A 48,076-nucleotide genomic window follows, 5' to 3' on the forward strand; every position below is an offset into this window, starting at 1 on the left:
GACGAAGCCGGAACAATCCACGCCACCGCGGCTTAATCCGCCATAGCGATACGGCGTTCCCCGCCAGCGGCTCAGCTGATCGTTGAGTTGGGCAATCACGGTGATAGAGTCAGACAAACGGCCATTCGGCGGCGGTGCATGATGGCTACAGCCCGCCAGCAACAGTGCCAAAATCAAAATTGTCAGCCGCATCCGCCTTTCCCTCTCTCCCTTGTCCGGCAGACACTGTAGCGGCAAAGCGCCACGGCACGCAATCCTCTGTCAGGGAATAAACAGCAGCGGGCCTTGTGCGGTATCAATTTGTTCAAACGGGGTTTGGTAAAGCGGCGCTAAATGCGCAGCGGTCAGCACCTCGCTGGCCCTGCCCTGACGGACAACCGCGCCTTGATGCATTAACCACACGCGATCGGCATGGCGCAGGCTGTGGTTGAGGTCGTGCCCGCTGGCAACAATCGCCAGACCGCTGTAACACAGTTCGGCCAGCAGCTTATCGACCGCACGTTGCTGCGCCACGTCGAGTGCACTCATCGGCTCATCCAGTAGCAGCAGTTTGCCGCGTGGATTGATCGCCGGATGAACCTGCAACACCACGGCAGCCAACCGCACGCGTTGCCATTCGCCACCAGAAAGCTGCGTAAGACTGCGCGTCAGTTTGTCCTGCAGCGCTAACTGCGCGAGCACCTCTTGTAAGACGCAGTCTGTTTCCGCCGTTTGTGTGGTGACATGCATGCGTAAGTAATGCCACACCGGCATTTGTCCCGGCGCCATCTGCTGTTGCGGCAGCCAGCCGCGCAGCGGGGCCAATGCCGCACCGTTTAACGTGGACAGCGGCGCGCCATCCAGCAGAATGCTGCCCTGACTCGGCAACAAACCGGACAGCGCGTTGAGCAAGGTACTTTTGCCAGCGCCGTTCGGCCCCACCAGATGCACTAACTCACCGGCGTTAACGCTAAGTTCAACGGGAGCCAGCCGCCCTGTGACGCTGACTCCCTGACACTGCAATAGCATTTATTCGGCCAGCGCCTGCTCTACACTTTTCAGGATGATGGGATCGTCTGGCGTCATATCCGGTGAGAAGCGCGCAATGACTTTGCCCTGCTTATTAATTAGGAATTTTTCGAAGTTCCACAGGATATCGCCTGGCGCTTTCGGCGCGCGCCCTTTGCTCTCCATGCGTTCGAGAAAACCGCTGCCTTCCGGGCGTTGCGCCACCGGCTGCGCCGCCGTCAGCTGCGCATAGAGAGGGTGACGATGCTCGCCGTTGACATCGGTTTTATCGAACATCGGGAAAGTGACGCCGTAAGTGGTGCTGCAAAAGGTTTTGATCTCTTCGTTACTGCCCGGCTCTTGCTCGAGGAACTGATTGCATGGGAAGCCAAGCACGCTGAACGGCTTATCCTGCCAGGCTTTCTGCAGCGATTCTAACTGCTCATACTGCGCCGTCAGGCCACATTTGGATGCCACATTGACTACCAGTAGCACCTTGCCCTCATAGGCCGCCAGCGTGGTTTTTTCACCGTCCAGCGTAACCAGTTCTGTCTGATAAATGCTCATCGTCGATTCCTGTTGTTGATAACACGTTGCCAGCCAAAGCTAGCGCGAAGACTTCACTAATAGCATGATAAACAGCGGCGCGCCGAGCGTGGCCGTTACCACGCCAATCGGCAGTTCGGCGGAGGTTAGCACCAGCCGCGCAATAATATCCGCGCCAAGCAGCACTGCGGCACCGGCTAACGCCGCCGCAGGCAACAAATAACGATGATCGCTAAAACCGCTGAGACGCAATAGATGCGGGATAACCAGACCAATAAAACCGATCGCACCCGCCATCGCTACGCTCACGCCCACCAGCCAGCCCATCGCCAGCACCAGCAGGTTGCGCCACAGCAGCAGCGGTAATCCGAGCTGACGTGCCGAGGTTTCGCCCAGCGCCAGCAAATTCAACGTGCGTGCGGTGGCGATCAGCAGCAGCGTTACCGGCAGCAGCGCCAACATCATCCAGCCATAGCGCCAGTCGATGCCGCTAAAGCCGCCCATCATCCAGTACATCAGCTGACGCAGATCGAGGCTGGTGCTAAAGTACACTGCCCACGTCATGATGGCGCTACAGATAATGCCAAGCGCTACGCCGGTCAGCAGTAAGCGGCTCACTGAGAGTTGTTTGTGAGCGAAGTGCAGCAGCATCAGCGTGATCAGCAGCGCACCGGCCATGGCCGCCAGCGCTAAGCTCCATAGCGAACCGTTACCGAGCATCACGCCTAATACCAGACCAATCCCCGCCCCATTAGACACGCCAAGTAAGCCGGGTTCCGCCAGCGGATTGTTGAACAGCGCCTGCATTACCACGCCGCACACCGCCAGCGCCGCACCCACCAGCAGCACCGCCAGCGTGCGCGGCATGCGCAGCTGCCAGACGAACAGATCGCCTTCCGCCGAAAACCAATGTGTGGGGGAGATCCAGCTGTCGCCGGCACACAGGCTAAGCCCGATGAGCAGTAATAGCAGCGCAATGAGTGCGATGAGCCAGCGCTGGCTGCGGCGATTTGCCTGGGAAGCAAGCTGATCCAGCAGAGTCATAGATAAGATTGGCTGAGAAAACAGAGATTTGATTGTAGTGGGATTACAGCAAAAAGAAAGCGGCGCTGTGGAGGCGCCGCTGGAGAAGCCTTACTGATGCGGAGGGAGCGGCTGACCGTGATTATCACGCTTCTGCTGATTGTCACGCTGGTCGTGATGCTGCGGTTGCGGCTGACGTTTGTCGTCGCGGTGCGGTCCATTACCCGGATGCTGCGCCTGCCAGCCGTTACCGTTCCAATAACCGTGCGGACCTTTGGTGCCAATGCGCTGGTTGTGGTGCTGTTTCCACCACGTTGGCGCGCGCCAGTCGTAGCCATCCCAATAGTAGCCACGTTTATCCTGATCGCCGATATGCACCGAAACGCCCGGCGTGTTGATGCTGACGGAAACATTGGCGCTAGCCAGCAGCGGCATGCCTAACAAGACACTTAATAAAATTGCTGTCTTTTTCATTATTCGAACCTTTTGCTCTGTGATGGCGCTTTTATAACAAAAGTGTTGATGCCGTCACTATCGGTGAGGGCCGATTTTCGCCCTATTTTCCGGATACTTACTAAATCCTTACATCGTGAATAAATCGTGAGGAGCGGCCAGATTTAAGACAAAAAAAAGGCCGCTAAGCGGCCTTTTTGTCGTACTGAAATTAGTCAGCATCCTTGGGTGTCGCGTTCTCGACGCGACTTTTCAACTTCTGTCCCGGACGGAATGTCACCACTCGGCGCGCGGTGATAGGAATATCTTCCCCCGTCTTCGGGTTACGGCCCGGACGCTGGTTTTTGTCACGCAGATCAAAATTACCAAATCCGGACAGTTTTACCTGTTCTCCGTTTTCCAACGCGCGGCGAACCTCTTCAAAAAAAAGTTCTACCAACTCTTTGGCATCGCGTTTGCTCAACCCGAGTTTTTCAAACAGGTACTCTGACATTTCAGCTTTTGTAAGCGCCATAGGTTCAATCCCTCAAGGTTGCCTGGAATCGCTCTTTTAATGCCGCAACGCATTTGGCAACGGTCGCGGCAATCTCCTCTTCTTCGAGTGTCCGGCTGGTATCCTGCAAAATCAGGCTAATCGCTAGGCTCTTTTCACCTTCGTTTACGCCCTTACCACGGTACACGTCAAACAAGTTTACGCCAACTACCTGATTTACGCCAACTTTCTTACACTCCGCAATGATATCTGCTGCAGGCACATTTTCAGCCACCACAACGGCGATATCACGACGGTTTGCCGGGAAGCGAGAAATCTCGCGCGCATCAGGCAGGACGCGGTCTGCGACCTTATTCCAAAGCAGTTCAAACACTAAGGTGCGACCATTCAGATCCAGCTTACGTTCCAGCTCTGGATGAACCACCCCGATAAATCCGATTCGTTCGCCGCGTAAATAAATTGCGGCGCTTTGTCCTGGATGCAGCGCCGGATTGGCTTCCGCACGGAAGGAAATCTCATCAAGTTTACCGGTCAAATCCAGCAGCGATTCTAAATCGCCTTTCAAATCATAGAAGTCAACCGTCTGACGCGCCAGATCCCAATGCTCTTCATAGCGATTGCCGCTTAAAACGCCGGCCAGCATAAGATCCTGGCGGATACCCAGATCGGCCTGTGTATCAGGAACAAAGCGTAAACCGCTTTCAAACAGGCGTACGCGGCCCTGCTGACGGTTTTGGTTATACACCACCGCGCCCAGCAAACCGGTCCACAGCGACAGGCGCATTGCCGACATATCGCTGGAGATTGGGCTGGGCAGGATCAGCGCCTCTTCGCCCGGATGCAGCAACTGCTGCAGTTTGGGATCAACGAAGCTGTAGGTAATCGCTTCCTGATAACCTTTATCTACCAACAGATTTTTCGCACGCTTCAGCGACAGGTCGGCTTCACGATGCTGCGTCATGATCAGGCTGGCTTTCACCGGCACATCAGGGATGTTGTTGTAGCCGTAAACGCGCGCCACTTCTTCGACCAGATCTTCTTCGATAGCCATATCGAAACGCCAGCTTGGCGCAACGGCTTGCCACTCACCTGCACTCACTTTCACTTCGCAACCCAAACGCGTCAGGATGTCAGTAACCTGTTCGTCAGCAATCACATGGCCAATCAGGCGATCGAGCTTTTCACGGCGCAGCGTGATGGTGGCGCGTGGCGGCAGCGCGCTCGCGTCAGTTTGGTCGATGACCGGGCCCGCTTCGCCGCCACAGATGTCGAGCAACAGTTGCGTCGCGCGTTCAATCGCTTTGTGCTGCAACGCTGGATCGACGCCACGCTCGTAACGATGTGACGCGTCGGTATGCAGGCCCTGACGGCGAGCGCGGCCGGTGATCGCCAGCGGATCAAAGTAGGCGCATTCGAACAGCACATTTTGCGTCTCTTCATTGACACCGGAATGCTCGCCACCAAAGATGCCGCCCATCGCCAGCGCTTTGTGGTGATCGGTAATCACCAGCGTGTCGCTGCTGAGTTTAGCTTCGGTACCATCCAGCAGCGTCAGCACTTCGCCCTCTTCTGCCATACGCACCACGATGCCGCCGTCGATGCGGTCGAGATCGAAGGCATGCATCGGCTGACCAAGCTCCAGCAGTACAAAGTTGGTGATATCGACCACCGGATCGATTGAGCGAATACCGCAACGACGCAGCTTCTCACGCATCCACAATGGCGTATCGGCTTTGACGTTGACACCTTTCACCACGCGGCCAAGGTAGCGCGGGCAAGCGGCGGTGGCATCAACGCGAATCGGGAAGGTATCGTTGATGGTGGCTTTTACCGGCTCAATTGCGGGAGCCGTCAGCGGCAAACCGTTCAAAACTGCTACATCACGCGCAATCCCGATGATGCCCAGGCAATCGGCGCGGTTTGGCGTGACGCTGATTTCAATGGTGTTGTCATCCAGCTGCAGATAGCTGCGGATGTCGGTGCCAATTGGCGCATCGGCTGGCAGCTCAATGATGCCATTGTGATCGTCGGAAATACCCAGCTCAGAGAAGGAGCACAGCATGCCTTCAGACGGCTCGCCACGCAGTTTTGCTGCTTTGATTTTGAAATCGCCCGGCAGCACAGCGCCAACGGTCGCCACCGCCACTTTCAGGCCCTGACGGCAGTTTGGCGCGCCGCAGACGATATCCAACAGGCGATCGCCACCGACGTTGATTTTGGTGACGCGCAGTTTGTCGGCGTTCGGATGCTGGCCGCACTCAACCACTTCACCCACCACGACACCGTGGAACGCACCGGCAACCGGATCCACGCCGTCCACTTCAAGGCCGGCCATGGTGATTTGCTCAGACAGCGCAGCGCTGTCCAGGGCTGGATTTACCCATTCGCGTAACCAGAGTTCACTGAATTTCATTGGATAACCTGCCCTTATTTAAATTGTTTGAGGAAACGTAAATCATTTTCGAAGAAGGCGCGCAGATCGGTCACACCGTAGCGCAGCATGGTGAGACGCTCCATGCCCATGCCAAACGCAAAACCCGAATAAATTTCCGGATCGATGCCAACATTGCGCAATACGTTCGGGTGCACCATGCCGCAACCCAGCACTTCCAACCACTTGCCGTTTTTACCCATCACGTCCACTTCTGCGGACGGTTCGGTGAACGGGAAGTAAGAAGGACGGAAGCGAATTTGCAGATTCTCTTCGAAGAAGTTGTTGAGGAAATCGTGCAGTGTGCCTTTCAGGTTGGTAAAGCTGATGTCTTTATCGACAATCAAACCTTCCATCTGGTGGAACATTGGCGTGTGCGTCTGATCGTAATCGTTACGATAAACACGGCCTGGCGCGATGATGCGGATTGGCGGCTGCTGGTTTTTCATGGTACGGATCTGCACGCCTGAAGTTTGGGTGCGCAGCAGACGCGTGGCATCAAACCAGAAAGTGTCGTGATCGGCACGCGCCGGGTGATGGCCGGGAATGTTGAGCGCATCAAAATTGTGGTAGTCGTCTTCGATTTCCGGACCTGTTACCACCGCGAAACCCAGTTCGCCGAAGAAGGTTTCGATACGATCGATAGTGCGGGTCACCGGATGCAAGCCGCCATTCTCAACGCGGCGGCCAGGCAGCGACACGTCGATGGTTTCCGCAGCCAGACGCGCATTCAGCTCCGCACTTTCCAGCGTCTCTTTGCGCGCGGTAAGGCGGTCCTGCACTTGCTGTTTGGCCTCGTTGATGACCGCACCCGCAGCCGGGCGCTCTTCTGCCGGCAGTTCACGCAGGGTGGTCATTTGCAGCGTCAGATGCCCTTTCTTACCCAGAAATTCGACGCGCACGGCGTCCAGAGCAGCGATATCCGCCGCCTCGTCGATGGCGGCCGTGGCACGAGCCACCAGGTCTGCGAGTTGGGACATGATTTCCTCTTCTTCCAGCCGGGCTGGTCAGTTCTCATTGGGATCAGATGATCCGATTAAGTGTCGCCAGAAACAAAAAAGCCTCCACGAGGGAGGCTTTCAGCGCGATTTTTCGTTTCTTTTCTTATGCGCAAAAGCCCCTGATGTTCAGGCGCTAAAGTAAAAAAAGAAACGGAAAATAGCAGCATTCATGCTTGCGTTACCTTGTCATATTTAGAAACCGCACTATTGAAATGCGCAGCGGCCAAAATGTCAATCTTTTGCGTGAGTTGCGGGTAATAAAAAAGGGAGCAAGCTCCCTTTTTCAACTGACTTACGCCAGAGCTGATTTTGCTTTTTCAACAAGTGCAGTAAATGTCACTTTGTCGAATACAGCGATGTCAGCCAGAATCTTACGGTCGATTTCAATAGAGGCTTTTTTCAGGCCATTGATGAAACGGCTGTAAGAGATACCGTTCTGACGAGCCGCAGCGTTGATACGCGCGATCCACAGTTGACGGAACTGACGCTTACGTTGACGACGGTCACGGTAAGCATACTGACCAGCTTTGATAACAGCCTGGAAGGCAACGCGGTATACACGTGAACGTGCACCATAGTAGCCTTTAGCTTGTTTTAAGATTTTCTTGTGACGTGCGCGAGCAATTACACCACGTTTAACGCGAGCCATGTGAGCTCTCCTATATCATATTCTGTGATTTCCCTTCATCTTTCGTGCCGCAGCGGCGTTGGCTGTCTTCATTCATCCCAGTCACTTACTGATGTAAGTTAAGGGATTCATTCAGTTGCCGCCTTGCTGCAACCCGAAATCTTTCGGGGAATTAAACTAAAAAAAATTTACTTATGCGTACGGCAGGCAGGCAATAACCAGACCCAGATCGCCTTTAGACACCATGCCTTTCGGACGCAGGTGACGTTTACGCTTAGTAGACTTTTTAGTCAGAATATGACGCAGGTTCGCGTGCTTACGCTTGAAGCCGCCAGAAGCGGTCTTCTTGAAGCGCTTAGCGGCGCCACGTACAGTTTTAATCTTTGGCATTTTTACAAATATCCACTTCGCATTGTTAATAAAATGAATCAGACAGGCGAATAAAAATCCGCACAACGCAAGCGCTGCGCGGCATTATTACTTGAAGGCCTACTGTTTCTTCTTAGGAGCGAGCACCATGATCATCTGACGACCTTCGATCTTCGAAGGGAAGGATTCGACAATCGCCAGATCCATGTCTTCACACAGATCTTTACGGACGCGGTTAAGCACTTCCATACCGATCTGCTGGTGCGCCATCTCACGACCGCGGAAACGCAGCGTGATTTTGGCTTTATCACCCTCTTCCAGAAAGCGAATCAGGTTGCGTAGTTTGACCTGATAGTCGCCATCATCGGTACCAGGACGGAATTTGATTTCCTTAACCTGGATAACTTTCTGCTTCTTCTTCTGTTCCTTAGAAGACTTGCTTTTTTCATAAAGGAACTTGCCGTAATCCATGATACGGCAAACCGGCGGTTCGGCGTTCGGGCTGATTTCAACTAAATCTACGCCGGCTTCTTCAGCTTTCTCAATGGCTTCACGCAGGGTGACAATGCCAAGTTGCTCGCCGTCTACGCCAGTTAAGCGCACTTCGGTGGCACGGATTTCGCCGTTGATACGGTTCGGACGTGTTGGTTGTACTCGTTTTCCGCCTTTAATAACCTGTTTCCTCTAATTGGTGAAGATGTCGGCTGCGAATCTCTTGTTGCAGCTTCTCAACAAACACATCTACGTCCATGCTCCCAAGGTCTTTACCACGGCGGGTGCGCACGGCAACTTTGCCTGCTTCCACCTCTTTGTCACCGCAAACCAGCATATAAGGGACGCGACGTAATGTGTGCTCGCGGATTTTAAAGCCTATCTTCTCGTTTCTCAAGTCTGCTTTGACACGAATGCCAGCATTCTGCAATTTCTTCGTCAATTCACTGACGTATTCTGACTGACTGTCGGTGATATTCATCACCACAGCCTGCACCGGCGCCAGCCAACTCGGGAAGAATCCAGCGAATTCTTCGGTCAGGATGCCGATAAAGCGCTCCATTGAACCGAGAATTGCGCGATGGATCATTACCGGTGTCTGACGGTCGTTGTTTTCGCCGACAAAAGTCGCGTCCAGACGCTTCGGCAGGGAGAAGTCTAGCTGAACGGTACCACACTGCCAGGCGCGGTCGAGACAATCGTACAGGGTAAACTCAATTTTAGGGCCGTAGAAGGCACCTTCTCCCGGCTGATATTCGAATGGAATATCATTCTCTTTCAGCGCTTCTGCCAAATCCACTTCCGCACGATCCCACATTTCGTCGGTACCGATACGTTTTTCCGGACGGGTCGACAGCTTCACCACGATTTTTTCAAAACCGAAGGTGCTGTACATGTCGTATACCATGCGGATACAGCTGTTCACCTCATCACGTACCTGATCTTCGGTACAGAAGACGTGAGCATCATCCTGGGTAAAGCCGCGCACGCGCATCAGACCATGCAAGGCACCTGATGGCTCGTTACGATGGCAGCTACCAAACTCCGCCATACGCAGCGGCAGGTCGCGGTAGGATTTCAGACCCTGATTAAAGATCTGAACGTGGCCTGGGCAGTTCATCGGCTTGATGCAATATTCACGGTTCTCTGAAGAGGTGGTGAACATGGCTTCTTTATAGTTCTCCCAGTGCCCGGTTTTCTCCCACAGCACGCGGTCCATCATGAACGGACCTTTCACTTCCTGATAGTCGTACTCTTTCAGCTTGGTACGCACAAACACTTCCAGCTCGCGGAAGATGGTCCAGCCGTCATTGTGCCAGAACACCATGCCCGGTGCTTCTTCCTGCATGTGGTAGAGATCGAGCTGCTTACCGATTTTACGGTGATCGCGCTTCGCCGCTTCTTCCAGACGCTGCAGATAGGCAGCCAACTGCTTTTTATCCGCCCAGGCCGTACCGTAAATACGCTGCAGCATTTTGTTGTCGCTGTTGCCGCGCCAGTAAGCCCCGGAGATTTTCTGCAGTTTGAAGTGATGGCAGAAACGCATATTCGGCACGTGCGGACCGCGGCACATGTCGATGTATTCTTCATGTTGATACAGGCCAGGACGATCGTCGTGGCTGATGTTCTCGTCAAGAATGGTGGTTTTGTAGCTTTCGCCACGCTCAGCAAACACGTCACGTGCTTCCTGCCAGCTCACCTTTTTCTTCACCACATCGTAGTTGGTTTCAGCCAGCTGGTGCATACGCTTTTCCAGCAGCTCAAGATCTTCCTGGGTTAAGGTATGTTCCAGGTCAACGTCATAATAGAAACCGTTATCAATCACCGGGCCGATCGCCATTTTGGTGTTTGGCCACAGCTGCTTAATCGCATGCCCTAACAGGTGCGCGCAAGAGTGACGAATGATTTCTAAACCGGCGTCGTCTTTAGCGGTAATAATCGCGACCTGAGCGTCCTCGGTGATCGGATCAACCGCATCAACCAATTCGCCATTCACGCGACCCGCGATGCAGGCTTTCGCCAAACCCGGTCCAATATCCAACGCAATATCCATCACGCTGACCGGACGGTCAAAGCTGCGCTGGCTGCCATCAGGAAGAGTAATTACTGGCATTTCATATCCTTAATTGCAGTGGTAAGCCACACGAAAGCCTACATGCAAAAATGAGTTTCATAGTGTGTAACCCGGCGTGATGTCAGACCCACGTTGTCGGAATGACGCCAGGAATGTAAAGCGGCGATGATAATAGCAGCTTTCGCCGCCGATCAAAACCCGTGCAGAGATTCGCTAAGCTAAAGAGAAATAAAAAAAACCGCTGCGAGGCACAGGCCTGGCAGCGGTGATTCACATCCGTCTCGCTTACATTGAGTATGAGAGCTGGATCGTGGTTTTGGTATCGGTACGATCCGGCGCAGATTCTGGCGGATTATTGTTCCAGGTCACGTTGTAGCCCAGCTTCAGCGCGAAATGGGCATTGATGGCCACCTGCAGCGCGGTTTCTGAGTTCAGCGTGGTGTCTTCACCGAAGCTGCTCAGCACAGAAACACCCTGGATAAATTTGGTGGTATCAGTCAGCTGCCATTGATAGCTCACTGCACCATAACCCAATGCTTTGGTTTCATGGCCGCCATCATGGAAATCGTCGTAACGCACACCCGGACCGAATTCAGCACGCAGTGAGTGAACCGGGCCGCTGAGGATCTGACGACCGTAACCGGCGGTCAGCACATCGCGTGAGTCATAACCGTTGAAACGGTCGCTTAGCCAGCTTGCCTGGCCAAACAGGTAATCAGCGCTATTGAGGTTATAGCGGCTACGGCCACCGATATTGTAAGTCTCAGATGAACGCTCATCGTTTGAGGAGTTGTTTGCGGCGTTGCCCCATAGACTCAATGCGGTATTGGTTTGATACCACGTCATATTGGTAGACGCACTCAGCGAAGAACTGGTGGTGTTTCCAGTTTGAGCCAGGTAACCCGCTGACGCGCTGCCTTCAAACGGCTTTTTCGCCGTTGCAGGGTCATCCATGGAGGTGAAAACGGCGTTATCTGCAAAGGCCTGGTGACAAAATGCTCCAGCAGAGAGCAATAAAACAGCGGACAGCTTGTTAAAGGCTTTCATTAAAAGTAATCCGTACGACAGTTTAAAAAACGAAGAGTCTGAAGCGTTTCTCCGGCCAATCAATGCAATTTACCGTAAGTTTTGTAAAAAAGTATGTATCCGCATAAAAAACCAGGAAAGCCGCTGGACCGCTCTTTTAATGGGACTTTTCCCATTTTCGCTGCGCATTATAGGGGGCAAATACTCAAATAGCAGCCTGAAGGCCACAAGATTTTTCTGAACTCTTTTGACAAAGCTTTACCTGCTATTTTCACTAATGAATTGGCTAAAATTCGCTCTATACAGCGCGCTGGTCTACGCTGAAATCTGTTCGATAACAATGAGGTGAATAATGAGTGACCATGATGTCAAACGTTACATTGTCACGTTGAAATATCAGGAAAGTGGACTCAGCGACGTGCAGTCAGTGAACAGCGCCATGATCAATGGCGGATACAGCACCACCTTAAGCGATGATGAAGGTCATCCACATGAGTTGGGCACCAATAGCTTCGGCATTGTCAGCGCGTTAGAGGAGCATGAAATAGCAGAGCAAGCCGCGGGATATGCCCAAATCGCGCTCGATCATAAACCTGAAGTCACCGTCATCACGTTAGAGGCGTTTCTGAAACAACAATCCTGACGCAGTGCAAAAAACGGCATCGACGCCAGGTTTGCTCAGGTTTTGCGCGTTACAATCGAACTCACGCAGCGAACAAAGAGGATTACCCGATGTGGTCAGCCATTAGTCGTCTGTTAAGCGAGTACGCCGGTGATGCCGAAATCACCGACCGTCAGGAACTTCCCGGTGGCGATGTCCATCCCGCCTGGCGCATCCGCTATGGCGAGTTGGATGTGTTCGTCAAATGTAACACCCGCGATATGCTCACCTTGTTCAGTTGGGAAGCCGATCAACTCGACCTGCTGGCGCGCACGCAAACCGTTCGCGTCCCGAAAGTTTATGGCGTTGGCAATGATCGTGATACCAGCTTCCTGCTGCTGGAATATATTCCGCCTCATCCCTTTACCGCACAGAGCGCTTTCCAGCTCGGCCAGCAGTTGGCGCATCTACACCAATGGAGCGAGCAACCGCAATTTGGTCTCGATTTCGACAACAACATCACCACCTCACCTCAGCCGAATAGCTGGTTACGCCGCTGGTCAGTGTTCTTCGCTGAGCAGCGCATCGGCTGGCAGCTGCAACTGGCCGCGGAAAAAGGCGTGCACTATGGCGATACCGAACTGATTGTTGATTGTGTGCAGCGCACGTTAGCCAACCACCATCCGCAACCTTCTTTATTACACGGCGATTTGTGGCCCGCCAACTGCGCCGGCAGCGCAGAGGGTCCGTGGTTGTTTGATCCCGCCTGCTATTGGGGTGATCGCGAATGCGATTTAGCGATGCTGAGTTACTACGCCGATTTGCCGCGCCAGATCTATGATGGCTACCAGGCGATTTGGCCACTGGAAGACGGATTCTCGCAGCGTCAGCCGGTGTATCAGCTCTATTACCTGCTGAATCGCGCCAATGTTTTCGGCGGCAACTGGACGGGCGAAGCGCAGTTCGCCATCGGCCAGTTGTTAGATGAAGATGTGTTGGGCGGACGTCAGGCCAGACCGGCCTGACGTGTTACAGCATGCCGAGCAGTTTCAGCACAAAGTAGCCCGCGATAGCGATAATGATCGGCAGGATATAGAGCGGGAAAATCTGCAAGAAAATGGTGTGACGCGGGATGTGGATTTTCTCTTCCAGCTGCGCTCGCGTGCGCCCTTCACTGCCTTTGGCCTGTTCCATGATCAGCTGATCTTCAATTCCCTCTTTAATATGGCGCGACTGACGCCACATGCGCGCACCTGAAGCCTGCAGCGCAATGCCGATAAAGATCAGGATGTAGATCAGCCAAAACCCGATATTCGCGCCACCGTTAAATTCCGGCACCGGAGAGTTCTGCCAAAACACATTGAGAAACGGCGTATTGAACTTCACCATGTCGACCATGACATGCACAAAATCGAGCATCACGGCATCGATGCCCGGCTGCTTTTCACTGTGCTTAAACATAAAGCCCAGCAGCGAAATAATCGTGGATAACAATGCGGGTATAAAAATCACCCAGCCAGCCACTCGCTTAAGGATGGCGATGCGGCCAGCCTGTTGGTAAGTCATGGTGTCTCCCTGAACCAAAAATAGTTTTGCCTAAGTCTACCTGCACTACTGCAATTTTTCCTGAAAAATGCGTGGCCTGCCGCAAGTCGGCTTTATCCGGCTCTCGTGCTATGGTAAGCCAAATTTCTAAGGGAGCAGTTATATGTCATATCGTCGTCCTGTATTGGCCGCCATCTTTGATATGGATGGATTGTTGATCGACTCAGAACCGCTGTGGGATCGCGCGGAACTGGATATTTTCGCCAGCCTTGGCGTGGATATCACCCGCCGCCACGAGTTGCCCGATACACTGGGTCTGCGCATCGATCAAACCGTGCGCATGTGGTTTGAAGCGCTGCCGTGGAGCGGTCCGGATCAACAGGAAGTGACGCAACGCATCATCGCCCGCGCGCTGGCGCTGGTGGAAGAGACGCGTCCGCTGCTGCCTGGCGTGGAGCAGGCGCTGCAACTGTGCCAGCAGCAAGGTTTGAAAATCGGCCTCGCCTCCGCCTCGCCGCTGCACATGCTGGAGCGAGTGCTGGAGATGTTTGACCTGCGCAAATACTTTGATGTGCTGGCGTCCGCGGAAGCGCTGCCGTACAGCAAGCCGCATCCGCAGGTCTATCTCGACGCCGCAGCCAAACTGGGTATCGATCCGCTTAACTGCGTCACGCTGGAAGATTCTTTCAACGGCATGATCGCTACCAAAGCCGCACGCATGCGTTCAATTGTGGTGCCGGCGGCCGAGCATCGTGAAGATGCGCGTTGGGCGCTGGCCAATGTGATTCTTGATGATTTAACCCAGCTCAAACCCGAACATCTGCACGGTTAATCGCAGCCCGCTTAACGCGGGCTTTTTTATGCAACTTGATCGCGCACGCAAATAAATAAAACATCGTTTCATTTTTATTGAATTCACATCTCATCCTGCCTAAGATGCCCAAAGACCCGCATCGGGACCACTTCCTTTGACTCTTGAGAGGCCTGAGATGGACATTCGTCAAAGCATTCATAGCGAGCATGCCAAAACCCTGGACACGGACGGCTTACGCCGTGAGTTTCTGATCGACAAGATTTTCGACGCCGACAATTACACCCTCACTTACAGCCATATCGATCGCATCATTATCGGCGGTGTGATGCCGGTGCAGAAACCGGTGACTATCGGCCATGAAGTAGGTAAGCAGCTGGGCGTAAGTTACTTTCTCGAACGCCGCGAACTCGGCGTAATCAACATCGGCGGACCCGGGGTGATTGAAGTGGATGGCAAAACCTGGGAGATTGGTCAGCAGGAAGCGTTGTATGTCGGACAAGGCGCGCAGAGCGTGGTTTTCCGCAGCAGCGATGCCAGCCGCCCGGCGAAGTTTTACTACAATAGCGCGCCGGCACACACCCATTATCCAGACAAAAAAATCACCCTCGACGAGGCAGTGAAAGCCACGCTCGGCGACGCGGCCACCTCGAACCGCCGCACCATTAACAAATTCATCGTGCCCGACGTGTTGCCAACCTGCCAGTTAACCATGGGATTAACCCGCCTTGATGACGGCAACTTGTGGAACACCATGCCGTGTCACACCCACGAACGTCGCATGGAAGTCTATTTCTATTTCGATATGGCCGACGACAGCGCCGTGTTCCACATGATGGGCCAGCCGCAGGAGACGCGTCATCTATTGGTCCATAACGAGCAAGCGGTGATTTCACCGAGCTGGTCGATTCATGCGGGCGTGGGAACGCAGCGCTATACCTTTATCTGGGGCATGGTGGGCGAAAACCAGGTATTTGATGACATGGACCACGTCAACATCAGCGCACTGCGCTAACAAGGAGCGAATCATGATACTCAACGCATTTAATCTTGCAGGCAAAATCGCGCTGGTCACCGGCTGCAATACCGGTTTAGGACAAGGTATGGCGCTGGGTCTGGCGCAGGCGGGATGTGACATTATTGGCGTTAACCGCGCCGGACCGGATGATACGCAGGCCAAAGTTGAGGCGTTAGGCCGCCGTTTTTGGTCAATTCAGGCCGATCTGACCAAGCCATCCATCGTGCCGCAAATTGTTGAACAGGCGGTGGCGCTTGCCGGTCGCATTGATATCCTGGTGAATAACGCCGGCATCATTCGTCGCGAAGATGCACTCAACTTCAGCGAGCAGGATTGGGATGATGTGATGAACATCAACAGCAAAAGTCTGTTCTTCCTGTCACAGCAGGTCGCCCGGCAGTTTATCGCGCAAGGTAATGGCGGCAAGATCATCAATATCGCCTCGATGCTGTCGTTCCAGGGCGGCATTCGCGTGCCTTCTTATACCGCATCAAAAAGCGCAGTGATGGGGTTAACCCGTTTGATGGCCAACGAATGGGCGAAGCACGGCATCAATGTTAACGCCATTGCACCGGGCTACATGGCCACCAATAACACGGAACAGCTGCGCAGCGATGAGTCACGCAACGAGGAGATTTTAGGCCGCATTCCATCAGGTCGCTGGGGCATCCCGGACGACATGATGGGCCCGATTGTGTTCCTCGCCTCCGGCGCCTCCGACTATGTGCAAGGTTATACGTTGGCCGTCGACGGCGGATGGTTAGCGCGCTAGGCTAACCCGTTCTTTTCCCGCGTCATTGTGACGCGGGAAAGTGAAAAATATTAACGCTTCGTTACAGCGTCACCATTCTCATTCACTGGATAAATCCCTATACTGGATGCATCGACAGTTTTATGCAGCCAGGTTTCATCATGACGGCCGAAGGCCATATCATTTTTGCCATTGCCAGCGCCATTTTTGCCAAGCGCGCGGAGCTGACGCCAGTATTGGCCAGCGCCGACTGGTGGCATTTAGTGCCTGCTGCGCTGTTAACCTGCCTGCTGCCCGATATCGATCACCCTAAATCCGTGCTTGGCCAGCGCTTAAGGTGGCTATCGCATCCCATCGCCCGCATCTTTGGTCATCGCGGTTTTACCCACAGTTTGCTGGCGGTGGCGGTGAGTTTGTGGCTATTCCAGATCAATGTGCCCGCCGACTGGTTTCTTCCCGCCGACGTGCTGCAAGGCATGACGCTCGGCTATCTCAGCCATATTGTCGCCGATATGCTCACGCCCGCCGGCGTGCCGCTGCTGTGGCCCTGCCGCTGGCGCTTCCGTTTGCCCATCCTGAATAGTCAAAAAGGTAACCAGCTGGAGCGCGCACTTTGTCTGGCGCTGGTCGGTTATGCGTTGTGGTTCCCGCCCGGCATGCCCTCTTTTGGTGCCAACGGCTGGCCGGAGCAACTGTTCAATACGCTACAAAATGGCGTCGGTCGGTTGGTTAATGGTCAAAACGGTCAATAAGAAGTCGAATCAAGCGTTAAAGTTATAAAGCATTCTTTTTGGGTATAAGCCCGCCCCACGCTGAACTGATAACATTCCAAATATTCCCTAACGGGGACTTACTGTTTTTCGTGCCATCCCAGGATGGCGTGTCACACTCTGGAGTTGAGCATGGATTTTCCCCTCATTATTAATATCGTGGCGTTTATCGCACTCCTGATTCTGCTGAATCGGATTGGCAACCAAAGCTGGAGCCTGTCCAAACGCGTGCTGACCGGTTTGGTTTTCGGTGTGGCCTTTGGTCTGGCGCTGCAAACCATCTATGGCGAAAACAGCCCAACCGTGAAAGCGTCGATTGGCTGGTTCAATATCGTCGGTAACGGCTACGTGCAATTGTTGCAGATGATCGTGATGCCGCTGGTGTTCGCCTCGATCCTGAGCGCGGTCGCACGTCTGCACAATGCCTCATCGCTGGGTAAAATCAGCGTGCTGACCATTGGCGTACTGCTGTTTACCACCGCGATTTCCGCGCTGGTCGGCGTGCTGGTGACCGGCCTGTTTGGCCTGAGCGCTGAAGGTCTGGTGCAAGGTGCGCAGGAAACCGCGCGTCTGAGCGCGATTCAGAGCAACTACGTGGGCAAAGTGGCTGATCTCAGCACGCCACAGCTGCTGCTCTCCTTCATTCCGAAAAACCCGTTTGCCGATCTGGCGGGCGCCAATCCCACCTCGATCATCAGCGTAGTGATTTTCGCCGCCTTCCTCGGTGTGGCGGCGCTGCAACTGCTGAAAGATGACAAGGTAAAAGGCGAGCGCGTGCTGGTAGCGATCGATACCCTGCAATCCTGGGTCATGAAGCTGGTGCGTTTGATCATGAAGCTGACGCCGTACGGTGTGCTGGCGCTGATGACCAAAGTAGTAGCCGGTTCCAACCTGCAGGACATCATCAAGCTGGGTGGCTTTGTGGTGGCCTCTTATCTCGGTCTGGCGATCATGTTTGCCGTACACGCGCTGCTGCTGTCGGTTAACGGCATCAATCCAATGCGCTTCTTCCGTAAAGTATGGCCGGTGATCACCTTCGCCTTCACCAGCCGTTCCAGCGCCGCCAGTATTCCACTGAATGTGGAGACTCAAACGCGTCGCCTGGGCGTGCCAGAATCGATCGCCAGCTTCTCGGCGTCATTTGGTGCCACCATCGGCCAGAACGGCTGTGCCGGTCTCTATCCCACCATGCTGGCGGTGATGGTTGCGCCAACCGTGGGCATCAACCCGTTTGATCCAATGTGGATTGCAACGCTGGTAGGTATCGTGACGCTGAGTTCTGCCGGTGTGGCTGGCGTCGGCGGCGGTGCCACCTTCGCCGCGCTGATCGTGCTGCCGGCAATGGGCCTGCCGGTCACGCTGGTCGCGCTGCTGATCTCCATCGAACCGCTGATCGATATGGGGCGTACCGCGCTCAACGTTAATGGTTCAATGACCGCTGGTTCACTCACCAGCCGCTGGCTCGGATTGACCGACAAGAAAGTGCTGGAGAGCGACGAGCACGCCGAACTGGCACACCGCTAAATTGATGAGTTGCAACAACGGCAGATCGCAAGGTCTGCCGTTTTTTTATGCCTGCGCGATATGCTCCATAAGGTCGCCGTTTATGACGGCCTTCCCCGCTTTCCTCCCCAATTCAACCCAATCATGGCGCTAGCGTCAGGAAAGCGTTAAGCATGGTAAACAGAGGAAAAATCAGCCGCTTTTCGCTTGAGTTTTCGCTTAGTAAAGCCAATTCTGCTGTTAATCACAGCAGGAGAATCACCGATGAAAACAGTTATCGCCTCGGTGCTGGCGTTAACCTTATTAACACCAGCCATCAGTTTTGCCCATCCCGGCGGTTGGGGCCCCGGCCCAGGCCCGCATTGGGGTGGAGGTCCACGTTGGGGCGGTCCCGGCCCGCTGCGTTTCCTACCCGAAGCAGCAACCGCCGTTTTGCTGGGCGGTCTGACCTATTACATGCTGAACGGTAACTACTATCAGCGTCAGGGCGACACCTATGTGGTGGTGCAGCCGCCTGAAGCCCCGCCGGGCGGCGGTATGCGCGTGCTGGATTTCAACGGCAAGCGTTATTACGTGCAGGAAGGTCATTACTACCAGCGCGAGATCGGCGGCGAGTATATCGAAGTGCCGCGTCCTTACGGTTTATAAGCGCCACAACGAAAAACGGCCCGTCAATGACGGGCCGTTTCTTATTCTGCTGCGATTACTGAGCCGCTTGCGGATCGGTATCGTAGTCTTTACAGCTCTGGAAACCGTAGTTCATGACGCGACCGGTATCGTTATAGCTCACGAAGTAGGTCTGCGGTTTGCCGTCGCGCTCGCCAATCACGTAAGTCTGGCAAGTGCCGCGGGCGTGAACCATGGTAATTTCAGTAGACGCTGGGCCGGCAATCTGACGAACCTGATCGCGCGTCATGCCTTTCTTAACATCCTTCACTACCGGCTTGGTTACGTAGCTTTCGGCTTTGTCATAAGTCGTACAACCAGACAGGGCTGCCAGCGTCATAGCGGCAGCGATACATCCCATCACTTTATTCATGTTGTTGTTCCTCGTTTTTTTGTCCGTGTGAAATTAGCCTGGAACATAAATCCAGATTTATCAACTTTATGGGATAAATTTAGCTAAATTCCGAAGCGTTAGGATTTGGTAAAAATGCTGTGTTGATGCGCTACGGTTCGTATAATCACCCGCGAAAAAATACCTATAGCAATGAATAAAGACAGAGGATTAATGACACCTGCACCTTCTCATCGGCTGGTTTATGCCATCACGCTGGGCCTGCTCGCTGCGCTCGGGCCACTTTGTATCGACCTTTACCTGCCGGCGCTGCCGGAGCTGGCGCGCGATCTGCACACCGAAACCGCCACGGCGCAGCTGAGCCTCACCGCTGGCTTGCTGGGTTTGGGTGCGGGTCAATTGCTGTTTGGGCCAATGAGCGACAAGTTTGGTCGCCTCCGTCCGCTGCTGTTATCGCTGGTGCTGCTGTTTATTGCCTCGATTGGCTGTGCGCTGGCAAAAGACATCCACTCGCTGCTGGTGGCGCGTCTGTTTGAAGGTTTGGCAGGCGCCGGCGGCGCGGTGCTGTCGCGTGCCATTGCCCGAGATATGTACAGCGGCCATGAGCTGACGCGTTTCTTTGCACTGCTGATGCTGGTCAACGGTTTAGCGCCGATTGGTGCGCCGGTGCTGGGCGGCGCGTTGATGACGGTGCTTAACTGGCGCGGCATTTTCGTGGTGCTCGGCTGCATTGCCGTCCTGCTGATCTTCCTTGCCCGCTGGAAATTGCACGAAACTTTACCACCAGCGCGCCGCAGTCAGGGCTCGATTTTTTCCGCCTGGGCGGCGCTCGGCCAGGTCGTCACACATCGGCAGTTTATGGGCTTCTGCCTGACGCAAGGTTTTATGATGTCCGGCATGTTTGCCTATATCGGCGCCTCACCGTTTGTATTGCAACAGCTGTACGGCCTGACGCCGCAAGCCTTTAGCTTCTGCTTCGCTGCCAACGGCTTCGGCCTGATTATTGCATCACAAACCAGTGCACGCCTCTGTCCGCTGTGGGGAGAATATCGCGTACTGAAAGGTGGCCTGACGCTGGCGTTTGTTGCGTCGAGCTGCTTGCTGCTGGCGGGACTTACCGGCGCAGCGCTGCCAGTTCTGCTGGTCGCGCTGTTCTTCACCATCGCCAGTAATGGCGTGATCGCCACCACCGCTTCTTCGCTGGCGATGCAGAGCCAGGGCCAGCGCGCGGGCAGCGCCTCGGCGGTGATTGGCGTCGGCATGTTCACCTTTGGTGCCATCAGCGTACCCATTACCGGCCTGGGCGGCACCTCGGTCGCGAGCATGACCGGCACCATCTTTGGCTGCTTTATGCTGGCGATTGTGTCGTTCAATCTGCTGGTGCAGAAGGCAAAAAACGTCTGATTTGCCAGCAAATAATCTGAACAACCAGCCGTGCGGCTTGTTGTTTGTGGGGAGAGGCGTTAGCTTTAGCAGATGATTCGCATTGTGCCGTCAGGCTACTGACTTGAGGAGAGGTTCATGTCACTGCAACAGGAAATCATTGAAGCCCTTGGTGTAAAACCGGTTATCGACCCGCAGCAGGAGATCCGCGTCAGCGTTGATTTTCTGAAGTCTTACCTGAAAGCCCATCCCTTTTTGAAAACGCTGGTACTCGGCATCAGCGGCGGCCAGGATTCGACACTGACCGGCATTTTGTCGCAAACCGCGATTCGCGAACTGCGTGAAGAGAGCGGCGATAACGATTACACCTTTATTGCCGTGCGTTTGCCGTATGGCGTGCAGGCCGATGAGCAGGATTGTCAGGATGCGCTGGCATTTATCCAACCCGATCGCACGCTGGTGGTAAACATCAAAGAAGCGATCCTGGCCAGCGAACGTGCGTTGAAAGATGCGGGTATTACGGTGTCGGATTTCGTGCGCGGCAATGAAAAAGCGCGTGAGCGCATGAAAGCGCAGTACAGCATCGCCGGCATGACCAAAGGCGTGGTGGTCGGTACTGACCATGCGGCAGAGGCAATCACTGGATTCTTCACCAAGTACGGTGACGGCGGCAGCGACATCAACCCGATCTTCCGCCTGCATAAAGGCCAGGGCAAACAGCTGCTGAAAACGCTGGGCTGCCCGGAACACCTCTATCTCAAGCATCCCACCGCCGATTTGGAAGATGATCGTCCTGGCTTGCAGGATGAAGTGGCGCTCGGCGTGACTTATCAGCAAATCGATGCCTATCTGGAAGGCAAGACCATCGATGCCGCCGCAGCAAAAACCATCGAAGGCTGGTATCTGAAAACTGAGCACAAACGTCGTCCACCGATCACCGTGTTCGACGACTTCTGGAAGAAGTAAGTGCATGGCGTTTCCCGCCGTCCGGGCGGGAAACTTTCTCATCGCCGCTGACTGGCGAGAAAAAGCACAGTTTGATACACTGGATGGACAACCAGTAATTGGAGTGTGCTTTGGTCAGACGTGCAGCCAGCCACCGCCTCGATTTCGATGCGGCAGCCATCTATCAATATCCCGAACATCTACGTCAGTGGCTGGAAGGTTTACCCAACCAGCCGGGCGTCTATACCTTTCACGGTGAAAGCGAAAATCTGCCGCTGTATATCGGCAAAAGCGTCAACCTGCGCAGTCGGGTGATGGCGCATTTCCGGGCGCCGGATGAAGCCAAAATGCTGCGTCAGGCGCGGCGCGTCACCTGGATCCCGACCGCTGGCGATGTCGGCGCTCAGCTGCTGGAAGCGCAGATGATCAAAACGCAACAGCCGCTGTTTAATAAGCGCCTGCGTAAGAACCGCCAGCTCTGTTCGCTGCAGCTGGGCGACGGTGCGCCGCAGGTGGTGTATGCAAAGGATCTCGACTTCTCCCGCTCGCCCAATCTTTATGGCCTGTTTCGCAGTCGCTTTGCCGCGCTGGAGAAGCTAAAAGCCATCGCCGATGAGCAGCGCTTGTGCCACGGCTTGCTTGGGCTGGAGTCGTTGCGTCCGGGACGCGGCTGTTTTCGCGCTGCACTAAAACGCTGCGCCGGTGCCTGCTGTGGTAACGAGTCGGTTGCTGAGCATCAGCAGCGCCTGCATGCGGCATTAGAGCAGATGCGCATTCAATGCTGGCCGTGGCAAGGCCCGGTTGGCATGGTGGAAACGGGGACAAAGATTACGCAAATCCATGTGATCGATCACTGGTTCTGGCTGGGATCGGTCAGCAGCGAGGCCGAAGCGCGCCAGCTGCAGCGCGCCTCGCACGGCTTCGATCATGACGGCTATAAAATTCTCTGCCGCCCGCTGCTTTCTGGCGTGTTCCCGCTGATCGAGCTGTAAAAACAAAACCGCCGAGGTTGCCCAAAGCATCAGATGCGATGGACAACCCCGGCGGTCTCTATTCCGTTAGTGAAGGAACTTATTCAGCATCAGCCGGCGGTGGTGGCGTTTTGCCATCGTGCGGGCCTTTCTCAGTTAAGCGCTTCTCAAAGTTCGCGTTGTACTGTTTTTTCTGCTCTGGTGTCAGCACGTTGTAGATCTTGTTCTGAGTTTCCATCATCTGCAGCGCACGATCTTTGGCATTCGCCGTCATCTTCTCAGCCTGCGCTTCGGCTTTCGCACGGTCAAAGGTATCGGAAGCGATGATGGCATGGTCAGCACGACGCTCTTCCAGCGACGGGCGTTTCATCTCTTTATGTCCATCACGCAGAATCGTTTTGATCTGCGCTTTCTGCGCATCGGTCAGGTTCAGACCTTTAAACATCATCTCCATACCGTGATGGCGCATCGGCGGCTTGTGCATCGGTTTTTCGCTGCCTGCTGGCGGCGGAGTCAGGTTGTCTGCCGCTGCATGGACGATATTTGCAGCACCAAAAGCCATTGCGGTAGCCAGGAACACAGAAGTTAATTTACGCATAATATTGTCCTTACTTATCAGTTTAATGACGACAGCCTGTGTCGCGTCTTCGGAAACAAGCATACGACGCTGAACGTCAACTACTCAGAGGCTGAGTAAAGCCCTGAAAGCATAAAAGACAGAGATCAGGCAATCATGGAGAGAAAGAGAAGAAATGCGTGAGGAATTGAAAAAGTTTATGACAATCAAGGGAAAAACGCAGGAATTAAGGAGGAGTGTAACGGTATTGTCGGTTTTCAGGAAGGGAAATGTCGGCGCGTTGATGCCCTCACCCTGGCCCTCTCCCACCGGAAGATGGAAACGCTGCCACATGTCACTCAATCCAAATATTCGCTCGTTCGGCTCCCTCTCCCACCTGCGGGAGAGGGTTAGGGTGAGGGAAAATCACAACGCCAGCGCCTGCGTCTGTTCATTCTCCTCCACCAGCATCAGCCCCGCGCGCAATCCTGGCGCGACATTCGGATTGGGAAACAGCACATACTCGCGCGCCTGCTGCACGTAGTAACGCCGGTCACCCTCCTCCGCCAGCAGCGTGCCCTGCGGGAAAGCGGTGAAGTTCAGCGTCTCCGGCCCCATGTGCAACACAAACTTATCGCCGTGCCGGGTCAGCTGTTGCGCCACGCGATAATGGCGAGGCTGCTCACGCACCTCCGGCAAGGCATCGCCATACAGCAACGCCGCCAGTGCCCGCTGTACGCCAGCAAACTGGCTTAAATCGTTCTCACCAAACGGCAAAGCCTTGCCCAGCTCCAGCGTGCAGCTCGCCGCATTATGGTGCTCGCAGCTGTAATGGGTGAAGGTGCCGCCCGGTGAACGATGGAACACCAGCGCCTCCATTTCTGCCGCGGCCAGCCAGTGCATAAACGCCTCGGGCCACGGATTGGGATTCAGCGGCATTACGCCAAAACGCGCATGATACGAGCCGCGAATCGCGGTATGCAGATCGAGGTGCCAGCGCACTTCATGATCGAGACAGGCGCGCCAGAAACTCTCCAGCTCCTGCTCCAGCTGCAGCACGCGCTGCGCTTCGGGTACATCGGCCACCTGCTGCCAGCGTCCACCAAACAGGCGGTTGATATCATGTTGCTGGTAGCGCTTGCCGCTGCGCAACGCGGCGGGATTACCCAAAATCACCAGTAAGCGCACTGCCAGCGGCTTCTCGCCTTTTAACAGTGGCGTCAGCAACAGATTGAGAATCTCAACCGGCGCGGTTTCATTGCCGTGAATGCCCGCAGAGAGCACCAGCGCCTGCTGTGTGGGCGTATGCGGCGTGAGGGACATCAGTCCCTCGTTATGCCATTGCCAACTGAGATGATCGTTGCTGCCCTCTCTTTGCTGTGGCGGCTCACCAGACAAGGTCTGCTGTAAAAAATCCTGCATGTTCACTCCTTTTTAACGACGTGGGGCGAACCTCTCACCCCGGCGTTAACGCTGAAACGCGTAGACACTGCCTAAGTCTAGCAGCTTCGTCAGCTCATCCAGCGCGGTGCGCCCTTCACGCAGCAGTTGCGGGTCGGCTAAATCGGCCTGAGTTAAGCGATCGCGGTAGTGGCGATCCACCCAATCGTTGAGCGTGGCAAACAGGCGATCGTTCATCAATACCGCCGGATTCAGCGCCTGACGCTCGGTTTCGGTTAACACCACGCGCAGACGCAAACAGGCCGGACCGCCACCGTTAAACATGCTTTCACGCAGATCGAAAACTTTCAGTTCACGGATTGGCCCGCCGCTCTCCACCAGCTCAGTGAGATAACGCCACACGCCCGCATGCTGGCGTGACTCTTCTGGCAGCACCAGTAGCATACCGCCGTCGGCGCGCTGCAACAGCTGGCTGTTAAACAGATAGGTATTGACCGCATCGGTTACCGATACTTTATCGCGCGGCACTTCAATCGGCTGGAAACCGCTAACGCGGGAGGCGATGTCACTCAACAACTGCGGCTGGTTCACAAAGGCATCCTGATGGCAGAACAGCACCTGCTGATTGCTCACCGCAATCACATCGTTATGAAACACGCCCTGATCAATCACCGCTGGATTTTGCTGGGCAAACAGCGTGCGTTGCGCATCGAGCTGATGCAACCGCGCCACCGCTTCGCTGGCTTCCCGCGTTTGACGCGCCGGATAACGTGCTGGCGTTGCGCCCTGCTGCTGACCATCACGGCCATAAATAAACAGCTGCACGCCCGCATCACCGTAATCACTGCCGAAACGATTGTGATTGGCCGCGCCCTCATCACCGAACTGCGCCACCTGCGGCAGCGCATCGTGCACGCAGAAGTGCTGCGGATGACGGAAAATCGCGCGCAGCAGATCGGCAGTTTCCGGCGCCTCAATGGCGCGATGGAATTTGTTATTCAGATTGGCGACGGTGAAATGCACGCGACCATCGGCGCTATCCGCCGACGGCGACACCGTGGCGGCATTCGCCACCCACATCGCCGAGGCTGAGCTGGCCGCAGACAGCAGCTGTGGCGCGTGCTTCGCCGCCTGCGCCAGCACCTGCTCATCGCTGCCGCCAAAGCCGAGCTGGCGCAGCAGCGGCAGATTAGGACGTTCGTGCGGCGGGATCACGCCTTGCACGTAGCCCATATCCGCCAGCGCTTTCATCTTCAGCAAACCCTGCTTTGCCGCCAGACGCGGGTTTGAGGGCTGCAGCTGATTGCGCGTCGAGGCTTCGTTACCAAACGACAATCCCGCGTAATGATGTGTCAGGCCGACCAGCCCATCAAAGTTCGCTTCAAATGCTTGCATTATTTCGCCCCCTGCGCGGAGAAATCGAGGCCCGGCGCTAAGCTGCCCGGCAGCGCCAGGCTTGGGCTCTCCAGCGACGCCATTGGCCATGCACAGTAATCGGCGGCGTACCACGCGCTGGCACGATGATTCCCGGATGCGCCAATGCCACCAAAGGGGGCGGTGCTGGCCGCGCCGGTCAGCGGTTTGTTCCAGTTAACGATACCGGCGCGCGCCTCCAGCAATAGCTGATCAAACTGCGCGCGCTGCGGCGAAATCAGACCGCACGACAAGCCATAGCGGGTATTATTGGCGATAGCAATCGCCTGCTCGAAGCTGTCGTAACGAATCACCTGCAGCAACGGACCAAAGACTTCTTCATCCGCTAAATCTTTCACTTCGGTCACATCAATGATGCCCGGCGTGATGATGGCGCTGTCGCGGTCCGGCCAGTGCATGCCGAGCATCACTTTCCCGCCCTTTTCCACCTGCTGTTGCCAGGCGGCAAAAATATGTCCGGCGGCGGTGGGTGAAATCACGCTGCCCATAAATGGCTGCGGCTCGGCATTCCACGCGCCAGGCTGCAAGCGCGCACTGACCTCAACCAAACGCTGCAGGAAGGCATCGCCCGCCGCGCCGCGCTTCACCAGCAGACGACGCGCGCAGGTGCAGCGCTGTCCGGCGGTAATAAAGGCCGACTGAATGGCGATGTGTACCGCACCATCAAGATCAGAAGGATCTTCAACAATCAACGCATTGTTGCCGCCCATCTCCAGCGCCAGCATTTTTTCTGGCTGCCCGGCAAACTGACGATGCAGGTGATAGCCGGTGGCGGCGCTGCCGGTAAACAGCAGGCCATCAATTTGTGCCGCATTGGCCAGCGCCTGGCCGGTTTCACGACCGCCCTGCAGCAGCGCCATTACGCCCGCCGGTAAACCGGCTTGCTGCCACAGCTGCACGGTTTTCTCCGCCGTCAGCGGCGTCAGCTCGCTCGGCTTAAACACTACGCAGTTACCCGCCAGCAAAGCTGGCACAATATGGCCGTTCGGCAGATGGCCAGGAAAATTATACGGACCAAACACCGCCAGCACGCCGTGCGGACGATGGCGTAGCGAGCTCTCGCCATCGGCCTGTTCGCCGGTGCGGCTGTGATAGGCCTTAATCGAGATGGCGATTTTGTTGATCATCGCCTGCACTTCGGTCAGCGTTTCCCAGCGCGGCTTGCCCGTTTCCTGGGCGATGGTTTCCGCCAGCGCGTTTTTGTGGCTTTCAAGCAAACGGGCAAACCCTTCCACCAGCGCTTGACGCTCCGCAAACGGTTTTCTCGCCCACTGCGGGAACGCCGCGCGCGCCGCTTCGCAGGCCGCAGCCACTTGCGCTGCCGATGCCGCTTTGCCCTGCCACAGCGTTTCGCCGGTTACCGGATTGTGTTTGCTCAGGGCGTCAGCGCCGCCGGTCACCCATTGACCTTGAATAAAATGCGTCATGCTTTTTTCTCCTCGCGACACAGCGTGACCACACGCAGTTGATCGCCAATGTTGCAATGCAGCGCCGCGCGCTGGCTTTCAGTCAGTTTTACCGTGCCGGATGCCATATCCACCGGCAGCAGCGCCACGCGGAAATGCTGAAAATCCGCGTTGGCCACCAGACACAGCGGCCAGCTTTCATCGGCTGCACCGCTCTCAGCGGTTAACTGGCGACTCTTGCGAATGGCACGAATGCGATCGATTTCGCACTCCAGCGTCGGGCCGCCGTCGAAGATGTCGACATAGTTGAGATAGCGGAAACCTTCCGCCTCCAGCACCGCACGCGCGGGCGCGGTTTTCGGATGGACTTCGCCAATCACTTTTTGCGCCGCTTCAGACAGGTAATGAATGTAGAGCGGATGTTTGGGCATCAGCTCGGCGATAAAGGCTTTTTGCCCGGTGCCGCTCAGAAAGTCGGCTTTGCTGAACTCCATCGAGAAGAAGCGGCTGCCGACGCTGTCCCAGAATGGCGAGTGGCCATTGTCATCACTGACGCCACGCATCTCCGCCACCACATGTTGCATAAAGCGGTCGCGGAAGTTGGCCATAAACAGAAAGCGCGATTTCGACAGCAGATGGCCATTTTTGCCATCGCGGTAATCGGGATCGAGGAACAGCGTGCAGAGTTCGCTGCTGCCGGTGTGATCGTTGCTCAGCGACAGCGTCGGCAAACTGGCGTAAACGTTCAGCTCTTTCGAGGCGTGCACCTGTGTGCCAACGCGGAAGTTGTACCAGGGATCCTGCAAACCTACCGCCGCTTCGATGGCGCAAATGCCGACGGCGCGATTATCCTCGCTGTCGGCCAGCACAAACACATAGCCTTGTTCGGCAGGCGGCAACGCGCCTTGCCAGGTGAGCAGCGAACGCTCAATACGGGCTTTGAGCGTTTCGCTATCCGCGGGCAGCGAAGTCAAGCCGCCCCCGGTTTTGCCCGCCAGCGACAACAACTGCGAGAGATCGTCACGTTCGACGGGGCGAATCACCATCATGATGTGGCTCCTTTGAGCACGCGTTCACAGGCACGTTCGAAGCGCGCCAAACCTTCTTTTACTTCGCGCTCGCTGATGTTCAACGCTGGCGCGAAACGTACCACGTTGGCGCCCGCAATCAACACCATCACGCCCTCTTCGGCCGCCGTGAGATTGAACTGTTTAGCTTTACCGGCGAAATCATCGTTAAGCACAGCGCCAATCAGCAGACCCAACCCGCGCACTTCTTTAAATACCGGCAGACGCTTGTTCAGTTCCTGCAACGCCGTAACAAACCATTGATGACGCTCAGCCACGCCGGCCATAAATTCCGGCTGATTAATCAGTTCCATCACTTTTCCCGCGACTGCGCCCGCCAGCGGGTTGCCGCCGTAGGTGGTTCCATGCGTGCCCACGCCCATCACCTGCGCCAGATCTTCACGCGTCAGCATTGCGCCAATCGGGAAGCCGCCACCCAGCGCTTTGGCGGTGGTTAATACATCCGGGGTCACGCCGTAATGCATATAGGCATACAGCGAACCGGTGCGACCCACGCCGCTCTGCACTTCATCAAAAATCAGCAGCGCATGATGTTTGTCGCAGAGTTCACGCAGTCCGCGCAGGAAAGCGGGATCGGCTGGCAGGACGCCGCCTTCACCCTGAATCGGCTCGACGATCACCGCGCAGGTTTGGTCATTGATCAGCGCGGCCGCCGAGGCCAGATCGTTGAAATTAGCGTGTTCGACCGCCGGTGGCAGCGGCGCAAAATCCCGGGAATAGGCAGGTTGTCCGCCTGCTGTCACGGTAAACAGCGTGCGACCGTGGAAAGCATTATTAAAAGCAACGATGCCATTTTTCTCAGCACCTAAACGGTCGTGTGCGGTTTTACGTGCCAGTTTCAGCGCCGCTTCATTCGCTTCAGCGCCGGAGTTACAGAAGAACACGCGATCGGCAAAAGTGGCATCAATCAACTGTTTGGCGAGACGCAGGATCGGTTCATTGGTATAGCCATTTCCGGTATGCCACAGTTTGCCGGCCTGTTCGATCAGCGCCTGCTGCAACGCCGGATGCGCATGACCCAATGCGTTAACCGCGATGCCACCAGCAAAATCGATATACTCTTTGCCTTGCTGATCCCACAGCGTTGAACCTTCCGCGCGGACCGGAACAAAAGCCGCGGGTGCATAAACTGGCATCATCCATTGATCAAAATTCTGACGTGAAACCTGCAGTGACATAGCCCTTTCTCCTGCTCCACACCCGGTGAAGCTTTTTGTTTTGAAATTGTTAAAAATGTTAAGTGGCAGCTCTACTGTATATTGCAGATAGCGTGCCAGCCAGCCGCAAAAATGCATAACCGTCTTACCACTACGGAATATCAATAACTTAACAGGTACTGATATTCACTTTAATTGCATAAAAAGTGAATATCAGTCTGATGCAGGCTGAATAGCAGTAATTTATTTAGCGGATTTATGCATCGGCAAAATGAAATATTGCTTTTGTGATCGGGCAGGAAATATTTCGCCAAATTAATGCGATAAACGCACTTTTTTGGGGCGCAATGTGCCTGATTGGTGCAGGAAAGTGATAGCGCGGTGCAAATTTAGCATGGCGCGAATTAATCGGGTTTTAACATTTCCCTCACTGAATTGAATATTATTTCGCCAGTTCATTGTTAAGCGAAAAGCTAAATAACATTTTGTGACCAGGGTTATTATCAGAACAGAAATAAAAGGACACAAAGCCATGAAGCCGATAATTACCCTGCTAATGATTAGCTGGATTCAGATATTTGCTATTGAACAATAATGCATAGGCTTGTGCTATTTCACGAACAAGCTACTGATTTTATTTACGCATCTTTAAATTTAAGGTTATTCAATAAAATCATACAGATAAATATTAAAATCATCATTACACATGTTGTCTTATGGATAAGTTTAACCAATACAAAATTCCACATAATGGAATTTAAGATTAAAAATCACACAAAAAGTTAACTAGAAATATTTAGTTACATATATTGCACTGTCGATCTTGAACCTTTTGTGTCATTTTCTTTTCACCCCGCAGATGGGGACAAAATTAAAAAATATCACAGGGTAAAAATTAAATGATGAAGCGCTCCTTACTGGCAGCAGTGATGCCTTTACTGCTGGGACTTTCTTCGGCTCAGGCCGCCGAAATCTATAACAAAGATGGCAACAAGCTGGACCTGACTGGCAAAATTAACGTCTCGCATCTGTTCTCCGATAACGAAGGGTCAAATGGTGATACCTCGTCTTATACCCGTATTGGTTTTAAAGGCGAAACCAAGATCAACGATCAACTGACCGGCTACGGTCAATGGCAGTACCAGTACAGCCTGAGCAACTCTGAAGGCAGCGATGCCAACAGCGGTAACAGAACCCGCCTGGGCTTTGCTGGCTTGAAGTTTGGTCAGTTCGGCTCGATCGATTACGGTCGTAACTACGGTTTGATTTATGACGTGCTGGGTTACACCGATATGCTGCCCTTCTTTGGTGGCGATCAAGGTTACTCTGATGGGTTCCTGTCTAGCCGCTCAGGTGGCGTGTTGACCTGGCGCAACAAAGATTTCTTCGGTCTGGTGAAAGGCTGGAACGTTGCTGCACAGTACGAAGGTAAAAACGATCGTAACGATGCAAACGTTGCCGTACGCCGTTCGAATGGTGATGGCTTCGCGCTCTCCACTTCTTATGATTTCGATTTCGGTCTGAGCCTGGTTGGCGCTTACGCGAGCCTGGATCGTACCAATACGCAGAACCAGGCCTTACGTGGCGAAGGCGAGAAAGCACAGCACTGGACTGCGGGCCTGAAATACGATGCTAACCAGATTTACCTGGCAACCATGTACGGCGAAACGCTCAACGCAACCCCAATCACTGGTGGCTTCGCTAACAAAGCCGTTAACTTTGAAGCCGTTGCGCAGTATCAGTTCATTAACGGACTGCGTCCTTCAATCGGCTATGTTTCATCGAAAGGCAAAGAGATTGAAAATATTGGTGATGTCGATCTCACCAAATACGTCGCTGTAGGTGGAACCTACTACTTCAACAAAAACATGTCTGTGTATGCTGAATACAAGATCAACCTGTTGAAAGATGATAATGCGTTGGGCATCGCTTCTGATGATGTCACCGCTGTGGGTCTGATTTACCAGTTCTAAGTGGCAATACCCTCATGGCTGTTCGGCTAGTGTCGGCTGAATATGCGCAAAGGGCAGCGAAAGCTGCCCTTTTTTATTGGTGCGAGGCGATTACGGCGCCATCAAATCAAAGCGATCATCATCGCCCTGATCCAGTGAGAACGGCGGTTGCAATTGCAGGACGATTTCGTTCGAAGTGACGCGATTCTGTTTGCTGTCTTCTAACACCACCGACAAGCGATAACTGTTATGCGCACCCGGCGAGCTATCCCACGCGGGCAGGATCACGCTCCAACCCTGCGGATCGTTGGGATTGGCTCCCGGCGTCAGGCTCAGCGCCTGGGTATCGCCCTGCCACATCACTTTAGCGATCGGATTGGTGCTGCGGATTTGCAGTTTCAGCGGCAAACTTTCTCCGCCATTCAGCTGCCACGGCGGCGTAGCGAGAAACACCGACAGCGTTTTACGCTGGCGATATTCCAGCACCGGCGTATAGCTGCGCGTCACGTTATCGTAGCGACTGCCGCGCAGTGAGTGCGCCGCCGCTACGTTATCCGGACTCAGCTGCTGGCTGAGCGCCACGCCAAAGCGATAGTTGAGACGCAAGCCGAGCTGATCCTGGCTCTCACCGCTGTCGCTGGTTTTATGGCTGGCGGATAAGGTCACCAGCGGCACCGGCGTGTAGGTGACGCCAAAGGTCAACGCCGATGGGTTATGGTAGCGGTTGCCGGAGCTAAACAAATCGACGTTATCGCCCAGATATTGCTGCCAGCTTACTGACGCACCGAGTTGGCGATAGTGCGGCAAATAGCCTTGGGTGGTGAAATCATAGCCGCGCGCCATGCGCTGCTGCTGGAAGGGATTGCGATCCTGCCAGCCCGACAGCGGCGTATAGTAGTTGGCGGAGAAGCGCAGATAATCGCCCCATGCTTCGGTCCCCAGCGAAGCGCGCTGTAGGCCACTGCTGAACATGCGATCGACGAAACCGTTATAGCCCAGCAGCCATTTTCCTGCCACCCAACGTTGCCCGAGGCCAGCATTGCCGACCAGCCCATCATCAGTTTGATGAAAGCCGACCTGACTGAAGGTCAGATAGCGATAGTTATCCGCCCAGGGTGTCAGCAGCGACGCACCGCTGCCGGCAAAATTGCCCTCCATATCCACATTGAAATCGATTTGAGCATTGCCATACGGTGACAACAGCGACTGGCCTTCATCAACCAGTCGATTGCCCACTTCATCGCGGAAATGGTTAAAGGCCCACAGCCCAGCCTGCTGGCCAAGGGCATTGTCGTCCGTACTGTTCTGGCTGGCTTCACCAATGCTTTTGGCAATGGTCGCCAGTTTTTTGTTGAACGCTTCCGTTTCATCCTGGTAACCCAATGCAGGCAACTGATCGGCCATTTTCTGGAAACGTGTGGGATCGCTAAACGGCGCATCGGCGAGTTTTGTGTCAGAGATCAACGCCAGCGCAGGCGCGGATGCGGCAAGTAGTGAAAAACCAGAGAGATAACGCACGCTTTTGGGTGATAACAAAGTAAATAACATAGCTAAAAATAGGGTTCGACCCGGTTCAGAATTAGAGGTGGCTCACAAAACTGCATAAGTCTACCCTAGCATATTCTGATGCAAGTGCCGGACATGTCTGGTTTCGATTAAGGAAGAAAACGAAAAAATCAGAATGTAGGTAAGCAGGCGACGCAATATGTTGTGCCCTGCTTGCCCATCAAGAGATGGCCTCTCAAATCATTGAGCGCGCACATTGTAGCGGCGCAATTCATTGCGCGATAAATCGCGCCGCTACGGAAGGTGCGGAGATTTGATACAGCGCTTTAGTGATCGGCATTACGCAATGCATTGCGCGATAAATCACGCCGCTACGGAAGGTGCGGAGATTTGATACAGCGCTTTAGTGATCGGCATTACGCAATGCATTGCGCGATAAATCACGCCGCTACGGAAGGTGCGGTCATGAGGCTTAGTGTTTAGCATTACGCCATCAATGGCGACCCAACAGCGAACTATCAGGAAAAGATTAAACCGCCATCCACATTGATGGTCTGCCCGGTGATATAGCGCGCATCGTCAGAGGCGAGGAAAGCCACTAAGCCAGCGACATCTTCCGGCTGCCCTGCGCGTTTAAGCGGGATGTTTTCCACCCATTCGGCCATCAGTTCGCCTTTGCCATACTGCTTTTTATCGCTGCTGAGGATCTCGCCCCACACGCGATCATTGTAGTCCCACATTTCACTCTCGATGATGCCCGGACAGAAAGCATTCACCGTGATATGCCACGGCGCCAGCTCCAGCGCCAGGCTCTGGGTAATACCGATCACGCCCATCTTGCTGGCGGCATAGTGCGGCGTATAAATGAAACCCTGCCGTCCCTGACCGGACGAGGTGTTGATCAGGCTGCCGCTGCCCTGCTTCACCATATATTTCGCCGCTTCCCGGCAGCACAGCCACACGCCCGTGGTGTTCACCGCGAGGATCTTCTCGAAGTCACTTTTGGGCATCGCATCGAAACGATCGATGGTGATCACCCCCGCATTCTGAATCGACACATCAATGCTGCCAAAGCGCTCAGCCGCCTGCTGATAAAGCTGCTGCACCTCCGTTTCATCGGTAACATCGACCTGCAGCGCCAGAACCTCACTGCCAAACTGCTGTTCGATGGCCTGCGCGGTACTGAAAACGCGTTCCGAATTCGACACCATCACCAAACGCGCCCCGTCGCGGGCAAAGCGCGCTGCAATGCCCGCGCCAATGCCGCGGCAGGCGCCGGTAATCACCACCGTCTTTCCACTAAAATCGCGTGTCATATTGCCTCCTGTTATCCATGTGTCGCTTCAGGCAGGGCGGCCGATTGCTGCTTTTTTTCATGTCTGCGCAGCAGCACCACCTTACTTTGTAATTTTTGCTGGAACTGGTCGATCACCACCGCAGTGACAATCACTAAGCCTTTAATCACCATTTGCCAGAAATCGCTGACGCCCATCATCACCATGCCATCGGCGAGAAACACGATGACAAAAGCACCGATAATCGAGCCTGATACGCGACCGCGTCCGCCCGCCAGCGCCGTGCCGCCCAGCACCGTGGCACCGATGGCGTCCATCTCGAACATGTTGCCGGTCATCGGGTGCGCGGTTTGCAACTGCGACGCCACAATCAAACCGACCAGCGCGGCACACAAGCCGGAAAAGGCGTAGACAAACACTTTGACCTTGATGATCGGCACACCTGCCAGGCGCGCCGCCGATTCGTTGCCACCGGTGGCATAGATGTAACGACCCAGCGGTGTTTTACGCGTCAGATACAACCCCAGCAGCAGGAAGCCGAGCATCATCCATATCGGGATATACACGCCCAATATCGAACCCGAACCGAGCAAGGCGAAGCCGGTATTACCCAGCGCTGGCGTGCCGACAAGGTTGGCGTAGGTGCTGCCATCGTTGAACAGCAGCGCGGCGCCGCGTGCCACGTACATCATGCCGAGCGTACAGATAAACGGCGCTACGCCGAGTCGCGTCACCACCGCGCCATTAATCAATCCCAGCGCCACGCCGAACAGCGCCACCACCAGAATCACCTCGGGCACGTTGAAGAACAGCACGTTGCCGCCCCACAGCGTTACGCCGTTGGTGAGCAGCGCACCCGCCACCATGCCGCATATGCCCGCCACCGCCCCCACCGAAAGATCGATGCCGCCAGTCAAAATCACCAGCGTCATGCCAATCGCCAGCAAGCCGGTAATTGCCACATGCTGCGTCATGATCAGCAGGTTGGAGGTGGTGAGAAAGTTAGGCACCATAAAGCTGAAGAAACTCACCACGATCAGCAAGGCAATAAAGGTACGCGCCTTAAGCAGATACATGTAGATCAGGTATTTTTGATTCATCGTTTTACTCTCCAGCGGGCTCAATCGTGTGGCGTTGAGGCGCTAATCAGGGCTTCGCGCGTGGCCGCCGCGCGCGGTAAATCGGCGGTGATGCGACCATCCGCCATCACCAGAATGCGGTCAGCCAGCGCCATCACTTCATCCAGTTCGGAGGAGGAGAACATCACCGCCAATCCCTGCTGCGCCAGGTTGCCAATCAGGTGATAAACATCGGTTTTTGCCCCCACATCAATGCCGCGCGTGGGCTCATCCAGCAGCACCACCTGCGGCCCGGTCATCAGGGCTTTGCCCAGCACCACTTTTTGCTGATTGCCGCCGCTTAAGGAGGTGATCGGCAGCTCGGGATCGCTGACCTTGATGGCGAGATGGCCAATCATTTCATCCACGCGCCGCTGCTCGTTGTGCGGATTGAGCTTGCGCCAGCAACGGCGGAAACCCCGCAGGCTGAGATCGCTGAGCGTCATGTTGGCGGTGATAGACATCAGCTGTACCACGCCTTCGGTTTGACGATCTTCCGGCACCAGCGCGATACCTTTTTTCAGTCGCTGCTGGAAACTGCGCTTCTCCAGCGCTTCGCCGTTCAGACTGACGCTGCCCGACTGACAGTGCATCATGCCAATCAACCCTTTGAACAACTCGGTGCGCCCGGCGCCCAGCAAACCGTAGATGCCAATCACTTCACCTTTTCGCAGCGAGAAAGAGACATCATTGAGCTTGTAACCGCCGTTTTGATGCAGCGCGGTCAGCCCGTTGACGGTGAGTACCGTTTCACCCTGCGTCGCCGGTTGATAATCGAAGTGTTTCTTCTTGTCGCCCACCATCTGCTCGATGATCCACGGAATCGAGGCGTCGCGGACTTCGCGTTCGCTGATGAAGCGTCCGTCGCGGAAGATGGTGATGTGATCGCCAATCTCCATCAGCTCTTCCAGCCGATGTGAGATATAGATAATGGTGACGCCGCGCCGTTTAAGCTGGTCGATGACGTTGAACAGCACTTTCACTTCTGACTGGCTGAGTGCGCTGGTCGGTTCATCCATGATCAATACACGCGTGTCCTTGGACAGCGCGCGGGCGATCTCCACCAGCTGCTGATGGCCGATACCGAGTTCAGCCAGCGGCGCGTAGGGATCGACATCCAGTTCCAGCCGTTCCAGCAGCGCTTTGGCGAGCGAATATTGATACTTCTCGTTGATCACGCCGCGCTGGAAAAACTCATTGGCCATGAAGATGTTGTCCATCACGTTCATGTTGGGAAACAGGTTCAGCTCCTGAAAAATAATGCTGATGCCCTGTTTTTCCGCCTGATGCGTGGAACTCAGCGACACCGCTGCGCCGTCCAGCAGAATCTCGCCGGATGACGGGATCTCCACGCCCGCCAGCATTTTCATCATGGTGGATTTGCCCGCGCCGTTTTCGCCAATCAGCACGTTAACTTTGTTGCGATAAACGCGATAATTGACCTGATCCAGCGCGGTGACGCCGGGATAGATGCGCGACACGTTGCGGGTTTCAATAATCACGTCATGTTGAGGCTGTTGCATATCCGCTCCTTACTGACGTGTAATCGCCGCTGGTGTCACATTCGGCACCTGCTCCGGCGTATCAAAGCTGCTAAACACGCCAGCCAACTGCACCTTGTCACCCACTTTGGGCTTGAAAGCACTCATCATGTTCGCCGCTTGCTGATTGATCGCGCGACTGTAATCGCCGAACAGCACCTGATCGTTAAAGTCCTGATAGCTGGCACCTTTGTAGGCATCGCGCAACACCGTGCCGGGAAAAATCGGGCCAACCTGCACCGTGACAGTGTCACCGGACACATCTTTCACTGTCATCCGACCGTTACGCGACGTGGTGTTAACCGCCGTGATTTCACCGCTCACGTTGACACTGAACACGCACGGGTTCTCATCCTGACTGCGATAGCCGTATGTTTTACAAGCGCTATCAAAATCTTTGGCGGATTTCAGCGCATTCAATAACTCGGCCACCGGCTTCGCATCATGTTGAACTTGCGGTACCAGCTTCTGTTGCCACGTTTGGGCAATATTGCCCATTTTGGGATTGGGAGGATTTTTCAGGTCGGCCAGCTCCTGCTGCGACACAATGCGGCAACCGCTAAGGATCACGACAGGAAGCAGTAACCAGAGTCGTCTGTGCATCACATTCTCCTGGGCGCCCGATCTACGGGCGCACCGCATTGATTACGACTTGAAGTTAAAGTCCTGCACGCCTTTGGCGTTGTCTGGCGTAATGAGAATGCCGCGGAACATCACGCGCTGCTTCTCAGGCTTGGTGCCTTTCTGAATAAAGTTGTCGAGGTCGGTCACGCCCTGTGCGGCGATGGCTTGTGCCTGCAGCATCACCGTGGCTTTCAGATCCCCTTTTTCCACCGCGTCACGTTCATCATTGCTGCCGTCAATGCCGACCACGATGACGTCGTTACGGCCTGCCGCTTTCAGAGCTGCAATCGCGCCCAGCGCCACGGGACCGTTACCGCAGATCACGCCTTTCACATCCGGATGCGCCTGCAGAATGCTGTCCATGATGCGTTTGCCGTCAATCAGCGTGCCTTTGGCATCCTGACGCGCCACGCTTTTCATATCGGAATATTGGTCGAGCACCTGATGGAAGGATTTGGAGCGTGTGACGCAGTTGTTGTCAGCAAGGTTACAGGTGAGTTCCGCGTAGCTGCCCTTTTCCCCCATCTTCTCCACAAACACGTTTGCCACGTCGGAGCCGGCCTGGAAGTTGTTGTGGGTGATCTGCGCCAGCGCCACGTCATCCACCGGGATTTCGCGGTTGATCAGCACCACCGGAATGCCGGCATCTTTGGCTTTTTTAATCGCGGCGACGCTGGCGGTGGAGTCGGCGTTATCCAGCACGATGCCCTGCACCTTTTTGCCGATGGCGGCATCAATCAGTTCACTTTGCTTTTTCACATCTTCGCCATGCGACAGCACGCTGGTTTTATAGCCCAGCTCCTGCGCTTTGAGGTTGGCACCTTTGGCTTCGGAGGCGTAATACGGGTTATCCAGCGAGTTCACCAGAATCATGATGGTGCCTTTATCGGCAGCGAAACTGGCTTGGGAGATCAGGCAACTGGCAATAGCAGTTAACAGCAGGGTACGTTTTTTCATGGTGAGGTTCTCTCATTGTTATAGTGGGTCACGCAGGGTCAGCCGTTCTGGTGTTGGCGCGGCTTACCAGATGGTAAAGCCACCGTCGATCATCAAATCTGCGCCGGTGATCATGTCGCTGCCGTTGCTGGCGAAGAACAGCACCGCGGCGGCGATTTCGTCGGTATAGGCAAAGCGTCCCAGCGGGATCAGCTTTTTCATCTGCTCGCCCTTCTCACCGCGCCAGGCTTTTTCACCCATCGGCGTCAGCACCACGGTGGGCGATAAGGTATTGACGTTAATGCGATAGGGAGCGAACTCTTTGGCCATCACTTTGGTCATGCCGAGCAGACCGGCTTTGGCGGAGGTGTAAGCAACGTGGTTGTCGATAGCGATGGAGGCGGCCTGCGACGCAATGTTGATGATTTTTCCACCGTTACCGGCGCGCACCATGCGTTTACCGGCCGCCTGCGAGCAGAGGAAAGGACCGGTGAGATTGACGTCGATCTGCTTCTGCCACTCGGCAAAATCGGTTTCTAACACCGGTTGCAACATCACGTAGCCCGCGCAGTTCACCAGGATATCAATCTGACCGTAATGCTGTTCGACGCGATCAAATGCCGCTTCAACTGAGGCCGGATCGGTCACGTCGCAGCACACCAGCAGCACGCGATCACCAGCAAATTGATCCTGCACGCCAGCCACTTTGTCACTTTCGAATGGCGGATAGAGCAGCGCCAGCCGTGCGCCCTTCTCCAGCAGCATGGCGTTACTGGCCATCGCAATCCCGCCCAGCCCGCCGGTGACTACCGCCACTTTGCCGGTTAAATCCTGCTCAATGTTCACGCCGTAGCGCAGGTTAACATCATATTCCCCACTCATCGTCTCTCTCCATAATGGTGTACGGCGGCGCTGGTTATTGCTGGCCGGGTTATCGTTTTTACAAATATCATTTTCGAACAAAAATATAAGCTATCGATTAATAATGGTTTGTGGAGAAGATCAAATTTCATACAAATTGCAGCAATAAAAATTATCTTGATGATTTTGTTGAATTTGCACAATTCAACGCCTTCAGGACATGGAGCGAGCTGCTGACGGCTTTCTGCGAAATCAATCGCATAGCAAATGATGATTTTCATTCGAAAATGAATGTTTCTGGAAGCTACCTCGCAAATGGCCAAATCGCAGAGTAAAATCAGCTCGGGTTTCCTTATTGGCGAAACCCGACCGTGATTGGAAAGAGGGAGCATTTCGATTGAAAAGCAAAACTGAGCAGCTGGCAGATATGCAGCAGCGCCGTGAGAAGATTCTGGAGATGATCCGCGAAGACGGTACCGTCACGGTTAAAGCGCTAACCGATACCTTCGGCCTGACCGAAGCCACCATTCGCACCGACTTGCGCATGTTGCAGCAAGAGGGGCACGTACAGCGTTATCACGGCGGCGCCACGCTGATGACCGGCAAGCAGAATACCGGCGCGATGTTGCTGGAGCGTCAAACACATCTGGAAGAAAAACAGGCGATTGGTCGCCTTGCCGCGCAGCATGTGGAAAATGGCGACACGGTGATTTTCGATTCCGGTACCACCACCACGGCCATTGCCGAGGCGATCAGCCATATTCGTCGTTTATCGGTGATCACCACGGCGGTGAATATCGCGCTGAAGCTGGGTGGCGAGCCGGGTATCAATATTTTGCTGACCGGTGGCACTTTTAAGTTCCCGACGCTTTCGACTTCAGGTGAGAAAGCTGCCTCGTTTTTCGAAAACGTGCTGGCGGAGAAGCTGTTTCTTGCCACAGCCTGTATCTCACCGCGTCTCGGTTTGAGCTTTCCCAGCGAGACCGATATCAAGGTGAAAATGGCGATGATCAATTCAGCCAACAGCGTGTATGTGGTGGCGGATTCCAGCAAGATCGATAAGGTGTCGATGTTCGCGCTGCCGTGCGACTGGAGCCATATTCACTATCTGATTACCGATAGCGGCATTTCGCCGGCGCAAGTCGCGGCATTTGAGGCGTTAGGCGTGCAGGTACTGGTGGCGCAGTCGGCGTTGACGCAGAAGCGCGCGGTGTAAGGTGCGGTACGCGCTGTCCCTCACCCCGGCCCTCTCCCGCAAGCGGGCGAGGGAGACGCTGCCATATGCAGGCCCGAACGGTTCCCTCTCCCACCTGTGGGAGAGGGTTAGGGTGAGGGCAAACGTGTTTAAAACCCTAAGCTATCCAGCAGGTCATCAACCTGATCCTGGTTCGCCACCACGCCGGGTGCATTGGCGTGGATCTGCGGACCGTTCAGCAGGCTGTTGCCCTCTTTACGCGCCGCGGCGTTGGCTTCTGGCATATTCTCCAGCAGCACCATCAATAGCTGACGCTCGATCTCCTGGATCACATCCATCATGCGCTTGATCACCTGACCGGTCAGGTCCTGGAAATCCTGCGCCATCATGATTTCGAGCAACTGCTTATTGGTGTACGACGTGTGTCCCGGAACGTCAGTCAGGAACTGGCGCGTATCCGAAACCAACTCGCGCGCATCTGTCAGTTCAATCGGATTTTCAAACCACGCATCCCAACGGCCTTTCAGCTGGTTGGCGCCGGCTTCCATTTGGTCCTGGTGTGGCTGCGCTGCTTCAACGCAGTTCAACGCACGTTCTGCCGCTTGCGCCGTCATTTGCACAACATAATCCAGACGATCGCGCGCATCAGGAATCGCTTCCGCCGCTTCAGCAATTGCCTGGTCTAACCCCAGCTCACGCAAACTGTCACGCAACATGCGCGTCAGTGAGCCGATACGGGTAATAATGTCGTGTGCCGAGGCTTCTTCGGTTGATTTCGGAAGGTCGCTCATCACATCTCCTTACATACCCAGTTTTTCGAATATTTTGCCTAACTTCTCTTCCAGCGTGGCCGCCGTGAACGGCTTCACCACGTAGCCGCTGGCGCCCGCCTGCGCGGCCGCGATGATATTCTCTTTCTTCGCTTCCGCGGTCACCATCAGCACCGGCAGTTTGTTCAGCGTGGCGTCAGCACGGATGGTTTGCAGCAGCTCCAGACCGTCCATGTTCGGCATGTTCCAGTCGGAAACCACGAAATCAAAGCCACCGGCACGCAGTTTGGTCAGCGCATCGACGCCATCTTCTGCTTCTTCAACGTTATTGAATCCAAGCTCTTTCAGCAGGTTACGGACAATACGACGCATCGTATTGAAGTCATCCACCACCAAAAAGCGCATATTTTTATCAGCCATATCTACTCCCGTGTTGTCTCGTCCAGCAGGACGGGCTCGTTAAATTCGCAATGCCTGTCCGGCGCTAATTTTCGCCAGCATGTGCTGACTGATGTGGCCTAAATCGACCACTTCACTGGTGCCGCCCATCGCAATCGCTTCGCGCGGCATACCAAATACCACGCAGCTGGCTTCATCCTGCGCGATGGTCCAGGCGCCCGCGCGATGCATTTCCAGCATCCCGGCCGCGCCGTCGTTACCCATCCCGGTCAGAATCACACCCACCGCATTTCGTCCTGCGTGCACCGCCACCGAACGGAACAGCACATCCACCGATGGCTTGTGTCGGTTCACTGGCGGACCGTCATTCAGTTTCACCACATAGTTGGCCCCGCTTCGGCCCAGCTCCATGTGCATGGCGCCCGGCGCGATATAGGCGTGGCCGGGCAGAATACGCTCGCCGTCTTCCGCTTCTTTCACGGTGATTTGGCACAATTTATTCAGACGCTCGGCAAACGAGCGCGTAAAGCCTGGCGGCATATGCTGGGTAATCAGCAGCGCCGGGCTGGTCGCCGGCAGCGGCTGCAGCACATGGCGAATCGCCTCGGTGCCGCCGGTGGAAGAGCCAATGGCGATCAGCTTTTCACTGCTCAGCAACGGGCCCGCTTTCAACGTGACCGGCATCGGCGTGGAGGCACGCACATGCAGCTTGGCGCGCGCGGCGGCGCGGATCTTGTCAGCAATCATCTGGCTATACGCCAGCATGCCTTCGCGGATGCCGAGCTGTGGCTTGGTGACAAAATCCACCGCACCCAACTCCAGCGCGCGCAGCGTCACTTCTGAACCTTTACCGGTCAGCGAGGAGACCATCACCACCGGCATCGGACGCAGGCGCATCAGCTTCTCGAGGAAATCGAGGCCATCCATGCGCGGCATCTCCACATCCAGCGTCAATACCTGCGGGTTGTACTGTTTGATTAAATCCCGCGCCACCAGCGGATCGGGCGCACTCGCGACCATCTCCATATCGGGATGGCTGTTGATGATTTCTGTCATCAACTGTCGCATCAGCGCAGAGTCATCCACGCACATCACGGTGATTTTGCTCATCGTCTTTCCTTGCTCAGTCCATAGACTGTCTGTCCACGCAGCCAGAACTCTTTGCTGATCTGACTAAAGTTCTCTGAATGCCCGGCAAACAGCAGACCGCCGGGTTTCAGCAGAGGCACGAAACGGCGCAGAATCTGTTCCTGCGTCTCTTTATCGAAATAAATCATCACGTTGCGACAGAAAATTGCGTCGAACGGACCCGGCAACGCCCAGTCGTGTGCCAGTAAATTCAGTTGCGTATAGTTCACCATGTTGGCGAGGTCGGAACGCACGCGCACCATGCCTTCATGCGGACCGGTGCCGCGCAGGAAAAAGCGCTGCAGCTGCGACTGCGATAGCGTGCGTAGCTCTTCCTGGCGATACACGCCGGCCACGGCTTTCTCGAGCACCTGGGTATCGATATCGCTGGCGTGGACCTGGAATTTACCCGGGCCGGTGCCCAGCGTTTCCGCCAGCGTCATGGCGATGGAATACGGCTCTTCGCCGGTTGAGGCGGCGGTGCTCCACACGCTGTAGTTACCCGTGCGCTTACGCGCATGATCCGCGAGGATCGGGAAGTGATGCGCCTCGCGGAAGAAAGAGGTCAGATTGGTGGTCAGCGCGTTAATAAACGCCTGCCACTCCGCACTGTTTTGGTCTTGCTCCAGCAGCGCCAGATAGCGGCCAAAGTCATCAATATTCAGCATGCGCAGACGACGCACTAAACGGTTGTAAACCATCTCGCGTTTGTGATCGGCCAGCACAATGCCCGCGCGTTGATAGATCAGCTGGCTAATGCGACGAAAATGCGTATCTGAGAGCGGTAACCGCTGCACCATTTGCGAGAGCAGCGTGGTCGCTTCACTTTGATCCAATAACGTCGATTTCTTCATTTCAGGTCACCCGGCAACAAACTGTTTAAATTGTGATACTGCGGTTGCTACTGTGCTGCCAGTCGCGCCATTCTCATGGGCCGCCTTGCGGCGGCCACAAGGATTAAAAGGTTTCCCAGTTATCGTCAGTGCTACGTGCGCCTGCCGGTGCCAGTGCTTTTGGCGTGCCGGAACGCAAATTTTTTGCCGCTGTAGATACGTTAACGGCCTGAACGACAAATTCTTTACCGATATTGAACACCGCAACCGACTGTTTCAGTCGGCTGGCCTGATCTTCCAGCGCGGCCGCCGCCGTTGCCGACTCTTCGACCAGCGCGGCGTTCTGCTGCGTCACGCGATCCATCTCGTTCACCGCCAGACCGACCTGATCGATACCACGGCTCTGCTCGTCCGACGCCGAGGCGATTTCGCCCATGATGTCGGTGACGCGCGTGACCGCATTCACGATGTTGGTCATGGTTTCCCCGGCGCTCTCCACCAGCACGGAACCGGTGTTGACACGGCTGACCGAATCCTCGATCAATCCTTTAATCTCTTTCGCCGCCTGCGCGCTGCGCTGTGCCAGACTGCGCACCTCGCCCGCTACCACGGCAAATCCACGTCCCTGCTCACCGGCGCGTGCCGCTTCTACCGCAGCGTTCAGTGCGAGGATATTGGTCTGGAAGGCAATGCCGTCGATCACGCTGATGATGTCAGCGATTTTCTTCGAGCTGCCGGTGATCTCTTTCATGGTAGTCACCACGCCATCCACCACTTTGCCGCCCTGCTGCGCGGTCTCCGAGGCGGTGAGCGCCAGCTGTGACGCCTGACGGGCATTTTCGGCGTTCTGCTTCACCGTGGCGGTTAACTGCTCCATGCTGGCAGCGGTCTCTTCCAGCGAAGCCGCTTGCTGCTCGGTACGCGAGGAGAGATCGTTGTTGCCCATGGCGATTTCACTCGCACCGGTGTAGATCGCATCGGAACCGTCACGCACGGTACGCACCGTCCGCGCCAGCTCTTGCTGCATCTCTTGCACCGAGGTGAGCAGCTCGCCCATCTCGTTGCGCACCGTGATCTCCACCTGCTGCGTCAAATCGCCACGCGCGATGTGACGAATGTGCTCGATGCTGTGCTTTAGCGGACGGATCAGCACCGTACGCATGCCGCTCCACACCAGCGCAATCACCAGCAAGGTCACCAGCAGCGTGCCGACCACCAGCATGATGGATTGGTTGTACGCCGCCTCATTGGCTGCAATGCCCTGATTTGCGAGCACAATGTTGTAGCTCAACCATTCGTTGTAATCCTTAGCAAACTTGTCCTGGAATCCCTGCGTCGGCTGATCGACAAATCCTTTGAAATTTCCACTACTGAGGAAATCGATCAACTCACCCAATGCTCCGCGATAGGCGTTGTAGTTGGCCTGTAGCGTCAGCACGTTCTCGGCCTTTTTGCCCTTTTCAGACAGGTTGGCGTTAAATTCGGCAAAACCCTCATCAGCGTGCTTCAACTCCTCACTCGCCAGCGCCACCAGATCTTTCACGGTTGCGCCTGAGCCAGCCTGCTGACTGTCCAGCAGGTAACGGATCCCCGCACGGTTCAGCGTGTTACGCGCCTGAACCAGCGATACCCATGAGGTGCCCATTGCCCGCTGCAGCGTGCTAAGACGCTGGTTATAGGCAAAATTTTCTTTATCGGCTTTGACCGTGGAGTAGAACACTCCACCGGAGAACAGCTGCAGTAAGGCAAACAGCGCCAGCACGCACAGCAGGCCGGATACAACACGAATACGACTAAACATAAACACCTCATTGGTTGGCGGATCGCCTCTGTTATCGGCTTTTCTGAGGGGATCTTTATGTGTGTTCGCAGGGGTTGGACCAGCGGGGGGTTGATGGGTGCTCGCTGTCCCTCACCCTAACCCTCTCCCGCAGGCGGGAGAGGGAATTGATCGAGCTAACATATGGCGGCGTCTCCCTCTCCCGTTTACGGGAGAGGGCCGGGGTGAGGGACAAACGACTCAAAACTTAAAACGTCTCCCAGTTACCCTCACTCACCGGCGCGGCAGCCGCTTTGCGCGGTGCGCTGGCGATCTGGCGCACCGTGCTCGCCTTCGGTTGCGCCTGTGCGGCGCGCGGAATGCGGAACACCGATACCGACTGGCTCAGGCGGCTCGCCTGCTCTTCCAGTGATGCGGCGGCGGCGGCGGACTCTTCCACCAGCGAGGCGTTCTGCTGGGTGACGCGGTCCATCTCGGTCACCGCTTGTCCCACCTGATCGATACCACGGCTCTGCTCATCCGATGCCGAGGCGATTTCGCCCATAATATCGGTGACGCGCGTAACGGCGCCCACGATATCATTCATGGTTTCTCCGGCGGTGCCGACCAGTTGCGAGCCGTTGTTGACGCGGTTCACCGAGTCTTCGATCAAGCCTTTGATCTCTTTCGCCGCCTGCGCACTGCGCTGCGCCAGGTTACGCACTTCACCGGCCACTACAGCAAAACCCCGGCCCTGTTCACCGGCGCGTGCTGCTTCTACCGCCGCGTTCAGCGCCAGGATATTGGTCTGGAAGGCGATGCCATCGATCACGCTGATAATGTCGGCGATCTTCTTCGAGCTGCCGGCGATATCCTGCATGGTACGCACCACGCCATCGACCACCTCGCCGCCTTTGCGCGCGGTATCCGACGCGCTCAGCGCCAGCTGCGACGCCTGACGCGCATTCTCGGCATTCTGTTTCACCGTCGCGGTGAGCTGCTCCATGCTGGCCGCCGTCTGCTCCAGCGAGGCGGCCTGCTCTTCAGTGCGCGCCGACAGATCGTTATTCCCGGCGGCGATTTCGCTGGCGCCGGTGAAAATTGCATCGGAACCGTCACGTACATTGCCCACGGTGCTGACCAGCGACTGCTGCATCTCATGCAGGCTTCCCGCCAGCTGGCTCATTTCATTGCGCCCTTCCACCACGATATTTTGTGTGAGATCGCCCGCAGCAATATGACGAATATGCGCCAGCAGCTGATGCAGCGGCTGAATCAGCACGCTACGCAGGCCGAACCAGCAGCCAATGATCACCGCAATCACCACCAGCGCCACCGACGCCAGCAGCCACATCATGGTGTGGAAGGCGCGCTGATTCTGCGCCACGCCTTCTGCCGCCAATATGCTTTGCTCCGTCCGCCACTCTTCGTAAGTGGCTTTCATCGCGACCTGTTTAGCTTCGATGTTCTGCGCAAACATGCCTTGCAGATCGTTGGCTTTCAGGCGATCCAGCATCGCTTTCAACCCGTCGTTGAAAGCGGCGTAGTTCGCTTCCAGCTTATCGCGCAACGCGTCTGGCAAGCCCGGCGTGGCTGGCAAGTCGTAGTAGCGTTGATAGTGGCCGGCAGCCACATTGAGTTGTTTTTCCGTCTGGGCGATTAAGGCACTCAGCTGACCGCCATTCGACTGCGCGGCCATGGTGCCCTGCATACGCAACATGGCGCGGTTGAGTACGGTGCGGGTTTGGTTCAGTTCAATCCAGGCGTCTGACATCGCGCCAACGTTGTTGGAGGAGATCTGCGCTACCGCAAACGCCTCTTTATCTTTTTGTAAGGCGGACCAGAACAGGCCACCCGACAGTAATTGTAAAGCGCCAAACACCAGCAATACGGCGATTAAACTGGTCACTACATTGATTCGTTTTAACATGGGATCTCCAGGGATGCGTTTCGGCTCCCCCAGTTATCGACCGGCAATCTGAATTTTTCAGGGTGCTTAAGCTACTTTACGAATTAAAACTCTGCGTTTACGCATGATTGCAGTGTTTTATAACTAAAGAAATTAACAGTAAAAAAAATGCGCCTTTATCGGGTGAGCGATAAAGGCGCATTGGGTGGTGCGGGTTGTCCCTCACCCTAACCCTCTCCCACTGTACAGTCCGGGGACATGGTGAACACTTGTTCGGGGACATGGTAGACACTTACAACTAAGGCATAAGAACCCGTTTATGGAGTCGCTTATGTCCTGGGATGCGAGAGATACCATGTCATTACGTAA

Annotated in this window: 49 protein-coding genes and 1 other annotated feature (1 of these 50 running past the window's edge); of the genes, 13 read left to right on the forward strand and 36 right to left on the reverse strand. The window is 55.2% G+C overall.

Features of this window, described 5'->3' with window-relative positions:
- The 14 genes from ACFQW4_RS11025 to ACFQW4_RS11090 all read right to left on the reverse strand — a co-directional run.
- Positions 1-192 carry the start of an NlpC/P60 family protein gene (locus tag ACFQW4_RS11025; RefSeq protein WP_101764568.1) on the reverse strand. The gene continues 267 nt to the left of window position 1, outside the view, so 192 of the gene's 459 nt are visible here — the first part of the coding sequence; the start codon lies at positions 190-192; its stop codon lies beyond the left edge, outside the window.
- Positions 193-261: 69 nt separating this feature from the next.
- Positions 262-1,008, reverse strand: a complete 747-nt coding sequence (gene btuD, locus ACFQW4_RS11030; protein ID WP_377725303.1) for a vitamin B12 ABC transporter ATP-binding protein BtuD — start codon at positions 1,006-1,008, stop codon at positions 262-264.
- Complete coding sequence (locus tag ACFQW4_RS11035) at positions 1,009-1,554, reverse strand: glutathione peroxidase (RefSeq protein ID WP_110866017.1); 546 nt, start codon at positions 1,552-1,554, stop codon at positions 1,009-1,011. It abuts the gene before it with no gap.
- A gap of 39 nt (positions 1,555-1,593) precedes the next feature.
- On the reverse strand, positions 1,594-2,577 hold the full coding sequence (btuC, locus tag ACFQW4_RS11040) for a vitamin B12 ABC transporter permease BtuC (protein WP_377725305.1): 984 nt from the start codon (positions 2,575-2,577) through the stop codon (positions 1,594-1,596).
- Between the two features lie 90 nt (positions 2,578-2,667).
- The gene (locus ACFQW4_RS11045; protein WP_350261845.1) at positions 2,668-3,030 is read right to left on the reverse strand and encodes a DUF2502 domain-containing protein; all 363 of its coding nucleotides are present in this window, start codon (positions 3,028-3,030) and stop codon (positions 2,668-2,670) included.
- 190 nt (positions 3,031-3,220) lie between these two features.
- The gene (gene ihfA, locus ACFQW4_RS11050; protein ID WP_007892687.1) at positions 3,221-3,523 is read right to left on the reverse strand and encodes an integration host factor subunit alpha; all 303 of its coding nucleotides are present in this window, start codon (positions 3,521-3,523) and stop codon (positions 3,221-3,223) included.
- Positions 3,524-3,527: 4 nt separating this feature from the next.
- Positions 3,528-5,915 (reverse strand): phenylalanine--tRNA ligase subunit beta, encoded by a 2,388-nt coding sequence (pheT, locus tag ACFQW4_RS11055; protein WP_377725308.1) that lies wholly within the window; start codon positions 5,913-5,915, stop codon positions 3,528-3,530.
- Positions 5,916-5,929: 14 nt separating this feature from the next.
- Complete coding sequence (pheS, locus tag ACFQW4_RS11060) at positions 5,930-6,913, reverse strand: phenylalanine--tRNA ligase subunit alpha (protein WP_101764574.1); 984 nt, start codon at positions 6,911-6,913, stop codon at positions 5,930-5,932.
- Between the two features lie 71 nt (positions 6,914-6,984).
- Positions 6,985-7,110 (reverse strand) — a sequence feature (Phe leader region).
- A complete protein-coding gene (gene pheM, locus ACFQW4_RS11065; RefSeq protein WP_106120997.1) occupies positions 7,061-7,105 on the reverse strand; it encodes a pheST operon leader peptide PheM in 45 nt (14 codons plus the stop codon). It overlaps the preceding feature by 45 nt.
- A 116-nt stretch (positions 7,111-7,226) precedes the next feature.
- Entirely contained in the window at positions 7,227-7,583 is a 357-nt protein-coding gene (rplT, locus tag ACFQW4_RS11070; RefSeq protein WP_007892678.1) for a 50S ribosomal protein L20, read from the reverse strand.
- A 171-nt stretch (positions 7,584-7,754) separates the two neighbouring features.
- Positions 7,755-7,952 carry a 50S ribosomal protein L35 gene (rpmI, locus tag ACFQW4_RS11075; RefSeq protein ID WP_004157374.1) on the reverse strand — a complete coding sequence of 66 codons (198 nt, stop codon included), beginning with the start codon at positions 7,950-7,952 and terminating at the stop codon, positions 7,755-7,757.
- Between the two features lie 99 nt (positions 7,953-8,051).
- Positions 8,052-8,603, reverse strand: coding sequence for a translation initiation factor IF-3 (gene infC / locus ACFQW4_RS11080; protein WP_036621995.1), 552 nt, complete (start codon positions 8,601-8,603; stop codon positions 8,052-8,054).
- Positions 8,599-10,536, reverse strand: coding sequence for a threonine--tRNA ligase (gene thrS / locus ACFQW4_RS11085; protein WP_101764575.1), 1,938 nt, complete (start codon positions 10,534-10,536; stop codon positions 8,599-8,601). Before thrS ends, infC begins: the two co-directional genes overlap by 5 nt.
- 246 nt (positions 10,537-10,782) lie before the next feature.
- Positions 10,783-11,544: a YdiY family protein gene (locus tag ACFQW4_RS11090; protein ID WP_101764576.1), complete on the reverse strand. Its 762-nt coding sequence runs from the start codon at positions 11,542-11,544 to the stop codon at positions 10,783-10,785.
- A 331-nt stretch (positions 11,545-11,875) separates the two neighbouring features.
- Between ACFQW4_RS11090 and ghoS the strand changes: the two genes are divergently transcribed.
- Together ghoS and ACFQW4_RS11100 are read left to right on the forward strand one after the other, a co-directional pair.
- Positions 11,876-12,166 carry a type V toxin-antitoxin system endoribonuclease antitoxin GhoS gene (gene ghoS, locus ACFQW4_RS11095; protein ID WP_377725314.1) on the forward strand — a complete coding sequence of 97 codons (291 nt, stop codon included), beginning with the start codon at positions 11,876-11,878 and terminating at the stop codon, positions 12,164-12,166.
- Positions 12,167-12,255: 89 nt separating this feature from the next.
- The gene (locus ACFQW4_RS11100) at positions 12,256-13,149 is read left to right on the forward strand and encodes a fructosamine kinase family protein (protein WP_377725316.1); all 894 of its coding nucleotides are present in this window, start codon (positions 12,256-12,258) and stop codon (positions 13,147-13,149) included.
- 4 nt (positions 13,150-13,153) lie between these two features.
- On the opposite strand, the gene ACFQW4_RS11105 is transcribed toward ACFQW4_RS11100, so the two are convergent.
- A complete protein-coding gene (locus ACFQW4_RS11105; protein ID WP_222210521.1) occupies positions 13,154-13,690 on the reverse strand; it encodes a YniB family protein in 537 nt (178 codons plus the stop codon).
- A 142-nt stretch (positions 13,691-13,832) separates the two neighbouring features.
- On the opposite strand from ACFQW4_RS11105, the gene hxpB reads away from it, so the two are divergent.
- From hxpB to ACFQW4_RS11135, 6 genes are all read left to right on the forward strand, one after another.
- Positions 13,833-14,501, forward strand: coding sequence for a hexitol phosphatase HxpB (gene hxpB / locus ACFQW4_RS11110; protein ID WP_101764580.1), 669 nt, complete (start codon positions 13,833-13,835; stop codon positions 14,499-14,501).
- Between the two features lie 157 nt (positions 14,502-14,658).
- Positions 14,659-15,495, forward strand: coding sequence for a 5-dehydro-4-deoxy-D-glucuronate isomerase (gene kduI / locus ACFQW4_RS11115; protein WP_377725319.1), 837 nt, complete (start codon positions 14,659-14,661; stop codon positions 15,493-15,495).
- A gap of 13 nt (positions 15,496-15,508) precedes the next feature.
- Complete coding sequence (gene kduD / locus ACFQW4_RS11120; protein ID WP_271459877.1) at positions 15,509-16,270, forward strand: 2-dehydro-3-deoxy-D-gluconate 5-dehydrogenase KduD; 762 nt, start codon at positions 15,509-15,511, stop codon at positions 16,268-16,270.
- A gap of 140 nt (positions 16,271-16,410) precedes the next feature.
- Positions 16,411-17,001, forward strand: coding sequence for a metal-dependent hydrolase (locus tag ACFQW4_RS11125; protein WP_110866437.1), 591 nt, complete (start codon positions 16,411-16,413; stop codon positions 16,999-17,001).
- 150 nt (positions 17,002-17,151) lie between these two features.
- The gene (locus tag ACFQW4_RS11130; protein WP_008102914.1) at positions 17,152-18,543 is read left to right on the forward strand and encodes an L-cystine transporter; all 1,392 of its coding nucleotides are present in this window, start codon (positions 17,152-17,154) and stop codon (positions 18,541-18,543) included.
- 243 nt (positions 18,544-18,786) lie between these two features.
- Complete coding sequence (locus tag ACFQW4_RS11135; protein WP_101764583.1) at positions 18,787-19,170, forward strand: DUF6515 family protein; 384 nt, start codon at positions 18,787-18,789, stop codon at positions 19,168-19,170.
- Positions 19,171-19,225: 55 nt separating this feature from the next.
- On the opposite strand, the gene osmE is transcribed toward ACFQW4_RS11135, so the two are convergent.
- On the reverse strand, positions 19,226-19,561 hold the full coding sequence (gene osmE, locus ACFQW4_RS11140) for an osmotically-inducible lipoprotein OsmE (RefSeq protein WP_007892614.1): 336 nt from the start codon (positions 19,559-19,561) through the stop codon (positions 19,226-19,228).
- A 192-nt stretch (positions 19,562-19,753) separates the two neighbouring features.
- Between osmE and ACFQW4_RS11145 the strand changes: the two genes are divergently transcribed.
- The 3 genes from ACFQW4_RS11145 to cho all read left to right on the forward strand — a co-directional run bounded on the left by ACFQW4_RS11145 (position 19,754) and on the right by cho (position 22,860).
- Positions 19,754-20,944 (forward strand): multidrug effflux MFS transporter, encoded by a 1,191-nt coding sequence (locus ACFQW4_RS11145; RefSeq protein ID WP_377725323.1) that lies wholly within the window; start codon positions 19,754-19,756, stop codon positions 20,942-20,944.
- Positions 20,945-21,061: 117 nt separating this feature from the next.
- On the forward strand, positions 21,062-21,889 hold the full coding sequence (nadE, locus tag ACFQW4_RS11150; protein WP_101764585.1) for an ammonia-dependent NAD(+) synthetase: 828 nt from the start codon (positions 21,062-21,064) through the stop codon (positions 21,887-21,889).
- A 110-nt stretch (positions 21,890-21,999) separates the two neighbouring features.
- Positions 22,000-22,860: an excinuclease Cho gene (gene cho / locus ACFQW4_RS11155; RefSeq protein ID WP_377725327.1), complete on the forward strand. Its 861-nt coding sequence runs from the start codon at positions 22,000-22,002 to the stop codon at positions 22,858-22,860.
- 79 nt (positions 22,861-22,939) lie between these two features.
- On the opposite strand, the gene spy is transcribed toward cho, so the two are convergent.
- The 6 genes from spy to ACFQW4_RS11185 all read right to left on the reverse strand — a co-directional run bounded on the left by spy (position 22,940) and on the right by ACFQW4_RS11185 (position 29,902).
- Positions 22,940-23,437 (reverse strand): ATP-independent periplasmic protein-refolding chaperone Spy, encoded by a 498-nt coding sequence (gene spy, locus ACFQW4_RS11160; RefSeq protein WP_137385657.1) that lies wholly within the window; start codon positions 23,435-23,437, stop codon positions 22,940-22,942.
- 384 nt (positions 23,438-23,821) lie between these two features.
- Positions 23,822-24,817, reverse strand: coding sequence for a succinylglutamate desuccinylase (gene astE, locus ACFQW4_RS11165; protein WP_101764588.1), 996 nt, complete (start codon positions 24,815-24,817; stop codon positions 23,822-23,824).
- 45 nt (positions 24,818-24,862) lie between these two features.
- Positions 24,863-26,191 carry an N-succinylarginine dihydrolase gene (gene astB / locus ACFQW4_RS11170; RefSeq protein ID WP_377725331.1) on the reverse strand — a complete coding sequence of 443 codons (1,329 nt, stop codon included), beginning with the start codon at positions 26,189-26,191 and terminating at the stop codon, positions 24,863-24,865.
- Entirely contained in the window at positions 26,191-27,657 is a 1,467-nt protein-coding gene (astD, locus tag ACFQW4_RS11175; RefSeq protein WP_377725333.1) for a succinylglutamate-semialdehyde dehydrogenase, read from the reverse strand. Before astD ends, astB begins: the two co-directional genes overlap by 1 nt.
- Positions 27,654-28,685 (reverse strand): arginine N-succinyltransferase, encoded by a 1,032-nt coding sequence (gene astA / locus ACFQW4_RS11180; protein ID WP_217546841.1) that lies wholly within the window; start codon positions 28,683-28,685, stop codon positions 27,654-27,656. The genes astD and astA overlap by 4 nt, the downstream gene beginning before the upstream one ends.
- A complete protein-coding gene (locus ACFQW4_RS11185) occupies positions 28,682-29,902 on the reverse strand; it encodes an aspartate aminotransferase family protein (RefSeq protein ID WP_377725335.1) in 1,221 nt (406 codons plus the stop codon). The genes astA and ACFQW4_RS11185 overlap by 4 nt, the downstream gene beginning before the upstream one ends.
- 878 nt (positions 29,903-30,780) lie before the next feature.
- Here ACFQW4_RS11185 and ACFQW4_RS11190 point away from each other — a divergent pair.
- The gene (locus tag ACFQW4_RS11190) at positions 30,781-31,854 is read left to right on the forward strand and encodes a porin (protein ID WP_280923195.1); all 1,074 of its coding nucleotides are present in this window, start codon (positions 30,781-30,783) and stop codon (positions 31,852-31,854) included.
- Between the two features lie 90 nt (positions 31,855-31,944).
- Here the strand turns inward: ACFQW4_RS11190 and ACFQW4_RS11195 are convergent, their stop codons facing one another.
- From ACFQW4_RS11195 to ACFQW4_RS11230, 8 genes are all read right to left on the reverse strand, one after another.
- Positions 31,945-33,381: a YchO/YchP family invasin gene (locus ACFQW4_RS11195; protein ID WP_192233611.1), complete on the reverse strand. Its 1,437-nt coding sequence runs from the start codon at positions 33,379-33,381 to the stop codon at positions 31,945-31,947.
- 321 nt (positions 33,382-33,702) lie between these two features.
- Complete coding sequence (locus ACFQW4_RS11200; RefSeq protein ID WP_377725339.1) at positions 33,703-33,825, reverse strand: hypothetical protein; 123 nt, start codon at positions 33,823-33,825, stop codon at positions 33,703-33,705.
- A 32-nt stretch (positions 33,826-33,857) separates the two neighbouring features.
- On the reverse strand, positions 33,858-34,655 hold the full coding sequence (locus ACFQW4_RS11205) for a glucose 1-dehydrogenase (protein WP_101764596.1): 798 nt from the start codon (positions 34,653-34,655) through the stop codon (positions 33,858-33,860).
- Between the two features lie 11 nt (positions 34,656-34,666).
- On the reverse strand, positions 34,667-35,734 hold the full coding sequence (locus tag ACFQW4_RS11210; RefSeq protein WP_192233609.1) for an ABC transporter permease: 1,068 nt from the start codon (positions 35,732-35,734) through the stop codon (positions 34,667-34,669).
- A gap of 20 nt (positions 35,735-35,754) precedes the next feature.
- Positions 35,755-37,275, reverse strand: a complete 1,521-nt coding sequence (locus ACFQW4_RS11215) for a sugar ABC transporter ATP-binding protein (RefSeq protein ID WP_354465995.1) — start codon at positions 37,273-37,275, stop codon at positions 35,755-35,757.
- A 9-nt stretch (positions 37,276-37,284) separates the two neighbouring features.
- On the reverse strand, positions 37,285-37,896 hold the full coding sequence (locus ACFQW4_RS11220; RefSeq protein ID WP_110865997.1) for a DUF2291 family protein: 612 nt from the start codon (positions 37,894-37,896) through the stop codon (positions 37,285-37,287).
- Positions 37,897-37,938: 42 nt separating this feature from the next.
- On the reverse strand, positions 37,939-38,874 hold the full coding sequence (locus ACFQW4_RS11225; RefSeq protein WP_101764600.1) for a D-ribose ABC transporter substrate-binding protein: 936 nt from the start codon (positions 38,872-38,874) through the stop codon (positions 37,939-37,941).
- Positions 38,875-38,937: 63 nt separating this feature from the next.
- The gene (locus ACFQW4_RS11230; RefSeq protein WP_377725342.1) at positions 38,938-39,735 is read right to left on the reverse strand and encodes a GolD/DthD family dehydrogenase; all 798 of its coding nucleotides are present in this window, start codon (positions 39,733-39,735) and stop codon (positions 38,938-38,940) included.
- A gap of 376 nt (positions 39,736-40,111) precedes the next feature.
- Here ACFQW4_RS11230 and ACFQW4_RS11235 point away from each other — a divergent pair, with 376 nt between their 5' ends.
- Positions 40,112-40,930, forward strand: a complete 819-nt coding sequence (locus tag ACFQW4_RS11235; RefSeq protein WP_110865995.1) for a DeoR/GlpR family DNA-binding transcription regulator — start codon at positions 40,112-40,114, stop codon at positions 40,928-40,930.
- A 128-nt stretch (positions 40,931-41,058) separates the two neighbouring features.
- Here the strand turns inward: ACFQW4_RS11235 and cheZ are convergent, their stop codons facing one another.
- From cheZ to ACFQW4_RS11265, 6 genes are all read right to left on the reverse strand, one after another.
- Entirely contained in the window at positions 41,059-41,700 is a 642-nt protein-coding gene (gene cheZ, locus ACFQW4_RS11240) for a protein phosphatase CheZ (protein ID WP_101764603.1), read from the reverse strand.
- Positions 41,701-41,709: 9 nt separating this feature from the next.
- The gene (gene cheY / locus ACFQW4_RS11245; RefSeq protein WP_008102871.1) at positions 41,710-42,099 is read right to left on the reverse strand and encodes a chemotaxis response regulator CheY; all 390 of its coding nucleotides are present in this window, start codon (positions 42,097-42,099) and stop codon (positions 41,710-41,712) included.
- A gap of 39 nt (positions 42,100-42,138) precedes the next feature.
- The gene (locus ACFQW4_RS11250) at positions 42,139-43,188 is read right to left on the reverse strand and encodes a chemotaxis response regulator protein-glutamate methylesterase (protein WP_008102868.1); all 1,050 of its coding nucleotides are present in this window, start codon (positions 43,186-43,188) and stop codon (positions 42,139-42,141) included.
- Entirely contained in the window at positions 43,185-44,060 is an 876-nt protein-coding gene (gene cheR, locus ACFQW4_RS11255) for a protein-glutamate O-methyltransferase CheR (protein WP_101764604.1), read from the reverse strand. The genes ACFQW4_RS11250 and cheR overlap by 4 nt, the downstream gene beginning before the upstream one ends.
- A gap of 103 nt (positions 44,061-44,163) precedes the next feature.
- Positions 44,164-45,840 carry a methyl-accepting chemotaxis protein gene (locus ACFQW4_RS11260; RefSeq protein ID WP_137385648.1) on the reverse strand — a complete coding sequence of 559 codons (1,677 nt, stop codon included), beginning with the start codon at positions 45,838-45,840 and terminating at the stop codon, positions 44,164-44,166.
- Between the two features lie 226 nt (positions 45,841-46,066).
- Positions 46,067-47,728, reverse strand: coding sequence for a methyl-accepting chemotaxis protein (locus ACFQW4_RS11265; protein ID WP_377725347.1), 1,662 nt, complete (start codon positions 47,726-47,728; stop codon positions 46,067-46,069).
- Positions 47,729-48,076: the final 348 nt, after the last annotated feature.

It is taken from the genome of Pantoea sp. GCM10028869 (genome assembly GCF_042666835.1).
GTDB lineage: Bacteria > Pseudomonadota > Gammaproteobacteria > Enterobacterales > Enterobacteriaceae > Pantoea > Pantoea leporis.

Bases quoted from the DNA above. Each gene is read 5' to 3' on its own strand.
- ACFQW4_RS11145 (WP_377725323.1), top strand. From the start codon at position 19,754: ATGACACCTGCACCTTCTCATCGGCTGGTTTATGCCATCACGCTGGGC.
- btuC (WP_377725305.1), bottom strand. From the start codon at position 2,577: ATGACTCTGCTGGATCAGCTTGCTTCCCAGGCAAATCGCCGCAGCCAG.
- ACFQW4_RS11045 (WP_350261845.1), bottom strand. From the start codon at position 3,030: ATGAAAAAGACAGCAATTTTATTAAGTGTCTTGTTAGGCATGCCGCTG.
- pheS (WP_101764574.1), bottom strand. From the start codon at position 6,913: ATGTCCCAACTCGCAGACCTGGTGGCTCGTGCCACGGCCGCCATCGAC.
- cheR (WP_101764604.1), bottom strand. From the start codon at position 44,060: ATGAAGAAATCGACGTTATTGGATCAAAGTGAAGCGACCACGCTGCTC.
- hxpB (WP_101764580.1), top strand. From the start codon at position 13,833: ATGTCATATCGTCGTCCTGTATTGGCCGCCATCTTTGATATGGATGGA.
- ACFQW4_RS11035 (WP_110866017.1), bottom strand. From the start codon at position 1,554: ATGAGCATTTATCAGACAGAACTGGTTACGCTGGACGGTGAAAAAACC.
- ghoS (WP_377725314.1), top strand. From the start codon at position 11,876: ATGAGTGACCATGATGTCAAACGTTACATTGTCACGTTGAAATATCAG.
- ACFQW4_RS11210 (WP_192233609.1), bottom strand. From the start codon at position 35,734: ATGAATCAAAAATACCTGATCTACATGTATCTGCTTAAGGCGCGTACC.
- rpmI (WP_004157374.1), bottom strand. From the start codon at position 7,952: ATGCCAAAGATTAAAACTGTACGTGGCGCCGCTAAGCGCTTCAAGAAG.
- ACFQW4_RS11185 (WP_377725335.1), bottom strand. From the start codon at position 29,902: ATGTCACTGCAGGTTTCACGTCAGAATTTTGATCAATGGATGATGCCA.
- ACFQW4_RS11090 (WP_101764576.1), bottom strand. From the start codon at position 11,544: ATGAAAGCCTTTAACAAGCTGTCCGCTGTTTTATTGCTCTCTGCTGGA.
- ACFQW4_RS11215 (WP_354465995.1), bottom strand. From the start codon at position 37,275: ATGCAACAGCCTCAACATGACGTGATTATTGAAACCCGCAACGTGTCG.
- ACFQW4_RS11225 (WP_101764600.1), bottom strand. From the start codon at position 38,874: ATGAAAAAACGTACCCTGCTGTTAACTGCTATTGCCAGTTGCCTGATC.
- ACFQW4_RS11135 (WP_101764583.1), top strand. From the start codon at position 18,787: ATGAAAACAGTTATCGCCTCGGTGCTGGCGTTAACCTTATTAACACCA.
- astB (WP_377725331.1), bottom strand. From the start codon at position 26,191: ATGCAAGCATTTGAAGCGAACTTTGATGGGCTGGTCGGCCTGACACAT.
- cheZ (WP_101764603.1), bottom strand. From the start codon at position 41,700: ATGAGCGACCTTCCGAAATCAACCGAAGAAGCCTCGGCACACGACATT.
- ACFQW4_RS11190 (WP_280923195.1), top strand. From the start codon at position 30,781: ATGATGAAGCGCTCCTTACTGGCAGCAGTGATGCCTTTACTGCTGGGA.
- ACFQW4_RS11200 (WP_377725339.1), bottom strand. From the start codon at position 33,825: ATGCTAAACACTAAGCCTCATGACCGCACCTTCCGTAGCGGCGTGATT.
- spy (WP_137385657.1), bottom strand. From the start codon at position 23,437: ATGCGTAAATTAACTTCTGTGTTCCTGGCTACCGCAATGGCTTTTGGT.
- ACFQW4_RS11220 (WP_110865997.1), bottom strand. From the start codon at position 37,896: ATGCACAGACGACTCTGGTTACTGCTTCCTGTCGTGATCCTTAGCGGT.
- ACFQW4_RS11105 (WP_222210521.1), bottom strand. From the start codon at position 13,690: ATGACTTACCAACAGGCTGGCCGCATCGCCATCCTTAAGCGAGTGGCT.
- cheY (WP_008102871.1), bottom strand. From the start codon at position 42,099: ATGGCTGATAAAAATATGCGCTTTTTGGTGGTGGATGACTTCAATACG.
- astA (WP_217546841.1), bottom strand. From the start codon at position 28,685: ATGATGGTGATTCGCCCCGTCGAACGTGACGATCTCTCGCAGTTGTTG.
- rplT (WP_007892678.1), bottom strand. From the start codon at position 7,583: ATGGCTCGCGTTAAACGTGGTGTAATTGCTCGCGCACGTCACAAGAAA.
- astD (WP_377725333.1), bottom strand. From the start codon at position 27,657: ATGACGCATTTTATTCAAGGTCAATGGGTGACCGGCGGCGCTGACGCC.
- ACFQW4_RS11205 (WP_101764596.1), bottom strand. From the start codon at position 34,655: ATGACACGCGATTTTAGTGGAAAGACGGTGGTGATTACCGGCGCCTGC.
- thrS (WP_101764575.1), bottom strand. From the start codon at position 10,536: ATGCCAGTAATTACTCTTCCTGATGGCAGCCAGCGCAGCTTTGACCGT.
- ACFQW4_RS11260 (WP_137385648.1), bottom strand. From the start codon at position 45,840: ATGTTTAGTCGTATTCGTGTTGTATCCGGCCTGCTGTGCGTGCTGGCG.
- kduI (WP_377725319.1), top strand. From the start codon at position 14,659: ATGGACATTCGTCAAAGCATTCATAGCGAGCATGCCAAAACCCTGGAC.
- astE (WP_101764588.1), bottom strand. From the start codon at position 24,817: ATGCAGGATTTTTTACAGCAGACCTTGTCTGGTGAGCCGCCACAGCAA.
- ACFQW4_RS11195 (WP_192233611.1), bottom strand. From the start codon at position 33,381: ATGTTATTTACTTTGTTATCACCCAAAAGCGTGCGTTATCTCTCTGGT.
- ACFQW4_RS11125 (WP_110866437.1), top strand. From the start codon at position 16,411: ATGACGGCCGAAGGCCATATCATTTTTGCCATTGCCAGCGCCATTTTT.
- pheT (WP_377725308.1), bottom strand. From the start codon at position 5,915: ATGAAATTCAGTGAACTCTGGTTACGCGAATGGGTAAATCCAGCCCTG.
- osmE (WP_007892614.1), bottom strand. From the start codon at position 19,561: ATGAATAAAGTGATGGGATGTATCGCTGCCGCTATGACGCTGGCAGCC.
- nadE (WP_101764585.1), top strand. From the start codon at position 21,062: ATGTCACTGCAACAGGAAATCATTGAAGCCCTTGGTGTAAAACCGGTT.
- btuD (WP_377725303.1), bottom strand. From the start codon at position 1,008: ATGCTATTGCAGTGTCAGGGAGTCAGCGTCACAGGGCGGCTGGCTCCC.
- ACFQW4_RS11265 (WP_377725347.1), bottom strand. From the start codon at position 47,728: ATGTTAAAACGAATCAATGTAGTGACCAGTTTAATCGCCGTATTGCTG.
- ACFQW4_RS11130 (WP_008102914.1), top strand. From the start codon at position 17,152: ATGGATTTTCCCCTCATTATTAATATCGTGGCGTTTATCGCACTCCTG.
- ihfA (WP_007892687.1), bottom strand. From the start codon at position 3,523: ATGGCGCTTACAAAAGCTGAAATGTCAGAGTACCTGTTTGAAAAACTC.
- ACFQW4_RS11230 (WP_377725342.1), bottom strand. From the start codon at position 39,735: ATGAGTGGGGAATATGATGTTAACCTGCGCTACGGCGTGAACATTGAG.
- ACFQW4_RS11100 (WP_377725316.1), top strand. From the start codon at position 12,256: ATGTGGTCAGCCATTAGTCGTCTGTTAAGCGAGTACGCCGGTGATGCC.
- kduD (WP_271459877.1), top strand. From the start codon at position 15,509: ATGATACTCAACGCATTTAATCTTGCAGGCAAAATCGCGCTGGTCACC.
- ACFQW4_RS11250 (WP_008102868.1), bottom strand. From the start codon at position 43,188: ATGAGCAAAATCACCGTGATGTGCGTGGATGACTCTGCGCTGATGCGA.